This is a genomic window from Nocardia sp. NPDC050175 (assembly GCF_044459885.1).
Taxonomy (GTDB): Bacteria; Actinomycetota; Actinomycetes; order Mycobacteriales; family Mycobacteriaceae; genus Nocardia.
The window spans coordinates 1-57671 of sequence record NZ_JBITJI010000010.1; the positions used below are offsets into that span (position 1 = coordinate 1).

The following is a 57671-nucleotide window of genomic DNA, read 5'->3' on the forward strand; positions in this document are numbered from 1 at the left end:
CGGCACCACCTCCACCGGCAGCATCACCGACCTCAGGCGCACGATCAACCCGACACCCGGTTACCGCAGCGACCTTTCTGGACGAGGCACTAGCTCTACTGGATGGCTAACTGATTGGAACCAAGCGGTGCTGGTGCTGGGCGCCTGCCTCGCGTTCTTCAATGGCACTCGTCGGAGACCTCCGCCAATCTTGTGATGCGCAAATGAGGCATGGAGCGTTCGTCGAAACAAACGAACGCTCCAATCCGAGGATGTCGAGGATCTTGCGGCCCGATTTAGGCGTACTGCGGAAGCTCGCGAAAATGCCCCCTGAACTGGGCGAAGGGCTCTCGACAGTTCTCGTTCGTTCCGGCTGCTCCCTGGCCTCCCACGGCCTGTAGACGGCCTGGGATGGTCGATCGTGGGCGTTGTCCGGTGATGCGGCACGCTCTGCATGGGTTGGCAGTAACCTTCAGACGTGCCGCGCAACGAGACCTCTCGCCACGAGATTGACGTCTGCCGGGGTCTTGGCCGAGAACCGTGACCGGTGGTTAACGAACAACGACATTGCCGCGTTGGTCAACGACGTGCGTCCTCGTACCGTTCGCGCGGTCACAGCCAGGTTGGTCGCGGAGAACATCGTCGATCAGGCCGAAGTCTTCCCCGGTCACAGATTTCGCGTGGCCGAAAAGGCGAGGAATCGGAATCGTGGGTATTGCGACCAGCTTTGCCGTGCAGCTGAAGCGTTGGGATCCCGCTCTCGTTGTAGTCCGAGGCATTTGCCTGAGAAGAGGTCCTGTACTAAGTCGCCTCATCGAGAGATGCCTTGGTCTCCGTGAAACCTGGTGGACCAGTTATAGCTTGGCGCTCTAGGCTGACGGCTATGCCGAGTCCAGACAAACGAGTGGTATCGCTCATCGTTGGGAACGCGGATGGCGCGCAAGAGACTGTCGAGTTGCCGGGGCCTGGTGGAACTATCCGCTGTGGTGTTGGGACCCCTGGCTGCCGCTCCGGGGTTTGGCGGGTTTGGAATGACGCCAAGACGAACAAGAGCGACGTGTACGTGGCAATCCGGACGCTCGCTGGTTATCAGAAGTGGAGCCTGCACGAATCCGGCGATTGGCGGTTCCAGTGGGTCACCGACGCTCGCGCGGCGGAGTTCACTGATTCCACAGACCGGATCATCGACCGCCGGGAGCAGCCCGCCGAGGTTGGCACCACGGGTATGACGAAGGGGCTCGCCATCTGGGTCCGGCACTGCGACATCGTGCCTATAGACGACGACGATGATCCATCGCACGCCAAGGTGCAGTGGCTTCCTGCGCCTCCGCCGGGACATGCGGCCGGTATTCACATCGTGGTCGCGCGACCCGATCAGGGACCTGTGAACGTGATCGGCGCGGTCCCGTTTGATGGATTCACCTTGGCTGATGGCCGCGTTGTACTGGTGCTCCTGGTGAGGAGTGAGGCGACCGAGGACGTTAGCGTCGCTCTGCGTGAGGCGCAGCGGGAGGCCCTTAGCCGCTTTACCGCCGACTGGCGGACTGTCGCTGCTCCGCGTTTGGCTATCTCTGGTTTTGACGAGGAGGGTGTGCGGTTCGTCTGGGATACCGCCCTGATCGTGAACCGGTAGGCCACTGGCCGGATGCGTCTACCGACTGCTCTTCCCTCTGCTTCCTCATACTGGCCATCCCTGAGCGGAGGGAGGGCGTGTCAAGGGCGCACTTTCCCTTGACACGTCCGAGTGAGGTCAGACAATTGGGCCATGAGGAGGCAGGGATCTACGCAAGGCAGGTCCCACCACCTCACCGCGGCTTGATGGTCTATGAGGCAAGCCATCCCGCTGAGGGATGGTGCGGCAGCACCAAGAACGGGATGGCTGACGGTCGCGCCGGCCTTTTCGTTGCCGGACCGAGGACCGAGATGGGCTGTACTTCGCCTGATGGAATTGTGAGCTGTCATGGTTGGCGCAACCGCGTAGCCGACGTGCCGACGCGCCCGGCGGTGAGGTACGAGCAAGACGGGCTGCGCGTCGTAGCGCGGCGGCGGCGCGGTAGCGCCGCCGTAGGCGCTCTTGATCCTCAATGGCGAAATTCGGCAACAACAGATCTAGGTGCGAGCGCTCGTATGCCACTTTCGCTGCGTTTCGATCGCTGGGCTTCAGGAACGCGCGCCCCCGCGGCGGGATGAGCGCGCGTTCGGTCCGCCGTGCAGGGAGCCGTTGCGACACTCCCATCCAGAATCTTCGCGAGTCCGAATATATGCCCGTACGGTGACCAGAAAGGCTGGTTCACCTCGACGGATGGGACTGGTATGCGCATCAACCGCACGAGAACTACCGCCGTGAACGCCACTTTGATCAGCGCTTCGATCCTGGCCGCAGCGATGTGGGTCCCCGCACCCGCTTACGCCGATCCTGCGGAAGACAGCCCAGAGCAGCATGAATGTACTCTTGTCGAGACGTGTCTTTACCTCACCAAGAAAGACTTTGACGAGAATGTACCGGCGGTGGTGATAGCTGTCACGCGCAACAGATCTGTCACCGTGGAAACCAAAAAATACGCGATGATCAGGCAGGGCCGCGATGTAGACGGGCGATGGTATGTGGGGCTGTCAAAAAAGGGGGCGGACGGCAATTGCAAGTGGGAGTCGTTACTCTCCGGTAGCCACATCGATGATCCAGAGATAGACGGAGTGGGCAAGATCAACATTGTCGGAGCTACGGACGGCAAGAAGACACCCATTAAGAAGAGTGACCCGGCACCATGCCCTTGATCTGCCGGGAAGAATTACGGTCGATCGCCAACACGATGTAAAGCCGTGACGCCTGCTCTTAAAGCTGGCATCACTGTTGTTCGTTGGCTAGTTCGCGCTACATCGTCAAGCTTTGCGGGGTATTTCCCGCCGACGCAAGCGCACAGTAATCGGTAGTACTGGATGTACTGAGTGCACCCGCCCGCCTGACTGACCGCCGGTAGGACCCGCTTATCGGCGGTTGGCCGGAAACGACAACCAAGCCCAAAAGCGCTGGAGACCCAGAAGAATCGAGTGCTTGACTCGGCTGACGCTGACGACCGGGCGACGCACGGAACTTGCTGCCCTGCTGGAGGATGAGCAGCGGCTTCGGCTGGAGTATTCGAAGGTCGCAGAGTACCTCGATACTGCTCCGATGCTGCCAGGGACGGAGGACACTGCTGCGGATGCGGCGTTCGATCTGCGGCTTGTGCACTACATGACTGGTGGTCAGTCGGACTCAGGGAATCCGTACTCGGACATCGTCGGTCCGTCTATTGATGACGATGATAGACGGCGAGTCGTCAACGGCGGCAGGGCAGCTGGACGTGTGGCACTCGGTCGGAGGGCTGGAGAAGTTCGAGGCGGAACTCAAACCATTTGGCGTGCGCTGGCACCGGGGGGCGATCCGCGACAGTCTCTTCCAAGACATCGGCCGCGGCTACATCCACACCGGCAGTTGTTCCGGGCCCAGGTCGGTATTCACCACCGCAGATCGTCTGTGGTCCCCGACAACATCTCTCGCAACTCCGCGCGCTGACCAGAAGCATCCGGACCGAGTCGATCCAACTCTTGGACGATCTCCACCGCCGGGATCCATTGTCTGTGGCGAGACAGCGGGACGATCCTCGCGACCGGGCGGCCGCCCTTCAGGATTTCGATCTCGTCACCCCCTTCGACACGTCGCAAAACCTCCGCAGTGCGATATACGCAGTTCATGAATGGTCAGAGATTTCACGCTGCGACGGTAGCCCTCCGACGGAACAGTCAGGGCCACAATCGTGTCCGTAACCAGGAGTTGCCGGTGGCTGTGTAGCGGAGGCGCTGGTGGCGGCGTTGTGGATCGCCTTGCCAGAACTCGACCTCGTCGGGGCGGACCGCGTAGGAGCACCACTCGTCGGGTACTAGATCCGGTGTTGAATTCAGTTCTTGGCGGGCGTGTTCCAGGGCCTCGTCCAACTCTTCGGGACGGTCGAAGGGCTGGCTCTGGCGGCGGGTCAATGCCATCTGCTTCGAGCCTTCGGGCCGCGCAAGGAAGTCTGCTGCGGCCACGGCTGGTGGATCCGCCACTACCGGGCCGCTGACCCGCACCTGGCGGACCAGTTCCGGCCAGTAGAACGTCAGGGCGGCGAAGGGGCGGGCGGCGAGATCGCAGCCCTTTCGGCTGAGCGTGCTGATCGCGAAATGCCAGCCCGCGCTGTCGACATCTTTCAAAATCAGCACCCGTGCCGACGGCCGTCCGTCTGCGCCAACCGTCGACAACGTCATCGCGTGCGGCTCGCGCACGCCCGACCGGACCGCCAGCATGAACCATTCGCCGAACAACTCCATCGGACTCTCCGGTGCCGCCGACGGGTCGAACTCGGGTGCCGTCCCCTTCAGCACGGAAAGCTTCCGTAATTCCGACCGCAGTCCATCCGAAACCAGCTGATCCGCCACTGCGGGCCTCCCACATCTCGCCACCATCGAACGGGCCGAGCTTATCCGAGTTCCCGCACTCGAACGGTGGCGTACGGCGCTGTGTGGTCGCGCGACACGGTCGATCGACACGCCGAAAGTTGGGTGTCGCGAATGTCTGGTTGAACCAAGGGGTGGGCTGTCCCGTTGTCATTGCGAAGAGCGGTGCCGGTGCGGCCTGGCGTTCGGGGATCGCTTCGGCCGGTTTACCGACGGTCGGATATTGAGGAGATCCTGTGAAACGTTTTGGGCCTTGGCTCACTCTGGCGGCGGTGGCCGTGCTGGGGATTGTGCTGCTGGTCGTCAATATGTCCAAAGAGAGTGAGCCGGCGGCGGCGAAAACTAATACGCCGGTAGTGACGAGTAGTGCTGTTGCGGCACCGCCGACTACCACCGCGCCGCCGACGAGCAACGCACCTGCGCCGGTGCAGTTTCCGGCGAAGGCGGACTATGTCGGCAATATTCCGTTGGCGACCGGTGCGCCGATCACGCTGTCGATCACTGTCCAGGGAGACAAGGCGATTGCCTACGCCTGTGATGGGAAGGCGGTCGAGTCGTGGTTGCAGGGTAGTGCGGCCGGTGGTGTGCTGCAGTTGACCGGGAAGAACGACGCCAAGCTGGATGGGCGTTACGAAGGCAAGGTGGTCAGCGGGACGTTGTGGCTCGGCCCCAAGAAGTGGGACTTCACCACTGCGCCAGTGCAATCGCCTGCCGGACTCTATGTCTACAGCGAGGGTGGCGCGCGGCAGAGCTGGATCGTCGATGGCAACGGCAACGTCACCGGTGTGCAGCGCGCCGCCGACGGTGCGACCTCCCCGGCCCCGAGCCTGACTCCCGACGCGACGGCAATCGTCAACGGCAAGAAGATAACTGCGAACAAGGTAAGTGGTGGTGACAGTGTCGGCTGATCGTGAGGCGACTCCCGGGCGTCCGCAGCCAAGCGCAACGGCGGTCGCGGCCATCGCGATCCCGGTGCTGATCGGCGCGGCGGTGTCGGTACTACTCGGCGTCTACGCGAAAACGCATGAGCCGTCGGCCTTCTCGGTGAATATCGCGGGCTTCTCCAGCCCGCAGGCGGTCAAAGCCTGGCTGGCCACCGTCGCGTTCCTACTTGCCCTGTTCCAATTGGTCTCCGCACTAGCGATGTACGGCAAACTGCCGGTCAGCGCGCCGTCCTGGATCGGCACCGCGCACATCTGGTCGGGCAGGCTCGCCGTGCTGGTGAGCGTCCCGGTCGCGGTGCACTGCCTGTACGCCTTGGGTTTTCAGCAGTACGACACCCGCGTGCTGCTGCATTCCTTGCTCGGCTGCTTCTTCTACGGCGCGTTCGTCGCCAAGATGCTGCTGCTCACTCGAAAAGGGTTGCCCGGCTGGGTGATCCCGGTCGCGGGCGGCCTGGTGCTGGCCGGTCTGACCGCCATCTGGCTCACCTCATCGCTCTGGTTCTTCCAGCACAACGGCCTCACCTTCTGATCGGAGATCGACCACATGACCAACGACGAATCGGTTTTCACCCGCCGCAGTGTGGTCGCGGCGGGCGCGGGCGCCGTTGTCGCGGCCGCGGCACTGACCGCATGCGCCACCTACGGTAAGGAAAACGCCGCTCCCGCACCGAATCCCACACCGGCCGGTAACCCGGCCGGCCCAGGCCAACCCGCTGGCAACGCACTCGCCAAGACCGCCGACATCCCCGTCGGCGGCGGCGTGATCGTCGGCGACACCGTGGTGACCCAGCCGAGCGCGGGCACCTTCGTCGGCCTGTCCGCCACCTGCACACACGCCGGTTGCACGGTCGCCTCGGTATCCAACGGCACGATCAACTGCCCGTGCCACGGCAGCAAATACAAGCTGGACGGCTCGGTCTCCAACGGCCCGGCCACCAAGGCACTGGCCGCGAAAACCGTTCGGGTCGTCGGTGATTCGGTGGTGCCCGGCTAACCCGTCACGGACCGGGAACACCCTGTAGCCGGCGCACCTGCGCGGCGGTGAGATCGCCGAGCACCCCGTCCTCGACCGGTTCCGGCGCGGTCACCGCCACCTGCACCAGCGTGCTGCCGACCTGCACGATCGCGACCGAGGAGTACAGCGTCAGCCCCTCACTGGTGGCGCGCACCTGAAACGCGGTGGCCGCGTCACCGGCCCGCGGCGGGGTGAGACCACCGACCCGGTAGTCGACCGCGATGTCGGTGGCGTCGTTGCCGGAGTAGTGGGTGCAGCGCCGCAAGGTCGCCTGCACCTCTGAAAACGCGGGCGCCACTACGTCGTTCGCGAAACTCGCCGCGTCGATATCGACGCTGGAGAAATTCGGGCCCGAGTACTGAACGGAGGCCTTGGCAAGCGAGCCCGGCCGCTGCGTACTCAGCGGGGTGAGCACTTTCGCGCATTCCGCCGGATCGGTCGGCGAGTCCTGCGTACCGGCGGGCACCTCGGCCCTGGTGGGCAGCATGGTGAAGTTCGGCGGCAGATTCGTACTGGTCAGCAGCTGATCGTGCAGCCGGTCGGCATCGGTGATCGGGGCAACGGTCACCGGCGCGGCGGTCGCGGCCGGACCGAGCGGCGGTAGTTCCGGCGACGCGGGAGCCGCCGATTTCGACGATCCGCACGCCGCGACGAGCGCGGTGCTCGCGGCGGCCAGCAGCAGCCCGAACCCGCGGCTCACTCCGTCCACGACACCTGCGTGTCGATCGTCTGCTGCAGCACGCTCGCACTGCGCGCATCGCGGTAACCCTGATGGCCACCGACGGTGATGGACCCGGCGACCGGCAGCGGCAACCCGAGATCGACGGTGATGGTGCCGTTGCCCTGCATGACGTAGTCCTGGATGTCGAGCTTGCCCGCGTTGTTGGGCAGGTTCCACACCGCGGACTTCGGCTGCTGGATGACATCGAGTTCGATGGTCAGCCGGTCGCCGTCGCGTTTGGTCAGCGTCGCCGTGGTGACCTGATCGAGGGTGACACCGCCGCTGATCTCCTGCCGCACCGTCCACACCGCGCCCTCGCCGACCGGCTGATCGGGGAACGCGATCGAGCGGTAGACCGCTTGATAGAAGGCCTGCTCCAGCGCGGCCCGCGCCGGGTTGGAGGTGTCCGGCGACGGCTCGAGCCGCAGCGCGGTGATCGCGCCGAAATCGCTGAGATCGAATCCGGCATGCGAGCCGCCGGTCTTGATGAGCGCCTTGGCCAGCGACGGGTCCGGCGTGGTGACGGCGCCGAGCGTCAGATCGATGCCCTCGGCGTCGGTCTGCGCGGTCATCGGGATGGACAGGGCGGGCGCGGAGAAGTCACGCGCGGGCTGATCGTTGATCTGCTGCGCGATCCGGTGCGAGGTATGCAGCGTCACCTGCTGCACCGTGCCCGCCGGGTAGTCGCGGTGCAGCATCGAGCGCGGCTCGGCGCCGGGCGAGACGAGGACGGTGGTCGCGGCCGGGATCGGCACGGTCACTTGCTTACCGATGCCGAGCGGCTCGGTGCTGTCGGTCTCCGAGCGCGACTCGGTACCACCGCTGCAGCCGGTTCCGAACGCGGTCAGGCCGACCGCGAGCACTATCAGCAGCACACCCGACCGCGCGAACCGGGGGATGTGGGGGGAAGACAACACCGTCACGAGCATCAGCGTACGACCGGATCCTGAGTGTCAGCTTTGACTTGCGGGTGACCACCGCACAACGTGTCGGGTAGCTCGAGAGATGATGGTGCGTGTGAGTGAAGAGCCGCCGTCCGAGGAGAGCCCAGCAAGTACCGCCGAGGAGGCGACACCAGCGAGTCCGCCACAGCGGCTGCGGACCCTACTAATCATCGCCGGAGTGCTGCTCGGCCTGGACTTACTCACCAAATGCATCGTGGTGGCGAACCTGAAGCCGGGCGAGCCGGTGTCGATCATCGGCGACTTCGCGCGGTTCAGCCTGGTGCGTAATCCGGGCGCGGCCTTCTCCATGGCGACCGGCATGACCTGGCTGCTGACCTTGGTCGCGGCGGCCGTGGTGATCGGCGTGGTGCGCATCGGGCGCACGCTGCGGTCGCTGTGGTGGGCGATCGGGCTCGGCATGGTGCTCGGCGGCGCGCTCGGCAACCTGGTGGACCGGTTGTTCCGGGCGCCGGGGCCGCTGCAGGGACATGTGGTCGACTTCATCGCGATCGGCTGGTGGCCGGTGTTCAACGTGGCGGACTCGTCGATCGTCTGCGGGGCGATCCTGCTGGTGGCGTTGACCGTGTTCGGCTTCGAGCCGAACGGGACGCGCACCGGGCGCGACGAGCCCGAGGCCGCCGATGACGCGACCGAAACCACTGCGAACAAGACCACCAGCGAAGGGAACACTGCATGAGGGAAACACGAACCATGCCCGTTCCCGACGGGCTCGACGGCATGCGAGTGGACGCGGGCCTGTCCCGGCTGCTCGGCCTGTCCCGCACCGCGGTCGCCGCGCTCGCCGAGGAGGGCTCGGTGCAGCTCGACGGCATCGCGGCGGGCAAGTCCGATCGACTCGCCGCGGGCGCCTGGCTCGAGGTGATCTTCCCGGAACCGAAGCGCGAACTCTCGATCGAGGTCGCGCCGGTGGAGGGCATGCGAATCCTCTACGCCGACGACGACATCGTCGCGGTGGACAAGCCGGTCGGCGTCGCGGCGCACACCGGCGTCGGCTGGACCGGGCCGACGGTGATCGGCGGGCTGGCCGCGGCCGGCTACCGCATCTCCACCTCCGGCGCGCACGAGCGTCAGGGCATCGTGCACCGGCTCGACGTCGGGACCTCCGGGGTGATGGTGGTCGCACAGTCCGAGCACGCCTACACGGTGCTCAAGCGGGCGTTCAAGCAGCGCACCGTCGCCAAGCGGTATCACGCACTGGTGCAAGGACATCCGGATCCGAGCAGCGGCACCATCGACGCCCCGATCGGGCGGGCCCGCGGCAACGACTGGAAGTTCGCGGTCACCGCCGACGGACGTCCGAGCATCACGCACTACGACACCGTCGAGGCGTTCCAGGCCGCCAGCCTGCTCGACATCCACCTGGAAACCGGCCGCACCCACCAGATCCGGGTGCACTTCTCCGCGATCCGGCACCCATGCTGCGGCGACCTCACCTACGGCGCCGACCCGCGGCTGGCACAGCGCCTCGGCCTGGAACGGCAATGGCTGCATGCCCGTTCGCTCGGCTTCCACCATCCGGCCGACGGCCGCTGGCTGGAGATCACCAGCGAATACCCCGACGATCTGAAGCACGCGCTGGACGTCCTGCGCAATGCCTGACCGGCCGACGCTGCCCCTTGGGCGAATTGCCCTCGGGGCGGCGGCCGTCGCGCTGGTCGTGTTCATCGTGCTGCTCGGCGTGCTGAACCCGCCGCGCAAGGCGGGGGTGTTCACCGATCGACTCGGCCCGGAGCAGGGTGAGCGGGTCGCGGATTATCTTGCGCGCACCCGTGATTCGCTCAGTGGCACGGACACCGCTGAGCACTGGGCGCTGGTGTCGTTCGCCGAACCCCTGGTGCCGGAACAGATCCCGCCGAACAGCGGTGGCATGCGGATATCGCAAGTGCTGTACCAAGTTCCGGTCCCCAGAGTGCAAACTCCGTTGGTCGCGGTCCCCGTCCCTCCGGGTGATGAGGCGGCAATCACTTCCGCGGAATCGGCCGCATGGCTACTCCCCCGAACCGCGCCCGACGAACGCGCCACCCGCATCACCGCCCTCTCCGCCGCCCGCCTTCGCGCGGGCTGCGCATGCACGGTCGGACTCGTCGTCCGCGGCCCACTCGACGGACTCCGAAACCTGGCCTCCCGGAACGGAATCCGCGCGGTGCAAGCCCTGCCCGCCGATGCCGTAGCCGGTCGATTCGGCGTAGTCCCACTACTCCCCGACCAACTCGACATCGTCCAGCCCGGCCCGAACGACGGCCCCGTCCCGGACCAGTAAGGCCCGAAGCACCAACGCCGCGCACGAGTTCTCCCGCCGCGCACCAATTCGCTAGCTGATTGGCGCGCGGCTGGACAAAAGATACGCAGCGCGCCGCATCAGCTGCGCGACCGACACCGCGCAGCAGTTGTCGTGCCGCGCAACGGATGTCCTGCCGCGCACGAATTCGCTGGCTGAGTCGTGCGCGGGAGGGCAAAAGGTGCGCAGCGCGCCGCATCAGCCGCGCGACCGACGCCGCGCAGCAGTTGTCGTGCCGCGCAACGGATGTCCTGCCGCGGGCGAATTCGCTGGCTGGTTCGTGCGCGGGAGGGCAAAGGGCGCGCGGGGTGGGCGGGGGCGTTGGTGGCGCGCGGGGTGGGTGGGGATGGCGGGGATGGCGGCGCGAGCAGGATTCGGCGCGAGCACCGTAGGACAGACCTCCGCCGGGATGATTCATCCCCACTTCATCCCGGCAGAGGCCTGCAATCACCACGCCGGATCAATGATCCGCCGTGGTGACAGCGCACGACTCGGTACCGCGGCCACGTTCCGTCGGCGCTAGGGTCAGCGCGAGTCCTATTGGCCGCGTGCGCGAGTCGCGAATGCTCGGATCAATCCGGCAGCTGGACAACCCCATCGAGGTACCGGCGGCACCGCCCGACGAGCAGCACCCGGTCACCGTCGAGCTCACAGCGCAGGCTGCCGCCGCGCCGGGAGAGCTGGCGGGCGCTGAGTTCGGTCCGGCCGAGTTCGCGCGCCCACAGCGGAACCAGTTGGGCGTGCGCCGATCCGGTGACCGGGTCCTCCAGCACGCCGACGCCCGGCGCGAAGAACCGCGACACGAAATCGGCACTGTCGCCGCGCGCGGTGACGATCGCGCCGCGCGGCAACGGCGGGAACGCGGTGAAAATCGGTACGGCGTCGCGGACGTCCTGTTCGCTGGCCACCACGATGACCTCGTCGGTGCCGGTGAAGGCACGCACCGCGTGCACGCCGAGCGCGGCGACGAGCACCAGATCAGGTTCCGTCTCGGTGGACGGCACCGCGGGCAGATCGAGCACGAATTCGTCGTCGTCGGTGCGGTCCACGTGCAGCCAACCGCTGCGGGTGAAGAAGCTCACCCGGTCGGCGCCGGGGTGCATGTCCTCCAAAATCTGTGCGGCACTGGCCACCGTGGCGTGCCCGCACATGTCCACCTCGACCGCGGGCGTGAACCAGCGCAGGTGGAACGCGGGCCAGTCGCCCGGAGGCGCACCGGCCTCCGGCGGTAATTCCGCGGTGTAGAAGGCGGTTTCGGCGAGGTTGTTCTCCTCGGCCAGGTGTTGCAGCAACGAATCCGGGAGCCACGACGGGAGCGGCATCACCGCGGCTGGGTTGCCCGAGAACGGTGCGTCGGCGAACGCGTCGATCTGGTGCAGCAGTACCTCCATATTCGGAGAAGGTACTCCAACACTGAATGGTCGCTTCGCACAAGGCTTCTCGCGGCGCGCCGGGTCGGATGTCCAGTTTGTCAGGAATCGCCGTTATTCGCGGTCGGGAACAGTTTGCCCTTCTCGCCGAGCAGCGACGCGCTGACCCACCACGCGACCTCGACGAGCACGATTCCGACAGCGCCGCAAATGAATGCGGCCGTGGTGAGCCCGACGTCCGACGGATCCAGCTTGAAGAAGTGCCGGGTGAACGGGACGGTGAACAGGATGACGTACGCGGCCACCGAGGCCCCGATGAGCACCACCTTCCACCACACGTACGGCCTGGCCACGATGGCGAGCACCCACACCGCGATCATGATCAAGGTGATCAGCGCGGTGGTGCCTGCCTGCTCCTTCTGCTGCGCGGTGGCGTCGGGACCGGAGTAGGCGATCAGGTAGGCGACGAAGGTCGCGACGCCGATCACCACGCCGGACGGGATGGCCAATCGCATGACGCGGCGGACGAATCCGCTGCGGGCGCGCTCGTTGTTGGGCGCGAGCGAGAGGATGAACGCCGGGATGCCGATGGTGAACCAGGCGGCGATCGTGACATGCCGCGGCAGGAACGGGTAACCGATCGGGTCGTAGCCGAAGATCTGCGAGCCGATGCCCGCGATGCCGATCAGGAAGGCGAGCAGCACCGAGTAGACGGTCTTGGTGAGGAACAGATTCGAGACCCGCTCGATGTTGCCGATCACCCGGCGGCCCTCCCCCACCACGTACGGCAGGGTCGCGAACTTGTTGTCCAGCAACACGATCTGCGCGACCGCGCGGGTGGCCGGGCTGCCCGCGCCCATCGCGACGCCGATGTCGGCGTCCTTGAGGGCGAGCACGTCGTTCACGCCGTCGCCGGTCATCGCGACGGTGTGGCCGCGCGACTGCAGGGCGGCCACCATGGCGCGCTTCTGGTCCGGGCGGACCCGGCCGAAGGTGGTCTCGTGGTCGAGCACGTCGGCGAGTTGTTCACGGTCGTCGGGCAATTCGCGCGCGTCGACCGCGTGGTCGCCGCCCGTGAGGTCGAGCGAGGAGGCGACCGCGCCCACCGAGACGGCGTTGTCGCCGGAGATCACCTTGATCGAAACGTTCTGGCTGGCAAAGTATTCGAGGGTTTCCTTGGCGTCCGGCCGGACCCGCTGTTCCAGCACGACCAGCGCGGCGGGGCGCACGGTGCCCGGCGCGTCCGCGGCGTCCACCGGACGGTCGCTGCTGGCGAGCAACAGGATGCGCAGCCCCGAGGAGCCGAGTTCCTCTGCGACCCTGGCCTCTTCGGAGTTCGGGTCGAGCAACACGTCCGGCGCGCCGAGCAGCCAGTCGCCGTGCTCGCCGTAGGAGCAGCCGCTCCACTTCTTGGCCGAGGAGAACGGCGCGACCGCGGTGCGCTGCCAGCCGGGGCTGTCCGGCAGCGCCTCGGCGATGGCCTGCACGCTCGCGTTCGGGCGTGGATCGTCGGCCGCCAGCGCGGCCAGGGCCTGCCGAACGTCGTTGTCCTCGAACGAGTCCAGGGTCTTGATGTCAGACAGGCGCATGCCGTTCTCGGTGAGCGTGCCGGTCTTGTCCGCGCAGACCACGTCCACCCGGGCCAGGCCCTCGATGGCGGGCAGCTCCTGCACCAGGCATTGCCGCCGCCCCAGCCGCACCACGCCGACCGCGAACGCGACCGAGGTCATCAGCACCAGACCCTCGGGCACCATCGGCACCAGCGCCGCGACCATGCCGCTCACCGCGGGCCGCCACGACTCCTTGCTGGAGAACAGCTGGTTGTAGATGCTCAGCAGGCCGGCCGGGATCAGCAGGTAGGTGATCACCTTCAGGATGGTGTCGATGCCGCTGCGCAGCTCCGACTTCACCAGGGTGAACTTGCTTGCCTCGTCGGCCAGCTTGGCCGCGTAGGCGTCCTTGCCGACCTTGGTCGCGCGGTAGCAGCCGCTGCCGGAGACCACGTAGCTGCCCGACATCACCTCCGCGCCGACCTGCTTGTCCATCGGGTCGGCCTCGCCGGTGAGCAGCGACTCGTCGATCTCCAGCAGCGAGGACTCGGCGACCTCGCCGTCGACCACGATCTGATCGCCGGGGCCGAGCTCGATCAGATCGTCGAGGACCACCTCGCGCGGCGCCACCTCGACGGCCTTGCCGTCGCGGCGCACCGTCGGCTTGGTCTGGCTGACGATGGCCAGCTTGTCCAGGGTGCGCTTGGCGCGGACCTCCTGGATGATGCCGATCGCGCTGTTCGCGATGATCAGCAGGCCGAACATGCCGTCGATGATCGAACCGGTGGCCAGCACCAGGATGAACAGCACGCCGAGCAGGGCGTTGATCCGGGTGAAGACGTTCGCCTTGACGATGTCGCGGACCGAGCGGCTGGCCCGATCCGGCACATCGTTGGTGAGCCCGTCGCGGCGACGTTGCTCGACCTCCGCCGCGGTGAGTCCGGTGGCGCGCGAAGCCTGCACGGTTGTCGACATGACCGCAAGGCTACGTGAGAAGTAGCGTCGGAAGCGTGCAGCGGAGCAGGTCTATCCCGGGTGTTGCGTTCGGTATGAGCGCGTTTTTCCTCTGGGGTTTGTTCCCCGCGTTCTTCGGGTTGCTGGCGTTCGCCAGTGCGGCCGAGGTGGTCGCGCAGCGGATCCTGTGGACGTTGCTGGTGGTGCTCGCGGTGCTGATGGTGTCCGGGCGGCTGCGCGAGCTGCGTGGCATCGGCGCGCGGATCTGGCGGCTGGCCGCGGTGGCGTCGGCGGCGATCGCGATCAATTGGGGTGTGTATGTGTACGGCGTCACGTCGGGGCAGGTGGTGGAGTGCGCGCTGGGGTACTTCATCAACCCGCTCGTCACCGTCGCGTTCGGCGTGCTGATCTTCCGCGAGCGACTGGCGAAGGCGCAGTGGGCCGCGCTCGGGCTCGGCGCCGCCGCGGTGGCGGTGCTCACCGTCGACTACGGCAGGCCGCCGGTCATCGCGCTGATCCTTGCCTGCTCATTCGCGACCTATGGCCTGGTGAAGAAGGTGATCCCGCTGGACGCGGTGCGCGGCATCGCCGCCGAGGGGGTGGTCGCCGCGCCGTTCGCGCTGGCCTTCGTCATCGTGCTCGCGGTCACCGGCCGCAGCGAATTCGGTTCCAGCGCAGGGCATGCCGCGCTAATGCTGGCCACCGGCCCGGTCACGCTGATTCCGCTGCTGCTGTTCGCCGTTGCCGCGCAACGGGTTCCGCTGTCCACCATGGGCCTGCTGCAGTACCTCACCCCGGCCCTCCAGATGGCCTGGGGCGTCGCCGTGGCGCACGAACCCATGCCCGCATCCCGCTGGGCCGGTTTCGCGCTCATCTGGGCGGCCCTGGCCATCTTCACCGCGCACGCGTTGCTGCGCGCACGCCGCACGCACCGCGAAGGGCGCGACGGTGGGCTCGTCCAGAGCTCTATGCAGAAATCTGCATGATGGGATACAGTTCTCTGCATGCGGACCACCCTTGATCTGGACGATGCGCTGCTTCGCGCCGCCAAACAACGGGCGGCGCGGGATGGACGGACCCTGACCAGTCTTATCGAGGAGGCGTTGCGCATGTTGCTCGAAGAACTCACCGAGCGTGACACGGCCAAGATGGACATCGCCCTACCCACCTACGGTGGCGACGGACTCCAGGTCGGCGTCAACTTCGGCGACTGGAAGACCGTCCGAGACGCCGACTACGAAGAGGACGACGCGCGGCTGCGATCGGCACTGACCGATGCTGCTACCTGACGTCAATGTCCTGGTCTATGCCTACCGAACCGAGTCGCCCGACCACGCCGACGTCCATGCGTGGCTGACTGCGCTGGTGAACGGGCCCGCCACCTTCGCAGTGAGCGAGCTGGTGCTCAGCGGATTCGTTCGGGTAGTGACCAACCCGCGCATCTTCCGGACGCCGACCCCACCGGACCAGGCCCTCGAATTCACCGAAATCCTGCTCGGCGCACCGAATTCCCGGCCCGTGCGTCCCGGACCTCGCCACTACGAGATCTTCGCGGACCTATGCCGCACGATGGACGCCAGAGCCAATGATGTTGCCGACGCGTACCACGCCGCGTTGGCCATCGAGTCCGGCAGTGAATTGGTCACGTGCGACCGTGGTTTCGCTCGCTTCCCGGGCCTTCGCTGGCAGCATCCACTGCCGGCGAAGACGAAGAAGTCAAAGGCTCGGTCTCAGTAGCCGGGTTGAGATGGCCGCCGCGTCACGGGCCTGCTAGCTGTCAGCGACGGCCACGCCATTGTGATCCGACGGACTCCGCCCGCCTGTGGACGGACACCTTCGCTGCGCGCTCGCCGCACCCGCGCCACCCAAATGGTCGATGCGTCAGCGGAATCGGAGCACGCTTAGGCGCTGACCCGCATTCGTGAATGCGGGTCAGCGCCGTTCACTACCAGTCGGTGTTGATGTGGCCTGGGGTCCAGGTGCCCCAGCGTTGGGTTTTGTCGATGGTGACGTGTGCGGGTTGGGCGTTGGGGTCGAGTGGGAGGTACTGCTCGATCGAGCCCCAGTCGCGATCCCAGTCGTCCTTCAGATACGCGGGCAGCGCGCGGGCGGTGAACAACAGCTGGGTCCAGCCGAGCGGACCGCCGCCATCGTGCGCCTGCCAGAGGTTGGTGATGGTCGCACCGTTGCGGTCGGGCAGGATTCGGTAGCTCGGCAGGTCACCGACGCCGGCGTGGGTGGGAGCCAGGTTCTGGCATGGGTAGGTCATGGCGACCTCCCAGTCCAGTAGGACCGGCGTCCGCGAACCGACCAAGTCGGTCAGGGTTTTCGTCTGCGGTACGCGCGGCGGGGTCACCGCGAGCCACTGATCCTTGCCGAGATCCTTATCGCTCGCGACGATTCGAACGACGTCCGCGTCACCGGGCAGTCGGTCGAACGGGACACGCACGTTGCGCCACGACGGGGACGGCCCGATGTCGATCGGGTCGACGCTGCCGAGTGCGGTTGCCGTGCCGTCGGATCCGGCGCGGCCGTACTCCACGCGCAGATCCTGGCCAGGGTGCACGATGCCGTCGCTGTCGACGTGCCGGATCCGACCGGCGACCGCGATCGAGATGATCGGGCCACGACTTCCGTTGCTGTCCTTGGGAAGTCGGTACCATCCTGTCGTCAGCTCGGCAGGCTCCTGGGCGCCTTCCCGATAGCTGCCGAGCACCGGGATGGTCGCCGGATCCAAACCGAAGGGCAGCGGGACACTGCTGCCGTTGATCCCCGCACCGGTCGACGTGCCGGTCTCGGAACCCGGCGACTTAGACCCGGCCTTCGGATCCACCGGCTCACCGGAATCGGCACTGGTGACGGAATTAGCCTTGCCCGTGGTGGATTCGATCTCATCAGAGGTGAGGTCGGTGGCCACCCCGTTGGGGGTGAATCCGGTCGATCCGGACCCAGCCAGCGCCGTTGCGACATCGCCGGTCAGCGGGCTCAGCACCGACGCGTTGGGGTCGGTCTCAACCAACACCTTGTCCGCGAGCCCGCACCCACCGGAAACGGTTGCGCCGAGGTTGGATTGAGCGACCGAATACGACGGATACTGCGCCACTGCGGCTTTCGCCATCGACAGCACTTCGAACAGCACCATGGCGGCCGCGACGACGGCAAGGACCGGAATGCGTCCGACCTTGCCGGGTATCGAATCAGGTCGCGGCTGAGCCTCCGGCCGCATGTGGAACCAGGCGGCGGCGACCAGCGCGAGAACCGAGAGGCCCGCTGCGAAGGTAGACAGCCCGAAACCGGCAAGCATCGGCGCCTTGTCCCAAAACGGGACTCCCCATGCCGACACCCACCAGTACCCGTTGGCGCCAACGAAAGTCAGCGCCAGTGCGAACAAGACTGCCGCAGCGAATAGTGCACGGTTACGCAGCGGACGGGTGACTCGGGGACTGATCGCGACAGCAGTGAGGGCAGCGACGCAGGCGGCCAGCCCGGCGAACACGCCGAACTGATGGATCCACTTCGTCGGGGAGAACATCATGAGCGCCATCGCGGCGACAGTGATACCGATGAGTCGCCGCGGCGGCCCGACGGCGGTCCCTGGGATATGCCCACCACGGCGCAGCATCGTGACCACGCAGACCACCAGACCGAGCAGCATCATGAACATGCCGAACCGCCGGGTCAGCCAGCCGTCACCGCTGGGCTGCAACAGATACTGATAACGCAGGAACTCCAGGAACCATGAGGCTCCGTCGCCGGGCCCGATCCGATCGTGCACGTAACTGAACTCGAGCACACCGGCCAAAGTTCGATCCGCGAAGACCACAGTCAGCACCACAACGCCGGCAGCAAGCAAGGGCAGCAGCAGCGCGAGATAACCGGAGTTCTTCGCCCGCCGCATGAGCACCGAGGTCATACTTCGTGCGCCCGCGGCAAGCGCGCCGATGCAGATCAGGCCCGAGGGCGCACAGGTCAAGGTGAACGCGGCGATGACGATCGCCAGCGCATAAGGCAGCAGCCGCCGAGATGCGATGGCCCGTTCGACCGAGGCCCAGGTAAGGATCACGCCAAGCGCCACAAAGGGTTCGGCGCGCAGGCCGTTGTTGTAGGGCAGCCAGAACGCAAGGAACACCAGTCCGCTGGTCCACACGACGACCGGCTTGTCACGCAGGGCAGCGCCGAGCCGGGGCAGGAGTTCACGGCTGATCACCCACCAGGCGATGACACTGACGATCAAGGTGGGCAACCGGACCCAGGGACTCACCGATGACACATGGGTCAGCAACCCGATCATGTCGGTGTACGGCGTGTAGAACGGCCCTTCATCGACGCTGAACCACCGGTAGTAGTTCGACATGAATCCGGAGCTGCGCTCGGCGCGAGCCATCCCGAGGATATAGCCGTCGTCAGAGGTGTTGGCACCGATGAAGTGCCACAACAGCAGCGTGGCGAAAACCAGATAGTCCGCCGGACGCAACCGCCACCAGCGGGCGGGCAGGAACCGCCGTGACTTGCGGCCATCGATGCTGTCCAAGCGGTACAGCGCGACCAGCGCAACAAGTGTGGCCAACGCGGCCAGCACCATCGCCACCAGTTTCAGCGATGTCGGTGACGACGAAAAACGTGAATCAACTTGGACATTCACCTGCAACCCGGACGGCGCCGCGCCGGTCAGATCGCTGAAGATACCGACAACTTGCGGGCGGATGTCGGAAGTAATCTCCTTGTCCGAATCCGCGAATCCCGGTGCTGACACGGTGGTCCGCTGCGTACCCATCTCGATGCCGACCGTGCAGGACCGATCGCGGACCGCACTCAGCGGCGAGGACCACAGCAGCATGTTGCGCGACACCACGTCGACCCGGCCCGGGCGATCCGCCGCGTCAGGGACGACCTTGACGACGAAACCGTAGTGCTCCACGTCAGGTGATTGGCGCGGAATCGTCGACACCACCATGCCGCCCGAATCTGCGAGTGCGGCGAAAGCTGCACACGGAATCTGCGCGGAGAGATTCATCGGCGCGTAGGTGATCAGCGGCGACGTCACCGACGTGACCGCGGCCGTCTGCGGCCACACCACACTGGATTGGTCCTGGCGAACAGGCAAGAACGGGATCGACAGTGCGGTGAGGATCGCAAGGATCCCACTGATGATCGCCACCAACCGGATTCGACCAGACGCGACACGACGCGCACTCGGATCCTGCTGGTCTCCCCGCTGTGCCGAGGGTTGGGCGGACTCACGCACAGCGTCACTGACAGTCACGACGGTGGATGCTAGCGCGAAATCGTCGGACGACACAGAGTCCCAGCTACCGGCACCCGAATCACCAACTCAGCCTGTACATTCGGCAACGAGCGGCACCGGACAAAACGGCCGTTGTCGCGGCCGACTCACAGCGAGTCGGCCGCGACGAAGCGATTTAGCCGCAGGCCGTGGAGGTCTGGCCGAGGTTGGTCAGCATGGCGCAGGCCCAGGACTTCTGGATCTTCCACTTGCCGTTGTCGGCGACGAAGGGCACGTCGACGATGTTCTCCTGGCCGTTGACGACGAACTTGGCCTTCGCGTTGACGCTGTCGCCGAAGCTGGAGACGTCGGTGACCTCGATCTTCACGTCGGCGCCCTTGGCGGCCTGGGAGAGGCGATCGGGCAGGGACGGGTCGGCCTCGGCACCCTGGACGCCGTCCAGCTTCTCCGACGCCGGCACGGACGGGTCGAGCGCGCGGGCCAGCGCCGTGTTCAGCTCCGCGGGGGTCGGGATAGGCGGCAGGTTCGCGGCGTTGGCCGACGCAGACGCGCTAGCGCTGGTCGACGTCTTGGCGGCGGGCTTGCTGTCCTTGTCGTCACTGCTGCATGCGGTCATGCCCAGCGCGGCAACGACGGCCAGGCCGGCGATCGCGATGCGGCCAGTCTTACGAAGCTTCAACTGCTCGTCCTTTGCGTTCGAGTAGGTCCGTGTCATGTCCACCAATGGCAGCCTCCACCCGATCGGCGGCGCTGCACGAGCTCCCAGGCTACCGGCACAGCAGAGAACCGCGTGGACCCACACGGGACAGACTGATGTCGTCGGCAGCGAACGTACGCGGTGGGCTCGGCGATGTCGAGCCGTTCGCTGGCCGGGTCATCGCAGACTGTCCAGCGGATCGGCTCTGGTCAGGCTCGGATCGTCGGCCGGGAAGGTGCGGGCCGGGCCGGGGCCGGTCGAGCGGGTCTCGAAGCGGACGGTCACTACGCCGTAGCCACCGCCCTGCACCCAGCCGTGGCCGTGCTCGGGGTGTTCGACGTCCACGCCGGGGTACCAGAGCGGGACCGACAGCGGCGTCGCGAGCGGCGCGGGCTCCCCCGCGGTGTCGTCTTCGGCGGGGACGGCGGTCTGCTCCCAGTCCTCGGCGACCGGCACCTGGTCCAGTTCGGGAAATAAGGATTCCTGTCGCACGGTGGATAATCCGCCGTAGCCGACGCCGACCAGCCGGATCGCGCCGAGCTCGGCCGGGTCGATCGCCGAGCGTTGCGCGGCGGTGGTGAGTGTGACGAGGTCCTCGGTCGCGTACGGCAGGGTAAATGAGCGCGTCACGATGCTCATGTCGGATTTGCGTAGCTTGAGCACGACGGTGCGGGCGGCGCGACCGTCCTTGATCAGGCGGCGATGCGCGGCCGCCGCCATCGATTCGATGGCGGGGCGCAGGTGGGCCAGCGTGACGATGTCGGTCTCGAAGGTGGTTTCGGCGCTGATCTGTTTGGCCTCGTTACGTTCGGCGACCGGCCGGTCATCGATGCCGCGGGCCAGCCGGTGCAGTGCGGCGCCGACGCTGCCACCGAGGATCGACATTGCCTCGGATTCGGGCAGCGCGGCGAACGCGCCGACCGTCTCGATGCCGAGCGAACGCAGCTTGTGCTCGGCCACCGGGCCGATCCCCCACAGCTTGCGCACCGGCAGGGCGGCCAGCATCTGTTGCTGTTCGACCGCCGAAACCACCCGTATCCCATCAGGTTTGGCGAGCGCCGAGGCGATCTTGGCAAGTTGCTTGCCGGTGCCCGCGCCCACCGAGGCGGTCAGCCCGGTGCGTTCGCGCACCACCGCGCGCAGTTCTTCGCAGAACTCCTGCACCGTCGCCACCGTCGCACCGGCCAGTTCGGCGGGCTCGCCGAACGCCTCGTCGAACGACAGCGTCTCCAGCACCGGGATCCGGCTGCGCAACGCGTCGAACACCTGCCCGCTCAACGTGCCGTACACGACGCCGCGCGGCGGCACCACCACCGCGGTGACGCCGACCAGCCTGCGCGCCATATGCATCGGCATCGCCGAACGCGCGCCGTACACCCGCGCCTCGTAGCTCGCGCCCGCGACCACGCCGCGCCCGCCGGTGCCGCCGACCAGGACCGGCCGCCCGCGCAAGGTGGGCCGGGTCAGCTGTTCGACGGACGCGTAGAACGCATCCATATCGATGTGCAGCACCCAGCGGCGGGCCGTGCTCTGCGCGTCGGCGCGCACAGAGCTCCCCACATCGACGACAACGCTCCCCACATCGGCGGGGACCGCGCCCCGCACGTCGGTGGGTGCAGCGCTCTGCGCGTCGATGCGCCAACGCGGATGCTGCTCGCTCACCGTGGTTTCGCCGAGGGTTTCCTGGACTTGGGTACGCGCACCGGCAACTGGTCGGCGGTGCGCTGCACGAACTCCCCCAACCAGGCCGAATCCGCCAATCGCGGCGTCGGCACCCGGTAGTAGTCCTTCGCGCCGGGATACGGCGGCGCCAACCAGGATTCCTCGGCGTAGTCGGTCGCGACCGCGGTGGGTTTCACGAACAAATGATCGTCGGCGATCAGCGCGACCAGCTTGTCGTCGCAGTACAGACCGTACTCACCGAACATCGCCCTGGCCCGCACGTCCAGCGGCTCGAGCTGCTCGAGAATCTCGGCGACAGTAGCCTTGTCGGTACTCACGACTGCGCCTCGCTGGCGCTCGGCTCCGTCGTTCGCACAGACGCTGTGTCGATGGTTCGCTCGCTGCGCTCACTCACGAACGGAAATCTACGCCCGGACACCGACAGATCCGGACAGGTCCCGACGCTGGGTAGTCACTACGTACTTGCTGTTGATTTCCTGTAGAGATCGCCAGCGGCCGACCACCCGGCAGACACCTGACCTTGAACGAACAACCAGCCCACGACCTGGGCGGATATCGACCGCGCCAACGCACTACACGGCTTCGGTAAACAGTTGACGAAGCACGGGGACCGCCCTTGCGGTCCAGCTTCGTATGTGATGATCGGACCCATGAAGATCCGCAAGGCCGTGATCCCGGCCGCCGGTATCGGTTCCCGGCTCCTCCCGCTGACCAAGGCCATCCCGAAGGAGATGCTGCCGGTCGGCGACAAGCCGGTCATCGAACATACGGTCCGCGAGCTGGTCGCGTCGGGCATCACCGACATCACCATCGTGGTCAGCAGCGGAAAATCGTTGATCCAGGACCACTTCCGGCCCAACCCGGCCCTGGTGGCCCAGCTACGCGCGGACGGCAAGACCGCATACGCCGACGCCGTCGAAGAGGTCGGCGAGCTGTCCAGGCTCGGCCACATCACCTACCTCGACCAGCACGGCCCCTACGGCAACGGCACCCCGGTGCTCAACGCGGCCCGCAATCTGGGCGACGAACCGATGCTGGTGCTGTGGCCGGACGACGTGTTCGTCGCCGATGTCCCGCGCGCCCAGCAGCTGATCGACGCCTACGAGACGACCGGCGCCCCGGTGCTCGCGCTGATGCCGATGGACCCGTCCGAGTCGCAGCGCTACGGCGTGCCGGTGGTCGCCGACGACCAGGGCAACGGACTGCTGCGCATCACCGGCCTGCGGGAAAAGCCCAAGCCCGAGGACGCGCCGTCGGACTTCGCCGCGATCGGCGGCTACGTGGTCACCCCCGGCATCATCGACGAACTGCGCACCCAGACCAAAGCCTGGTACGAGCACCGCTCCGGCGAGGTCTACCTGACCGACGCGATCAACGTGCACGCCGCCGACAACCCGGTGTTCGGTCAGGTGATCCAGGGCCGGTGGTACGACACCGGCAACCCGGCCGACTACTTGGTCGCCCAGTTCGCCTCGGCCCTGGCCAATCCGAAGTACGCGCCGCTGCTGCGCAGCCTCGTCGAGGAGACTGACTGATCATGTTGTCCCGCACCGGAATTCGCACGCAATATCCGGTGCGGGAAGACGTGTGGGCTAGAAGCGCCGGATGGCGTAGATGTCGAACTGGCGCAGCGGGCTGAGCCCGACGGGGACGCCCCAGTCGTAGGCGTTGAAGATCTGACCGAAGCCCGCGTAGATGCCGACATGCGAGCCGTCGGTGTTCAGCACCACCACGTCGCCGGGCGAGAGCGCGAAGAACGGGACGGGCGCGCCCGCTCTGGCCTGCTCCCAGGTCGTGCGCGGAATGTTGACGCCGACCTGCCGGAACGCCCACTGCACCAGGCCGGAGCAGTCCCAGGCGAACGGGCCGGTGCCGCCCCACTCGTACGGCTTTCCGGTCTGCGAGGTGGCCGCCGCCAGCGCACCTACTCCATGGGAGCTGGGCAGCGGAATCGCGGCCGAACCGGAGGCGGACAGGGATTCGGCGCTGCCGGTCACGCTCCCGGTGTCCGACCAGCCGGGTCCTGCCAGGAGCAATGTCGCGGCCGTGGCTAGGAGGAATCCGAAAGCGATGCGACGCAAGGGTTTTCTCTTCACGTGCTCGTCCCTTCCGGCGGCCCGGCGTGCGGGTCACCGTCCGGCGGTCCCGGCTGACGCCTGGGTCGAGCAGCGTCATCCATGAGGAGCCGCAGCCGCTGGGTTCACGAACTCACTGCTGCCCCAGAAGTCGATATCTGCAACAACAGCACCAGCTCCGATTCTGCCGCGCGGCTCGGACCTGCGACAACAGTTCAGCAAATTTCTAGCATGTGATCTACATCACATTCACGATTAATACTTGCAACTTATTCACATCCGCCAAACCGATTGCATAATGCAATCAATCTGGCTTACAGTCGACGGGCTGCGGGAGCGCGCAGCGACGAACCAGCGTGCGGGAGAACCATCGTGTCGGCGAACAAGCAAACGGTCGAGCGGTACATCGACGGCTTCAACAAGACCGATCACCAGCAGATCCTGTCCTGCCTGACCGACGACATCGAATGGACCGTGTTCGGCTGGTTCCGGCTGAGCGGAAAAGACGCCTACGACAAGGAGATCGAGAATCCCGGCTTCACCGGCAGCCCGCGGCTGACCATTCGACGGATGGTCGAGGAAGACGATGTCGTCATGGCCGAGGTGGCCATCGAGGCGACGACGGTCGAGGGCGAGCTGATGCACATGGTGGCGGGCGAGGTGTTCGTGATGCGCGACGGGCTGATCTCGGAGCGGCGCGCCTACCTGATCCAGCTCAAAGAGAACGACTACAAGTAACCGAAAGTCGTTGCCACGGTGCGGCCTTCACTCGGGTCGCACCTCGGCCACCGCGGCGCGCACCAGGGCGCGGGCGGCCCAGCTCATCGTCTCGGTGGCGGCCTCGGGATCGAGCCCGCAGGTGTCGCGCGTGGAGACCAGGGCCTCGACACCGAACACCAGCACGACGGCATTGACCAACCGCTCCAGCCGCTCGGCCGAGAGCGTGTCACGCAGCGGCTCCAGCGCGACCCGCGCCATCTCCAGCCGAGTCACCCCGCGCACCGGAACCCGTTCCGCCTCAGGCACATCGACCTGACCGAACCAGCGATCGAGGGTTGCCCGGAGTACGCCACGCCACACCACTTCGTCCGCGAACTGGAAGGCGCAGCACTCGCGCACCACCCTGTCGATCCGGGCCTCCACGTCCTCGGGCAGGTCATCCAGGAAATCCGGATAGCCACCGGTGAACCCGGCCTGGCGGGTGGCCATATCCGACCACAGCGACTGCGGATTCGGGAAGTACCGGTACGCGGTGGCGGTGGAGACCTTCGCGGCCTCGGCGACCTCGGCGATCGAGGGCGAGTGACCGTTGCGGGCGAGTTCGAGCGCGGCACTGATGAGGGCTTCCCTGGTGCGCATCTTCTGATTTGCCGCTCGACCACTATTGAGAATCTCGTCTCGCCGTGAGAAAGTCATCTCACCACGATAGCAGAATCTCACTACGGAGGGCGTGTGTGATGACCAGAGAAGAGATGGACGAGCTGTTCGAGCGGCACTGTGCGGCCGAGGCGGCGAACGATGTGGACGCGATCATGGCCACGCTGGCCGACGAGGTCGAGCACGACGCCGTCGGCGATCCGCAGGGCACACTGCGCGACCCGGCCGCGATCGCGCAGCGCTACCGCGACCTGTTCGAGGCGATCAGCGAGGACAAGATGGAGTCCATCCACCGGTATTACGGCGAGGACTTCTTCGTCGACGAATCCGAGTGGCACGGCCGGGCGACCGGCATGTTCCTCGGCGTCCCCGGCAACAATCGGCCGATCAGCTTCCGGATACTGCACGTCTGCGAGGTCCGCGACAACAAGATCAGCCGAGAGAACGTCTGGCTGGACTCCGCCGCGATCATGCAGCAGTTACTGGCACCGGCCTGATGGGTGCCTACAAGGCGGCCAAGCGCGGGGTCGCGGCGGAGCAGCAGGAGCGGCGCGACCGGCGCTGGGACAGTGTGGTCGCGCACTGGGCGCCGCCGCTCGGCAATCGCGCGTCGGCGGCACAGCCCGGCCACAAGATCGCGCCGAAATAGCAGGGGCGGGACCGGTATCGGCCCCGCCCCTGCTATTTCGAACCGTCAGGCCTTGGTGACCTGAGCGCGCACGCCCCCGACCAGGTCGGCGGCGTCGCCACCCACGTCGCCGAGGGTGAGGGTGGTGGCGAGGATCTCGCCCGCGATCAGGTCGCGGTGCGTCTCGGCCCACCCGGCCCGGTCCTCGGGCACCGCGAGTACCACGGTGATCCGGTCGGATACGTCCAGCCCCAACGACTTTCGGGTCTCCTGCAGATCACGGATCAGGTCGCGGGCCCAGCCCTCGGCCTCCAGTTCCTCGGTGACCACCGAGTTCAGCACCACCAGGCCGGCATTGCCGGGCAGGGCGGCGGTGGACTCCGGTTCGGCGGCGACCAGGCGCTGCGTGTATTCCTCAGGGAGCAGGGCGATTCCGGCGGCGGTGACGACGCCGTCGGCACCCTCGGACCACTCGCCCGCCTTGACCGCCTTGATCACCGTCTGCACGTCCTTGCCGATGCGCGGGCCGGCGGCCCTGGCGTTGACGACCAGTTCGAACCGGCCGTGCACGGCGACGTCGGTGGTCAGGTCGACCTTCTTGACGTTCACCTCGTCGGCGATGATGTCGGCGTAGGGTGCCAGCCGCGCGGCGTCGGCCGCGGCGATGGTGACCTCGGCCAGCGGCAGCCGCACCCGCAGGTTCTGCGCCTTGCGCAGGCTCAGCACCGTCGAGCAGACCACGCGGGCCTCGTCCATCGCGGCAACCAGTTCCGGATCGGCGGGCAGCTCACCGTCTTTCGGCCAATCGGTCAGGTGCACCGACTCGCCACCCGTGAGTCCACGCCAGATCACCTCGGTGATCAATGGAAGCAGCGGCGCAGCCAGCCGGGTGACCACCTCGAGCACCGTGTGCAGCGTGTCCACCGCGTCCGGTTCCTCGCTCCAGAAGCGCGAACGCGACCGGCGCACATACCAATTGGTGAGCGCGTCGGCGAAGCCACGCAGCTGATCGCAGGCACCGGCGATGTCGTAGGTCTCGAACGCCTCGGTCATCGCGTCGCGGGTCTCCGCGAGCTTGGCGAGGATGTAGCGATCCAGGACGTGCGGCGAATCCGTGCGCCAGGTACCGGGTTTCGAGGCGTACAGCTGCAGGAAGGTCCACGCGTTCCACAGCGGCCGCAGCGCATGGCTGACGCCCTCGCGGATGCCGCGCTCGGTGACGATGAGGTTGCCGCCGCGCAGGATCGGCGAGCTCATCAGGAACCAGCGCATCGCGTCCGAGCCGTCCCGATCGAACACCTCGTTCACGTTCGGGTAGTTGCCCTTGGACTTGCTCATCTTCAGCCCGTCGTCACCGAGCACGATGCCGTGCGCGACAACGGTTTTGAAGGCGGGGCTGTCGAACAGAGCGGTCGAGAGCACGTGCAGGTTGTAGAACCAGCCCCTGGTCTGCCCGTTGTACTCGACGATGAAATCGCCGGGGAAGTGGTTGGCGAACCAGTCCTTGTTCTCGAACGGGTAGTGCACCTGCGCGAACGGCATGGAGCCGGACTCGAACCAGCAGTCGAGCACCTCGGGCACCCGGCGCATGGTCGACTTGCCGGTCGGATCATCGGGATTCGGGCGGGTCAGCTCGTCGATCATCGGCCGGTGCAGATCGGTCGGGCGCACGCCGAAGTCACGCTCCAGGTCGTCGAGCGACCCGTAGACGTCGGTGCGCGGGTAGGCCGGATCGTCGGACACCCACACCGGGATCGGGCTGCCCCAGTAGCGGTTGCGGCTGATGTTCCAGTCCCGCGCGCCTTCGAGCCACTTGCCGAACTGGCCGTCGCGCATGTGCTCGGGAACCCAGTCGATCTGCTGGTTCAGCTCGACCATCCGGTCGCGGAAGGTGGTGACCGCGACGAACCAGGACGGCACCGCCATGTAGATCAGCGGCTGACCGGAGCGCCAGCTGTGCGGGTAGGAGTGCTCGATCGTCTCGTGCCGCAACAGCTTCCCTGCCGCCTTGAGGTCCTTGATGATCACCGGGTTGGCGTCGAACACCATCAGGCCCTCGTACGGCGGCACCATCGAGGTGAACTTGCCGCCCTGATCGAGCGGTTGCACGATCTCGATGCCGTTGGCGGTGCAGACGTCCATGTCCTCTTCACCGAAGGCCGGTGCGAGGTGCACGATTCCGGTGCCGGAGTCGGTGGTCACGTAGTCGGCGTTCAGCACGCGGTGCGCGCGCGGGTGGCCGAGGAAGAAGTCGAACGGCGGCGTGTACGCCAGGTCGGTGAGCGCGGCGCCGTCGAACTCGCCGAGCACCTCCGGCTCCTCACCGAACTCGCGGGTGTAGTGCGACACGCGTTCGGCCGCCAGCAGATAGCGCTTGCCGTCGGTGCCGCGCAGGTGCACGTAGCGCACGTCGGGGTGCACGGCGATCGCGAGGTTGGACGGCAGGGTCCACGGGGTGGTGGTCCAGATGATCGCGTTGGCGCCGTCGAGCGCGTGCAGCGGATGCTCGGCGGGCACGCGCAGCACCATGTCGACGGTGACCGCCGGGTCCTGGCGCATCTTGTAGGCGTCATCGAGGCGGGTTTCCTGATTCGACAGCGGCGTCTGCTCGTACCAGCTGTAGGGCAGCACCCGGAAACCCTGATAGATCAGGCCCTTGTCGTGCAGCGACTTGAACGCCCACATCACCGACTCCATGAAGTCGAGATCGAGTGTCTTGTAGTCGTTGTCGAAGTCGACCCAACGCGCCTGACGTGTCACATACTCGCGCCATTCGTCGGTGTAGCGCAGCACGGAAGATTTAGTGGCCGCGTTGAATTCGGCGAGGCCCATTGCTTCGATCTGTGATTTGTCCGTGATACCGAGCTGCTTTTCCGCCTCGAGCTCCGCGGGCAATCCGTGACAATCCCAGCCGAAACGCCGATCGACACGCTTACCGCGCATCGTCTGGAAACGCGGTACCAGATCTTTGACGTATCCGGTGAGCAAATGCCCATAATGCGGCAGACCGTTCGCAAACGGCGGTCCGTCGTAGAAGACGAACTCCGCTGCCCCGGAACGGTTTTCGATGCTCGCGCGGAAGGTGTCGGCGGCCGCCCATGCGTCTAGCACGCGGCGTTCCATCTCAGGAAAGGCCGCTCCGCCGCCGACACCAAGATCGACGCGCGGGTATGCGCTCACGCCTGCACCTCGCTGGCGCTCGGTTCCGGCATAACCGCATGCGCGGCTGTGTTTACTGGCCGCTCGCTACGCTCGCTAGTGCTGGAAGTTTCCGCCATGGCGGATGCATCTCCTCGTGCCGTTTCCGTAGGCACGGGGACGATGCCGGCGCCGGTGCGCCGATACCGCGGTACCACCCCGCTTGTCCGGCCAGAGCTGCCGGACCTCTCGTTATGAGCTGTGACGGGCTCACCCGTTCGGTTCTACTGGGCACCCTTGCCGAGCGGCAGCCGGTGCTGTTCTTCCGAAGGCTCCCCGGTGATGGCCGGATCAACGCCATGTTCATGTTTGATTCTAGCCAGTGCGGTCAAACCTGTTTACGGCCCACCTAGCGTTTCGCGTGGCGGCCCGGCGGCGGAGCCGAATCTTCGTCCGGCTTACGCATAGACAGGGCACTGACCAGCAAGAGCACCGCACCCAGTACGCACACCACGATGCAGCCCCACGCCCAGATCACCGATCCGGTGGTCAGCGCGGCTACCAGTAGTGCGAATCCGACGGCGGCAAGGACAAGCGTCAAGACGAGCATGGTGACCCCCAAGGCATGCCAGGCGGCTCGACAGTTCCTCTAGTTGTGTGAACTGCGGTGTGCTCGGTGTGAGCGGCTTACTTGCCACCCTTGGCAAACGTGGCGGGCTGCAGGTTGTTGGCCGTGTTGGCGTCGGCGAAGGCCTCGCCACCGTCGACCGGGACCGCCGAGCCACGGTTCTCCAGCTCCTCGAGCTGCGACTCCAGGTAGGACTTCAGCCGCACCCGGTACTCCCGCTCGAAGGTCTTGAGCTGCTCGATCCGGCTCTCCAGCACGCTGCGCTGCTGGGTGATGGTCGCCATGATCTCGGTGTGCTTGCGCTCGGCATCGGCCTGCAGGGCGTCGGCCTTTTCCTTGGCCTGACGCAGCTGGTTGTCCGAACGGGACTGCGCGTCCGACAGCATCGCGTCGGCCTTCTGCCGGGCATCAGCGATCATCGCCTCGGACCGGGTCCTGGCATCGCCGACGAGACGCTCGGAGTTTGCCCTGGCGTTCGACAGCAGGTTTTCCGCTTCGACCTTCGCGTCGCTGGTCAGCCGGTCCGCCATCTCCTGGGCGAGGCTGAGCACCTTGGCGGCCTGCAGGTTCGCGTCCGCACTCGGCGGTTCCTTCGGGGCGGGCGGCGCGGGCATCGGGGCAGGCGGGGCCTGCTGCACCGGCGGCTTGATCGGCTCCGGAGGCGGCGGCGGGGCCTGCTGGACAGGCGCTTTCACGTTGTTCGGGCCGACGGGACCGCGATTCTTTTTGGCATCGGCCAGTTCCGCGTCGAGTTCGGCGACCCGCTGACGCAGATCGGCGTTTTCCTCGATCAGACGCGAGAGTTCCTGCTCGACGAGATCCAGGAAGGCGTCGACTTCATCCTCGTTGTAGCCGCGCTTCCCGATCGGCGGTTTGCTGAACGCGACGTTGTGCACATCGGCTGGAGTCAGCGGCATGGAAGGATCCCTTCACGCGTCTTTTGGAGATCTAGCAGATCTAGCAAGCTACTTCACGGCCCATTCTGTCACACCGGGGCTACCGGTTGCCCGAGCCTGCCCACGATCGACATCAAGATGAAGACGATGAAAAGCAAGACCATAATCGACAGATCCAGGCGAATTCCTCCCAGTGACACCGGTGGTATCAACCGCCTCAGGAGTTTCACCGGAGGGTCGGTGATCGTGAAGATCACCTCCAGGATGATGACCACGACACCGGTAGGGCGCCAGTCACGAGCGAAGCTTCGGATGAACTCGACGATCACCCGGCTGATCAGCAACAGCCAGAAGATGAACAGTACGAAGTACAGCACCGCGAACAAGGCCACTACTTCACTCTGCCGCAAAATCCGCTTTGCGCAAAATGACCGCGCCGCCCCACCTGCGACCGGTCTGCAACACCCCCCAGATCACGACCTTATTTCTGGTTGTAGAAGCCGGTTTCGGCGATGCGTCGGCGTTCTTCGGCTGATACGTCGACATCGGCCGGTGAGAGGAGGAACACCTTCGTAGCAACCTTGTCGAACGAGCCACGCAGCGCGAACGCGAGTCCGGCGGCGAAGTCGACGAGGCGCTTGGCGTCGGCGTTGCTCAGATCGACCAGGTCCATGATCACCGGGTTGCCCTCGCGGAACCGCTCGCCGATGATCCTGGCCTCGCTGTAGTCGCGCGGGCGCAGTGTCGTGATCTTGGACAAGGGGCCTCCGTCCTCGAAGATCCCCGGCCTGCGCGCGGGTGCCGGCTCGGGGCGCACGCGCTCCTCGAGCCTGCGCTCCTCGGCGTCGGGATCGACGGCGAGCGCACCACGGGTGGTGCCACGCAGCGGCGGCGCGGTGCCGCCCGCCCGGAACCGGCCGGACGACGGCGCGGTCTCGATGCGGGTGGGTCGGCGCTGCGACTCGTAGCGGTCCTCGCCGTAGGGCTCGTCGGCGTACTCGTCGCGGCGGGAGACGGGGTATCCGGCCTTGTACGGCGACTTGTACGCGGGCTCCGGGTAACCGGCGTCCTCGCGTTCGAATCCGTCGGCGGCGTAATGATCTGCGCCGTAACGGTCTTCGGCGTAGCGATCGGCTGCGTAGCCGTCACGTTCGGGGTAGTCACGGGGGCGAGGGCGACGCGCGACACGATCGTCACTACCCCGAGGGGCGCGATCGTCCACGTAGTCGTCTTCGTAATCCTCCAGAGGAACCATGCCGAAGTACGCCTTGAACTTATGCAGCGTGCTCATGACTTCGCCTCGCTGACGCTCGACGAAGCCATGACCACGAGGGTGGCTGCGTCCATTGGCCGCTCGCTGCGCTCGCTCATGACTGGACCCCGCTGACGCTCGGCGCAGTCATGACCACGATGGTGGCTGCGTCGAGAACTCGCTCGCTGCGCTCGCTCATATTGGTCGACCTTCCTTCGGCCCCGGTGGCGGCCGGGTGTTGAAGTCTTGCTCAGCCCTCGTCTGCCTCAAGCATATGTGTCGAATGTGACTGATGAGGTTTCTTTGCTACGCCGAGGTTATCGGTCGAGCGCCCATCAAGGCGGTACCGACACGCACACACGTGGAGCCGTGTTCGATGGCGGTTTCCAGATCGCCCGACATTCCGGCGGAAAGTTCTGTCGCAGCGGGATGCTCGGCAAGCAGCATGGTGTGCAATGTCGCAAGTCGTGCAAATGCCGCATCAGACTCGGCCCCCAATGGCGGAATGGCCATCAGACCGGACAGTCGTAATCCCGGAGACCCCGCAACATGTTCCGCGAGGCGTGCCAATTCGTCGGGTGCGACACCGCCGCGAGACGGATCGTCATCCAGGCTCACCTGCAGTAGGACGCGCACCGGGTCGGTCCGCTCCCCCGCGTCCAGCGCGGTCCGCGCACCCGCGTCAAGAGCCGTTGCCAGCCGTTCGCTGTCGACCGAGTGCACGGCGTGCGCCCAGCGCGCGACGACCCGTGCTTTGTTGCGCTGCAAGCGTCCGATCATGTGCCACTGCACATCCGGGAGGTCTTCGTCACTTTCGACGCTCTGCCCCACCAAATGTGGCTGCCCGACCAAAGTTGGCAGGGCTGCCACCTTTGCCGTGGCCTCCTGCTCGCGCGATTCGCCGAACTCACGCCGCCCGAGGCGGTAGAGGATCGCCACGTCCTCGACTGGGAAAAACTTCGTCACGGGGAGTAGACGCACCGAGTCCGGCTTGCGCCCCGCCGTGAGACAGGCCGCATCGACCCGCTGGAGTAGCGCGGCGAGATTGGTGGCCAGTTCGGCGGTGCGCGCGTCGACTTGCGGCGCAACAGCTTCCGGATTGGTCACTACCGCACCTCCGCCCAGATCACGCTACCGAGCCGACCGGTCGGTGCCCCGCGACGATGACTGAACAGGGTGCGGTCTTCGATGGTGCAACGCGGGTCGACAGCAACACCGTTGACGCCGGCTTCGACGAGCTGCCTGGTGATTCCGGCACGCAGGTCGAGCGAAGGGGTCTTGCGCACGGTGGTCGAAGCACTGCCCGGCAGATGCTTCTCCACATCGGCCCGCATCGCGGCAGGCACTTCGTACTGACGCCCCGACGCGGCGGGCCCGAGGAACGCACCGATCCGATCAACCCGCGCACCGATCGACACCATCGCCTCGAGCACCCGAGGCACAATCCCGATCCGAGCCCCGATCCGCCCCGCATGCACCGCGGCCAGCACCCCCGCCTCATCATCGGACAAAAGAATCGGCACACAGTCCGCGGTCAACACCACCAGCGCAAGCCCAGGAACGTTCGTCACGATCGCATCGGTAGCAGGCACCGGCTCATCCCGAGGCCCATCGATGATCTCGACATTGCGCCCATGAATCTGCTCCATCCACACCAGCCGATCCGGCGTAAGCCCGATCCCCTCAGCCAGCCGATCCCTGTTGCGCCGCACCGCCGCCGGATCATCCCCCACATGATCCCCAAGATTGAACGACTCATAAGGCGGAGCCGAAAACCCACCCGCCCTAGTCGTCGTCACTCGTCGAACGGTCAGCGTAGGGGCAGAAGTCATGCCAACGAGCCTAGTAGCGCCCCGACCCCCCGACGACCCGCCAGCGGAGGGCTACAACACACTCCGAACACCCTTTCCATGAGCCGAACACCCCCTGTACCGGGTATGAGGCTTACGGAAAGGGTGCTCGGCCACCACACAGGGCGCGCATCGAACACCAGCGACCCCCTACCCCCGCCAGCAGAATCCGCACCCTCACTCGGGATCGGCACTGGCTTTAGGGCCCTATTCCGAGTGCAGATCCCGAGTGAGAGTGCAGATCTTCAGCGAGACCGCCGGGTAGCCCGTTTCGCAGGGCGGATCGACGCCCCAACCGCCCCAACCGCCCCAACCGCCACGATCCCCGCTTGTCCAAAGCGCTTGGGACGCAACCGCAACCCGATCGCGACGTGAGAACCCATCCGTACACCCGTTGTGTCAGCCCCACACCGCCTGTACTGGGTGTGGGGCTGACACAGTGGGTGTACGGCGGTAGCTTCACCACCTCGGGAGCCGAGATTTCGCTGATTTTTGGGCTCTCGAAACGCCACCACAGCCAGATGACCACCTCGGGAACGCGACATCGCGCACCTGACGTGCACCTAAAGCCGGGTACGGCAGGCGACGCGACCACACTACTCACGGGAAAATGTGGATAGGTCTTCAGCTTCTATGAACTGCCCCACCTGCGGAGTTCTAAGCAGCACTTGCCCGGATAGGTCCACCTTTGCGGGGGTCTCTGGGTGTACTGGTTCGGGTTGGTGTGCCCAGAGATCTCCAGTGGGTGCTGTCTCAGAGGTTGTCGACTGGTTCATCGGATGACCGGAGTAGTGCTGGGCGCGTGAGGTGGGGTCCCCGACCTTAGTTATCGGTCAGGTGCGTGATGTCGCGTTCCAGCGTGGTCATCTGGCTGTGGTGCTGTTCTCGAGCGCTTTCGAAGGAATAAGCGTGTCGTGTGGACATTTTCGGGGCCGCTGGGGCTCCGATGCGCACCCTTTGCGGTGGCCGAACACCCTTTCCTCAACCTGCACACCCGCTGTATCGGGTGTTCGGCTCACAGAAACGGTGAGCGGCTGACAGAGACGGTGTGCGGCGGTCCGGGGTCCACGACCACCGGGACCGCTGTCGGCAACAGACGCACTCTCACTCGGGATCTGCACTCGGAATAGGGCCCTAGAGCGAGTGCAGATCCCGAGAGAAGGTGCAGATTTGGCTGGGTGGTCATTGTCGGGAGAATCCGCACCCGGTTTCGGGGGTCCGTGCTCGCTCTGGGCGCCTAGAGGGGCGCAGATCCCGAGATGGGGTGCGGATCTGCGGGATGCCGCGAAGGCGGGATGCCGCGAAGGCGGGATGCCGCGAAGGTGGGATGCCGCGAAGGTGGGATGCCGCGAAGGCGGGATGCCGCGAAGGTGGGATGCCGCGAAGGTGGGATGCCGCGAAGGTGGGATGCCGCGAAGGTGGGATGCCGCGAAGGCCCTGATCCCGGTGGGGATCAGGGCCTTCGGGGTTCAGCTTGTTCTGCGCGGTGGCTGGGCGTCACCTTCGCATGAAGGAGGGGACGTCGACGTCGTCGTCATCGTCGTCGGGGGGTTCGATGTGGGCTCGGGTTTGGGCCAGGGTCGGGTCCATTCGAGCCTTTTCGGTTTCCCGGTAGCTGGGGACGGCGCCGCGGGTCGAGCTGGTGGAGCTTGCGGTGGCGGCGGCTACGTCGGTGCTGCGTGCCGCTACCTCGGCGGGACGGTTCTGGCCGAGCTCGCCTGCGCGAGCCGATCCGATGGTGGTGCCCGACCGGGTGGTTTCGAAGGTACGCCGGGCGGGTCCTCCACCGTCAAAACCCGCTGCGATCACGGTGACTCGCACTTCGTCGCCGAGCGAGTCGTCGATCACCGTGCCGAAGATGATGTTGGCCTCGATGTGCGCGGCCTCCTGGACCAGCGACGCGGCCTCGTTGATCTCGAATAGGCCGAGGTCGGAGCCGCCCGCGATGGACAGCAGCACGCCGTGCGCGCCGTCCATGGACGCCTCCAGCAGCGGCGAATTGATCGCCGACTCGGCCGCTTTCACCGAGCGACCCTCGCCGCGCGCCGAGCCGATGCCCATCAGCGCGCTACCCGCGCCGGACATCACGCTCTTGACGTCGGCGAAGTCGACGTTGATCAGGCCGGGGGTGGTGATCAGGTCGGTGATGCCTTGCACGCCGTTGAGCAGCACCTCGTCCGCCGAGCGGAACGCGTCCATCAGGCTCACCGCCGCGTCGCCGAGCTGCAGCAGCCGGTCGTTCGGGATCACGATGAGCGTGTCACAGGACTCGCGCAGCTGGCCGATGCCCGTCTCGGCCTGGCCGCCGCGCCGCTTGCCCTCGAAGGAGAACGGGCGGGTGACGACGCCGATGGTCAACGCGCCGAGCTTGCGCGCGATCTGGGCGACGACCGGGGCACCACCGGTACCGGTGCCACCACCCTCGCCCGCGGTGACGAAGACCATGTCGGCGCCCTTGAGCACCTCTTCGATCTCGTCCTTGTGGTCCTCGGCCGCGCGGCGGCCGACCTCGGGATCGGCGCCGGCGCCGAGGCCACGGGTGAGTTCGCGGCCGACGTCGAGCTTGACGTCGGCATCGCTCATCAGCAGGGCCTGCGCGTCGGTGTTGACCGCGATGAACTCGACACCTTTGAGGCCCTGTTCGATCATCCGGTTGACGGCATTCACACCGCCGCCGCCGATACCGACGACCTTGATCACTGCAAGGTAGTTGTGCGGGGGCGTCATGGGCTCTCGCCTTCCTTCGATCTAAAGCCTGTCGTTTTCGGATTCGAGACACTTCGCCGGTTTCGCCTGAGCGGCTTCACTCAGCGAACCGCCGCCCGGGCAAACCCTAAACCTCAACCATAGGGTTAGCGTTATGTCAAGTATCCGACTGCTGCGGAACGCTATTCGCCGCCGCCGCAATACGCGCGCAGGCGCGCCGAAACGAAAGACAGAATCTTGTGTGATCCCTCTCGTCTCGCAGCGCCGCACGACGTATGGTGAACGGTTGCCCCCCGGCGCTCGGTAGCCGGCGCGAGGGCCGGTGGCGTGAGCGTCAGGCCCGGAAGCGGCAGCTCGCGTGACTATGGAGGGTCTGCGAACGCCACCCGTCGAATACTGCAATTCGACGCGGGCGCAATGGGTATCGCTCACTTTACCGTGACCAGGTTGGGACTCGACACATCGAACACCGTTCCGGGGCGGGTCAGCAGCGGGAGCACGACGGCCGACTTGCGTTCGGCGTCGTTCGTCCCGCCCCAGAGTACCGTGCGCCCGTCCTTCAGATTCAACGAAACATCCGAAATGGACCGCGCCACAACCTCGTCCACCTGAACGACCAGCCCGGGCGGCAGCGCGGCGAGCACCGCGACCGCGGCCCTGGTCACGGGCGCGTCACTGGCCGGATGATCGGTCACCAACTTGGGCACGCCGATCGGCGCGTCCTCGATCGCGAACTCCACGCTCTCGGCGTCGAGCAGATGCGCACCCTGCGGACTGTCGAAGAACAGCACCGGAGTCCGCTCGACCACGGTCACCCGCACCGTCGACGGGAAGACGCGCTGCACCCGCGCCGAGCGCACCTTCGGAATGCTCGCCACCCGACGCGCGATCGCGGTGGTGTCGATGCGCAACATCGAGCGCCCCGACGGGATTTCGAGCAGTTCGCGCACCTGCTGCTCGGGCACCGCGACCACGCCCTCGATCTTGACCGTGCGCACCGAGAGCACGGGCGTGAACCACGCGACGGCACCGACGATTGCAAGAACGCACACACCCAGCAATCCCCACAGCCGAACCCGCCGCCACCCGTTCGGGCCGAGTCGCGCACCCACCGACCGCGCCACGCCGAAACGCCGCTCGCGCACCGATCCGCCTCTGGTCACGACGGCTCCTCGCTGACGCTCGGCCCCGTCGTGCCCAAGGGCGGGCTGTGTCGTTGGTTCGCTCGCTGACGCTCGCTCACGAGCCTCACCGCCCGTACTGCGGACGCGCCCGTAAACCGTCGAGAATCTGACTGCCGAGCATCGTCACATCGCCCGCGCCCATGGTGATCACGACATCACCGGGCAGCGCGAGCTTGGCCACCTGACGGCCGACCCGCGACATATCCGGCTGGTAGTGCACGGGTTTAGTGACGGACTGGGCGACCAGCGCGCCGTTCACCCCGGGCAGCGGCTTCTCCCGCGCGCCGTACACGTCGAGCACCACCACCTCGTCCGCGAGGCTCAGCGCGGCACCGAAGTCCTGCGCGAAAGTCGCGGTGCGGCTGTACAGATGCGGTTGGAAGACCACGATCACCCGGCCCTGCCGCGACCGCGCGCCGTCGCGCGCCTCCTGCTGCACCAGCTCGGCGGCGGCGCCGAGCACGGCCCGCACCTCGGTCGGATGGTGTGCGTAGTCGTCGAAGACGCGCACCCCGTTCTCCCGGCCCGCGAACTGGAACCGGCGGTGCACGCCACCGAAACCCTCCAGACCCTGGATGATTTCGTCCACGTCGGCCCCCGTCGCACGGGCGGCCAGCAACGCGGCCAGTGCGTTCAACGCCATGTGCCTGCCCGGTACAGACAACCGCAGCGTGCGCGGCGTCGCTTCGTCGTCGAGCTGGAACTGGGCGATGCCGCCGACGTCACGCGGCTCCCAGCTGTGCAGCCGCACGCCGACCGGCACCGGCGCGTCGGCGAGCTCGCCGGAGCCGTAACCCAGTACGCGAATGTTCTTGGCGGCCAGCTTGTCGCCGACCCGTTCGGCCAGTGCGTAGGAGCCCGGGTCGTCCAAACAGACCACCAGCAGCCCACCTTCGGTGAGCCGATCGGCGAAGTCGTCGAAGACCTGGACGTAGGCCTCGTCGGTGCCGAAGTAGTCCAGATGATCGGACTCGATGTTGGTGATCACCGCGACATCCGGGTCGTACTGCAGCAGCGACCCGTCGCTCTCGTCGGCTTCGGCGACGAAGATGTCCCCGGTGCCGTGGTGCGCGTTGGTGCCCGCCTCGTTCAGCTCGCCGCCGACCGCGAAGGACGGGTCGAGGCCGCAGTGCTGCAACGACACGATGAGCATCGAGGTGGTCGAGGTCTTGCCGTGCGTGCCCGAAACCAGCAGGGTGCGATGCCCCTGCATCAGCGAAGCGAGCACGGCGGGCCGCAGCAGCACCGGGATGTCGCGCCGATTCGCTTCCATCAGTTCAGGATTGGTCTTCGGGATAGCCGCGTAGGTGGTGACCACCACGGTCGGTCCGCCCGGCAGCAGGTCGAGGGCGCTGGCGTCATGGCCGATGCGCACCTGCGCGCCGCGCGCCCGCAACGCGAGCACACCGCGACTCTCCTTGGCGTCCGAACCGGACACGGCACCACCACGGGACAGCAGAATCCGCGCAATGCCGGACATACCGGCACCACCGATACCGACCATGTGCACCCGCGCCAACGACGGCGGCAGAGCCGAGAGATCCTCGTCAGCCACGGGCAACCTCCAACACGATCCGCGCCACCGCGTCAGCGGCGTCGCGATGCCCAGCACTGGCCGCGGCACGACCCATCTCGATCAGCCGTGCGGAGTCCATGAGCAGCGGAATCACCTCATCGATCACGTATTTCGGCGTCAGCTCCGAATCCGGGACAATTCTGCCCCCGCCCTGCCGGACGACGGGCCTGGCATTGAGTTCCTGCTCGCCGTTGCCGTGCGCGAGCGGCACATAGAAGGCGGGTAGCCCGACCGCCGACACCTCGGCGACGGTCATCGCACCCGACCGGCAGACCACCGCGTCGGCGGCGGCGTAGGCGAGGTCCATCCGGGAAAGATACGGCACCGCGACATACGGTGCGGTCGCGCCACTCCCGGCTGCGGGTCGCTCCGCAGGCTCCGCTCCTGCGGCGACATCAAGGGTGTTCTTGGGCCCGTGCGCGTGCAGCACCGAGATGCCCGCGGCCGCGAGCTGCGTCGCGGCACCCGACACCGCCTCGTTCAAGCTGACCGCACCCTGCGATCCACCGAACACCAGCAGCACCGGCCCCTCGGCGGGCAGCCCGAAGTGCGCCCGCGCCTCGGCCCGCAGCGCGGCCCGATCGAGCGTGGTGATCGCGGCGCGAACCGGGATACCCACGACCTGCGCTCCCGCCAACCCCGAATCCGGTACCGCGGCAAGCACTCGCGCGGCCCGGCGGGCACCGACCTTGTTCGCGATCCCGGCTTTGGCATTCGCCTCGTGCACCACCACCGGCACCGCGCGCCTGCGCCGCAGCAGACCGGACCCGGCGGCCAGGTACGCGGGCAGCGCCACATACCCGCCGAAGCCGACGATCACATCGGCCTCGACCGCGTCGATCACCGCCCTGGTCCGCGCCACCGAGGCGCGCACCCGGCCGGGCAGCCGCAGCAGATCCGCGGTCGGCTTGCGCGGCAACGGCACCGGCGGGATGAGTTCGAGCGGATAGCCGCGCTCCGGAACCAGCTTGGTCTCCAGGCCGCGCTCGGTGCCCAGTGCTGTCACCCGGATCGAATCGTCGAGCCGCCGCAGCGCGTCCGCCACCGCGAGGGCGGGTTCGATATGGCCCGCCGTGCCGCCGCCTGCGACGATTACCGAGATCACCTAGATTTTCCTCGTTCTCTTGTGTGGTTGACCGGGTAGGTGGGTTCCCACGCTCTGGTGGCCCGCAGCGAGCTGGTGCCGCGACTCTCCGGCGAGCGGCGTCGTCCCGGCTCCGGCTGCGGCCGCCGCGCGGGCAAGGCTTGTCTGCCCGGCCGCGGCGCCTTTCGCTGAGCGGACTTCGCCCTGGCGGCACTGGCCCGCGCCGGCGAGTACACCTCCGGCTTGGGCAGCCGCAGCAACTTACTGAACCTACCGTCTTGCCCGGCATGCAGCGCGGAGACGGCCTCCGGTTCGTGCCTGGCCGCGTTGGCGATGATGCCGAACATGAACAGGGTGATGGCCAGCGACGAACCGCCCGCCGACACCAGCGGCAGCTGCAGGCCGGTGACCGGGAGCAGGCCGACCACGTAGCCGATGTTGATCAGCGCCTGGCCGGTGATCCACGTTGTCGCGGTAGCGGTGAGCAGCCGCAGGAACGGATCGACCGAGCGGCTGGCGATGCGGATTCCGGTGTAGACGAACAGCGCGAACAGTCCGAGCACCAGGGCGCAGCCGAGGAAGCCGAGTTCCTCGCCGATGATGGCGAAGATGAAGTCGTTGTGCGAGTTGGGCAGGTAGCTCCACTTGGCCCGGCTCTGTCCGAGGCCGCGGCCCCAGATGCCGCCGTCGGCGAGTGAGTAGAGCGCTTGGCGCGCTTGATAACCCATGCCCTGCGGGTCGTCGCCGGGGTTGAAGAACGCGCGCATGCGATCGGATCGATAACCCGCCGACAAGGCGAGCACCGTCGCCGCGATCAGGCCGGATACCGCAACCGTCACGAACAGCCGCAGCGGCAGGCCGCCGAACCACAGCAGCGCCGCGATCACCATGCCCAACGCGATCGTCGTCGACAGGTTCGGTTCCACCACGACGAGCAGACACACCAGCAGACCCGCCGGAACCAGCGGCATCAGAATGTCTTTCAGCCCCGCGTGCTCCGAGCGGCGCGACGCCAGCAGATGCGCGCCCCACACCACCAGCGTGACTTTCACGATCTCCGACGGCTGCACGTTGAAGACGCCGAGGTCGATCCACCGCCGCGCACCCTGCACCTTGGAACCGATGCCGGGGACCAGCACGAGTACCAGCCCGAGCACCGACAGCACGAACAGCGGAAACGACCACTGCCGCAACCGGCGCAACGGAATCCGCAGCGCGAGATAGAACAAGACGGTACCGATCGCCGCGAACATCGCCTGCTGGATGAACAGCGAATACGCCGATCCCCCATCGGCATACGCCTCGACGCTCGACGCGGAAAGCACCATCACCAAGCCGAGCACGGTCAGCAGCGTCGCGATGGTGACGACCAGATGAAACGACGCGAGCGGCCGCGCCAACCAGGCCACGAACCTGGCACCGGCTCGGGGTTGCTGTTCCTTCCGCCGCATCGTTTCCGTCATAGCGTCCGCCCGACGTCACCGTCTTCCAGTGCGTGCACCGCCGCCGCGAAACTGCGGCCCCGATGCGTGTAATCGGCGAACATGTCCAACGAAGCCGCCGCGGGGGCGAGCAGTACGGCGTCGCCGCGTCGGGCGAACCCGGCCGCGGCCTGTACGGCACGCGCCATCACGGCGTCGGCCTTATCTCTCGACGCGTCACCCATCCCTGCATCGTCTCCCGCGATCAGCTCGATGACCGGGACCTCAGGCGCGTGTCGCGCCAACGCGGCCGCGAATACCGGTGCGTCCGCCCCGATCAGCACCACCGCGACCAGCCGGTCGGCGACCTCTTCGACCAGGTCCTCGATGTGCGCGCCCTTGAGCTGACCACCGGCCACCCAGACCACCTGCTGATGCGCCAGGATCGCGGTGCGCGCGGCGTGCGGGTTGGTCGCCTTGGAGTCGTCGATGAAGTCGACGCCGCCGACCTCGCGCACGAACGCGGACCGGTGCGGGCCGACCTTGTGCTCGATCAACCCCTCCCGGATGAACTGCGGCGCAACGTCGATGGCCCTGGTGAGCGCGGCCGCAGCGAGCGCGTCGGCGACGCCGGCGGGCCCGGGCGGGCTGATGTCGCCGACCTCGGCCAGGATCGCGGCCTTGGTGAACGCGCGATCGAGCAGCTTGCCGTCGACCACGCCGAGCTCACCGTCGGCGGGCACGCCGATCCGGAAGCCAACGGTGCGACGGGCTTTCGAGCGGCGGGCCAGCGAGGCGGCCACCGGATCGTCGAGCCCGACCACACCGACCCGGCCGACCAGCGCCCGCGCCTTGGCGGCGGCGTACGCGTCGAGGCCGCCGTGCCAGTCCAGGTGATCCTCGGCCACATTGAGCACCACGCCCGCCTCCGGACGCACCGACGGCGCCCAGTGCAGCTGGAACGAGGACAGCTCGACGGCGAGCACCTGCGGTCCCGGGCTGCGCCGCAACGCATCCAGGATCGGCAGGCCGATGTTGCCGCACGCGACACTCGGGATGCCCGCGGCACGCAGGATGGCATGCGTCATCTGGGTGGTGGTGGTCTTGCCGTTGGTTCCGGTGATCACCAGCCACTTACGCACCGGGCCGTAGATCCTGGCTTGATCGACCCACCAGGCGAATTCGACGTCGCCCCACACCGGGGTGCCCTCGGCGACCGCCGCGGCGAGCACCGGTGAGTCCGGTCGCCACCCCGGACTGGTGATCACCAGCGCGAACCGGCTCCAGTCGGTGGTTTCCAGTTCCACGCAGGTGGCGATGTCCAGGCCGAGCCCGGCCGCCTCGGCCAGCGCCGCAGCGCCACCGTCGGTGACCACCGGGCGCGCGCCGATATCGCGCAGCGGCTCGATCAGCGAGCGTCCCGATATGCCCCAGCCCGCGACGAGAACGTCACGGCCACGCAGGAATTCGAGCATGGGCCCAGGTGATCGCAGGGCCCGAGGAGAATGTTCGACCATCGTTTAGTTCACCCGACCGCAGAGAGATATTCGCTGTAGAACAAACCGAGCCCGACGGCGGAAGCCATCGCGGCCAATAGCCAGAACCTGATGATCACCGTAGTCTCGGCCCACTTGCTTAGTTCGAAGTGATGATGGAACGGCGCCATCTTGAACAGCCGGTTGCGCGTGGTGCGGTACACCGCCACCTGCAGCACGACCGACAGGGTTTCGGCAACGAACAGAGCGCCGATGACGATCATCAGCAGCTCGGTCCGGGTGGTGATGGACAGTCCGGCCAGCATGCCGCCGAGCGCAAGCGAGCCGGTATCACCCATGAAAATCTTGGCGGGCGCGGCATTCCACCACAGGAAGCCGACGCACGCCGCGGCGCCCGCGGCGCAGACCAGCGCCAGGTCGAGCGGGTCACGCACGTTGTAACAGCCGACCTCCGCCTTGATCTCGCAGGCGTGGTAGTACTGCCAGAACGTGATGACCACATAGCCGCCGAGCACCAGGCTCATCGATCCGGCGGCGAGCCCGTCCAGCCCGTCGGTGAGATTCACCGCGTTGGACCAGGCGACGACCACCAGGCAGACGAAGACCAGGAACACGACGACACCCATCGTCACCGTGCTGATATCGCGCACATAGGACAGATGCCTGCTGGCCGGGGTCAGCCCGCTCGCGCCGCGGAACTGCAGCGCGAGCACGCCGAACACGACGGCGGCGGTGAGCTGGCCGAGGTACTTGCCCGCGGCGGTCAGACCGAGGTTGCGCTGCTTGCGGATCTTGATGAAGTCGTCCACGAAGCCGACGCCGCCGAGCGCGGTGGCCAGGCCGAGGACCAGCAGGCCCGAGGCCGAAGGCCCGTCCGCGCGATAGCCGATGCCGATCAGGTGCGAACCGAGATAGCCGGCCCACATGCCGATGATGATGGCGACGCCGCCCATGGTGGGCGTGCCGCGCTTGGCCTGGTGACTCGCCGGGCCGTCGACCCGGATCTCCTGGCCGAAGCCCTGCTTGGCGAACATCTTGATCAGCAGCGGGGTCAGCAGAATCGACACGGCGAGCGCTATGGCCGCCGCGAATAGAATCTGTCTCAATCCATTGCCTCCGTGCTTCCCGTAAGTCCGCTGGATGGCTCCGATTTGATCAAGTGTTCGGCGACCTCCCAGAGGCCCACCGACTTCGACGCCTTGACCAGCACCACATCACCCGCCTCGACTTCGTCGTCGAGCAACGCGATGGCCGCGCCGATGTCGGGCACGAGGATTGACTCCTCGCCCCATGAGCCTTCCATCACGGCTCCCTGATGCATCGCGCGGGACGGCCTTCCGTCGCCGACCACGATCAGCCGGTGCACGTCCAACCGCACTGCGAGCCGGCCGATCCGGTCGTGTTCGATCACGGATTCCTCGCCGAGCTCACCCATTTCGCCGAGCACGGCCCAGCTGCGGCGCGGGTTTTCGCCCGCGCGCGACATGGTGACCAGGGCTTTGAGCGCGGCGCGGACGGAATCGGGGTTGGCGTTGTACGAGTCGTTGATCACGGTCACGCCGCCCGCGGTGGTTTGCACGTCCATTCGACGGGCGGACGCGGCGTGGGCTTCGGACAGCGACTGCGCGATCGTGTCGAGGTCAGCACCGCATTCGAGGGCGACCGCCGCCGCGGACAGTGCGTTGCCGACCTGGTGTTCGCCGTGCACGGCCAGCTGGATCGGGATGCTGCCGACGGAGGTGTGCAGGGTGAATCCGGCGCGCGCTTCGTCATCGAGCCGGATATCGGTGGCGCGGATGTCGGCGCCGTCGGATCGGCCAACGGTCACCACGCGGGCGGTGGTGCGCGAGCTCATCGCGGCGACCTGGTTGTCATCGGCGTTGAGCACGGCCAGCCCTGACGGGGGAAGCGCTTGCACCAGTTCGCCTTTGGTCTTGGCGATGGCCTCGCGGCTGCCGAACTCACCGAGGTGCGCGGTGCCGACGTTGAGCACCACGCCGATGGTCGGCGGCGCCACCTCGGCGAGCGCCGCGATATGGCCGGGGCCGCGCGCGGACATCTCGAGCACCAGGAAACGCGTATCGGCGTTGGCGCGCAACGCGGTCCACGGGTGGCCGAGTTCGTTGTTGAACGAGCCGGGCGGGGCGACCACCGTGCCCAGCGGCGCGAGCACGGCGGCGAGCAGGTCCTTGGTCGAGGTCTTGCCGGACGAGCCGGTCACCCCGATCACCGTGAGAGTGCCTGCCGCAGTGAGTCGTTGCACACTGGCGCGGGCGAGGTCGGCGAGCGCGGCGAGCACCGCGGCCCCCGAACCGTCCGAATCACCGGCCAGCGCAACGGAAGTCGACGGCACCGAGCCGGGGCTGGGGGTGACGACGATGGCGGGCACGCCCACCGGCCGTGCCGCCAGCACCGCGACCGCACCGGCGGCGACCGCCGTTGCCGCCCAGTCGTGGCCGTCGGACCGCTCGCCGGGCAGCGCCAGGAACAGATCACCGGAACCGATTTGGCGCGAATCGAATTCGACCGAACCGGTCACCCGCACCTCCGGGTCGGGGACGTCGTGCAGCGTGCCGCCGACGACGTCCGCGATCTCCCGCAGTGTCATCTCGATCATGAAACCGTCAAGTCCTCCGCGTCCGCGTTATGCGGACTTCGCTTGTCCAGTGCCGCCGCGAGCACGTCGCGGTCGTCGAAGGGGTGCTTCACACCCCGGATCTCCTGCCCTGCCTCGTGCCCCTTGCCCGCAACCAGTACCACGTCGCCGGGCTGAGCCCAATTCACCGCCGCCGCAATGGCTTCGGCGCGGTCGCCGAGCTCGCGCACCTCGCCGCGGGCGGCCTCCGCCAGCGCACCGGTCCGCATCGCCGCCCGGATCTCCGCCGGGTCCTCGCTGCGCGGGTTGTCGTCGGTGATGATCACCAGATCGGCGCCTTTGGCCGCTACCGCGCCCATCAGCGGACGTTTACCCGCGTCGCGGTCGCCACCGGCCCCGACCACCACGGCGAGGCGTCCCGGCGATTCCGGCGCGTCCGCGGCGAGATGTCCACGCAGCGTGGCGATCACCGATTCCAGCGCGGCGGGCTTGTGCGCGTAGTCGACGATCGCGAGGAAGTCCTGCCCGCGCTCCACCCGCTGCATCCGGCCCGGCACGTCGACGGTGGCCAGCGCGGGCGCGGCGACCGAGGCCTCGACACCGGCGGCCGCGCACACGGCGACCGCGAGCAGTCCGTTGGCGACGTTGTAGCGCCCCGGAAGACGCAGTCGCACAGCGATATTGCCACTCGGTCCGGTCGCGGTGAATTCCTGCTCGCCGCCGTGCGCCGCGATCGGGCCGTCCAGCGACCAAGCACCGGTTCCGGTGGTGGACACCGTGATCGGTGCTTCGAGCCCGTCCGCGAGGCGCCGGCCCCACTCGTCATCGATACAGATCACCGCGGTCCGCGCCGCGATCGGCGACGTCGGCTCGAACAGCCTGCGCTTGGCGGCGAAGTAGTCCTCGAAGTCGGCGTGGAAGTCCAGGTGGTCCTGCGACAGGTTGGTGAACGCACCGACCGCGAAGCGGACGCCGTCCACCCGGCCCAGCGCCAGCGCGTGGCTGGACACCTCCATCACCACCGCGTCCACGCCCTGCTCGACCATCAGCGCGAACATCGCGTGCAGCTGCGGCGCCTCGGGCGTGGTCAGCGCGCTCGGCACCCAACGACCACCGATCCTGGTCTCGATGGTGCCGATCAGCGCCGTCGACAGTCCGGCCGCGGCCAGACCGGCCTCCACCAGATAAGAGGTGGTCGTCTTGCCGGAGGTACCGGTGATGCCGACGATGCGCAGCCGTTCACAGGGGTTGCCGTAGATCATCGCCGACAACTCGCCGAGCACCGCGCGCGGATTCTCGCGCACCAGCACCGGAACGTTCAGCTCCCCGGCCAGCTCAGCGCCCGCCGCATCGGTGAACACCGCGACCGCACCCCGTTCGACCGCATCCGCGGCGAATCGGGCGCCGTGCGCGTGCGCGCCGGGTAACGCGGCGAACAGGTCACCGGGTCGCACGGCCTGCGACCGCTGCTCGATGCCGGTGACGTGGACCTGCGCGAGCACGGGTCCGGTCGCCTCGGCACTGGTCGCCGCCAGCACGGCGGTCAGCGCGGTTTCCGGCGGCTGGGCGGGCCGGAGCGCGTGCTGGCTGGACTGCGCAGGCACATTGCTCCTCTCTGATGCGGGCGGGGACTGGGACGACGAGTCAGGTTACCGACGGCCGGTCACGGCCCAGCAACGCACCTACGGTAAGTCCCAGACCGCACGGATTCAGTCCGCCTGGAGCACGAAACGTTTGGACGGCTCCGGCGACGGCGGGATGCGGTCGCGCTGCATCGCCCAGGAGGCGATGTTGTGGAACAGCGGTGCGGCCGACTGGCCACCGCTGCCGTCCGAGCTGCGGATGGGGTTGTCGAGCATCAGGCCGATGACGTAGCGCGGGTTGTCGGCCGGGGCGATGCCCGCGAAGGTGATGTAGAACGACGAGGTCGAGTAGCACCCGCAGTTGGGGTCGACCTTCTGCGCGGTGCCGGTCTTGCCCGCGATCTGGTAGCCGTCGATCGCGGCGGGCCAGCCGGTGCCGTTCTGGTTCGAGTTCATCGGATCACGCTGGACCACCGACTGGAACATGGTGCGCAGCGTCGCCGCGGTCTGCGAGCTCACCACGCGCACGCCGTCGGGCTGGGTCTCGTCGGTGCGGGTGCCGTCGGGCGCGATCTCGGCCTTGATGATCCGCGGCGGGATGCGCACACCGTCGTTCGCGATGGCCTGGTACATGCCCGTCATCTGCAGCGTCGTCATCGAAAGACCCTGGCCGATAGGCAGGTTGGCGAAGGTGCCGCCCGACCACTGATCGCGGGCGGGCACCACACCGGCGCTTTCGCCCGGCAGGCCGACGCCGGTTCGCTGGCCGAGGCCGAAGCGATTCACCATGTCGGCGAACCGATCCTCGCCGACCCGCTGGGCCAGCATCAGGGTGCCGACGTTCGAAGATTTACCGAAGATGCCGGTGGTGGTGTACGGCGCCACATCATGGACCCACGCGTCGTGCACGGTCACGCCCGCCATCCGGATCTCGCCCGGAACCTGGTGCACCTCATCGGGATTGGTCAATCCGTACTCGATCGCGGCGGCCGCGGTGATGATCTTGTTCACCGAGCCGGGCTCGAACACGTTGGACACCGACGGGTTGTCCAGGTCGGCGCCGGACCAATTCTGCGGGCCCAGTTGCGGATTGAAGGTGTTGTCGTTGGCCATCGACAGCACTTGCCCGGTCTTGGCGTCGAGCACGACAGCGGAAGCCGAGTTGGCGCCGGACATTTCCTTGGCCTGCTGCACCTGCTGTTGCACGTAGTACTGCAGGTCCGAGTCCAGGGTCAACTCCACGCCGTGACCATTGACGGCATCCTGTTTGTCGCGCGAGCTGCCGGGAATGACCGCGCCGTCGGAGCCGCGGTCGTAGGTGTGTGAACCGTCGGTGCCCGCGAGCACCGAGTCGAGCGAGGACTCGAGCCCGACCTGGCCGTGCCCGTCCCAGCCGGTGGCGCCGAGCACGTTGGCCGCCAACGAACCGCCCGGATGCTCCCTCGGGTACTGGGAATCCGCACCGACCTCGGGATACTGCGCGCGGATATCCGCGGCGATCCTCGGGTCGACGCCGCGCGCCAGGTACACGAACGTTTCGTCGCTACGCAGCTTGGCGAGCAGGTCCGACTCCGAGGGTCCCGCCTTGCCGAGCTTGTCGTGCACGGTCTTGGCGATGGCCTTCAGTCGCTCGTCCGGATCGGGCGCCTTGTCGTTCTTGGCTTTCGCGTCGGCCAGCTGCTTGCGGACCACGATCGGTTGGAAATTCAGCTGTTTCGCGGCGATGGTGTACGCGAGCGACTTGCCGTTGCGGTCGGTGAGCGGGCCGCGCACCGCGTAGTCGACCTCGGTGTTGCTGCGCTGGTTCGCCGCCTGCGCGGAAAGGCTTGGCGCGTTGATGGTTTGGATCCACAGCAATTGCAGCGCGACGACGCCGAGCGCGATCAGCATGAAGATCCGGCCCGCGCCGAGCCGCCTCCGCAGCGGCTGACCCTTCTTCGGTGGTGCGGAGCGTGGTCTGGCAGCCTTGCCTGGACCAGGCCCGCGTCGCTGGCGCGGGGCGGGCCTGGTCTGTGTCACCGCTGTCCTCCGTCTGGAAGTGCCTGTGGCTGTGCCGTTTCCGCCTGCCCCTGCGCGAGATCGGTGGGCGGATGCGCGACGTCGGCCTGCTGCGGCGCGGCGGGCGCCGCCGGAACCGGGCTGGCCGGAACCGGGCTCGCCGGAGCAGCGTTCACCTGAACGTTCGCCGGCGCACCGTTGCCCGGCGCGGGTGGCAGGGCGGGTGGCGGCGGTGTGGTGGTCACCGGCATCACTCGTTCACCGCGAGCCTGTATGTTGCCCGCCTGCGGATTTCCCGGCTGCCCGCTGCCAGGCGCGGCGGGCGAAACGTTCAGCGGCGGCACCGGGGGGCCTTCTGCCGGAGTCGGTTTACCGATCACCGTCACGGTGCCGTCGGGCGCGACCACGATGCGGGCCGGGTCCTTGGCCGGGATCATGCCCAGTTCCCTGGCCCGGGCGGCCAGGTCGGGCGCGGAATCCGCGGACTCCACCTCACGCTGCAGCGCGGCGCGCTCGTCGGCCAGCCGCTTGTTGGTCGCCCTGATGTCGCCGAGCTGGTAGCTGTCCTCCGCGGCGCGGGTGGTGAGCAGCAGGGTGAGCGCGAGACCGCAGCCGAGCAGCGCGATGATCGCCGCGACGAACGGAATGCGCCCGGCCATCGCCGATCGCTCCCGACGCGGCAGATCGGGTGTGTCCGAACGGGTTTCGGCACGAGTCCGGCGCCGGGCGTAGGCCCGTTGCGCGGCACCCGATTTCACCCGCTCGGATTCGTGGACCCGGCGAGCGATCCGCCCGGGTGCCTCGACGGTCCGCGTCCTAATACTCATGCCTCCACCTCGCTGGCGCTCGGCTCCGGCATGCGTATCGCACACTGGCACATGATTCGTTCGCTTCGCTCGCTCATACAGTCGTCCCCTCGTGAGTCTGTGCGGGACATCCGGCCTCCCTTGTCCAGGCCCCGCACCCGGTCCGCCGGACGAGCTCATGTCTCATCCGACCTCCTGAATTCGCTCCGCGGCCCGCATCCTTACCGGTGCGGCCCGCGGGTTTTCCTCGATCTCCTCGTCGGTCGCCTTCTCCGCGCCACGGGTCAACATCCGGAATTCCGGTCCCATGCCGGGCAATTCGACCGGTAGGTCGACGGGGGTCCTTGAGGCCGCGCGCGGCGCGAACTCCTGCTTGACCACCTTGTCTTCGAGCGACTGATACGACATGACGACGATCCGGCCGCCGATCCGCAGCGAATCGAGCGCCGCGGGCAGCGCGGCGCGCAGCGAATCGAGCTCGCGGTTGACCTCCACCCGCAACGCCTGGAACGTCCGCTTGGCCGGATGCCCGCCGGTGCGCCGGGTCGCCGCCGGTATCGCCGCGTAGAGCAATTCCACCAGTTCGGCACTGGTGGTGAACGGCTTCTGTGCCCGGCGGCGCAGCACCTCGGAGGCGATGCGGCCCGCAAAGCGTTCCTCGCCATAGGTTTTCAGCACCCGGGCCAGGTCGCCGTGGCTGTAGGTGTTCAGCACGTCGGCGGCGGTGGGGCCGGTAGTGGGATCCATCCGCATGTCCAGCGGCGCGTCGATGGAATAGGCGAAGCCGCGCTCGGCCTCGTCGAGTTGCATCGACGACACGCCGAGATCCATCAGGATGCCGGAGACCGACCCGCGGGCGGCGAGCCCGGCCTGGTCGAGCGCGTCGGCGATCCCGTCGTATCGGGTGTGCACCAGGGTGACTCGGTCCGCGAACGGCGCGAGCCGCTCGGTGGCCAGCTTCAGCGCTGCGGTGTCACGATCGAGACCGACGAGCCGGAGGCCGGGATAGGTGCGCAGGAAATGTTCGGCGTGTCCGCCGAGACCGAGGGTCGCGTCGAGATAGACCGCACCGGGTTCGGTGAGCGCGGGCCCGAGCAACCCGTCGGCCCGGCCGAGCAGAACAGGAACATGGCGGGGGCCGTCCTGCTCACGGTTCACCTCGACCTCCCGGGATCTGCCTCGCTTCGTCGCGCACCGCGCACGGGTCGCCTTGTTCCTCTGTGCCGATGCGGGAGTTCCCGCACCCCATCGGCCCAACGAGCGCTTCGCGATTGTGTCTCATTGGGCCGCAAGTGCTTTTGCATAAGAAACCGTTGCCGGAGACGAATGCCCCGTGGTCTCTGACCGAACCTCGGCACCTGGCGTCGGGGAAGTACGTCAGGGTCCGCGTCCGGGCAGAGGCCGCGCGGCACTCGTTCGCTCGGGGCTAGAAGATTCCGCCCAGCGACTCGTCTCTCGCTTGCGAGAAATCCTCCTCGTGCTCGGCGAGGTAGGAGTCCCACGCCTGCTTGTCCCATATTTCGAGGAAGTCGACCGACCCGGTCACCACGCAATCCCGTTGCAGGTTTGCGTAACGCCGATGTTCGGCTGACAACACGATCCGGCCCTGTGCGTCCGGACGTTGTTCATCCGTTCCAGCCGCAAGTGCCCGGACGAACGCGCGCGCCTGCGGGTTACTTCGAGATGCCGCCGCGGCCCGACGAGCGAGCGCGGTGAACTCTTCTTTGGGATACACGGCAAGGCTGTGGTCCTGACCCTTCGTGACCATCAACCCTCCCGCCAGATCGTCTCGAAATTTCGCAGGCAACGTGAGTCGCCCCTTGTCGTCCAGCCGAGGTGTGTAGGTACCGAGAAACAACTCGATACCTCCCTAGTCGATCACCTCGATGGTCGGCCTTTCCTGTAGTGCGCGCTCCACATTACCCCACTTTCCCCCACTTTCAATCGAAACTGCCGGTGATCTGGCTCCCCGCTCAGGCGATTTCGCAGGTCATCCCAGCTATCACCATGGTGGAGAACTTTTTGCGTGTTCTGCCGACACGCACAGTCCGCATGGACAAAGGCCCGGAAACACCCAGCAAACGCCCAGGTGCCGCGTCGTTCAGCCGAGGATGGGGCGAAGTGGGGGATCTTGTGGGGAGAGGTGGGGCAACCGCCGCCGAGCCCGCGCGGCGATCATCGGCGGCACCGGGCTATCCACACGCAAGACGGCGACGCCGCACCGGTTCGGTGCGGCGTCGCCGTCTGTCTGCGATTGTCAGGCTACGAGCGAGCTAATCCTGCTCGAACCGTCGCCGGAAGCGGTCCTCCATGCGTTCGGAGAATCCGCCGGACTTGCGTTGGCGCCCACGCTGTCCGGCCGCTCCGCCGCCTGGACCACCGGGCGTGGCGTCGCCGCCCGCCCGATCACCCTTCGCAATGCCCTTGGAGGTGCCGACCAGCAGCAGTACGCCGGCCGCGAACATGACGATGAAGCCGACCAGACTGATGATCGGGAAGCCGCCGGGCTTCACTGGAGCGGCGATGCCGGCGACGAGTAGAAACAGACCAAGGGCGAACAAGGCCGCGGCCTGGAGTCTGCGACGACTCGAGGTCGAGCGAAGGCGCCCGCCGCGGACGGACGACGCGAACTTCGGATCCTCAGCATAGAGCGCGCTCTCGATCTGTTCGAGCATGCGCTGCTCGTGCTCGGAGAGTGGCACGGTACCTCCCCCGGCACTAGGCGTGGCTGTCGCCTCCGGGTAGGCGACCTGATAGCCGACCTTGGCGGCTATCTGTCACCAATGATACGAGTTCGATCAGGGCCGTACCACCTAGTCGCCCATAACTATGTGGGCGTGCCGCCGGTCACTATCCGGTCATACCGTTTGTCCACCCCGGTGCGGGGCGCAACCGAGCCGATGCGGTAAGGAGATCTTCGACGTCGTGCAGGAATGCTCCTACCCGCGAATAGAACTCGTCGGCCTCGTCTTCGTCGATGTCACGATCGAGTCCGGCCTCCAGTGCGGCCCTGGTCTCCGAGCGTGCGCTGAAGTAATCGGCCCACATGATGAACTCGGGCGCGGCGGACTGCATCAGCACCCAAGCGTTACGCGAACGAGCCCGCGGCGCGTTGTCGGCGCCGGTGAGTGCGATCACCGCGCCCGCACCGCGCAAAGCGGCCAAATAGGCGGTGCGGAACCGCTCGCGCGGGTCCCGCTCCCCCGCCGCCTCCATCAGCAGACCATCGGCCCGTTGCAGCAGCTTGCCCGCTCGACCGGGCTGTCCCGGATGTTCGACCCGACCAGACATCTCGGAGTCCCTCCGCCATCGCATACCTGGAGCCAACACCGCCTAGTGTGACCGAACAAGTATTCGAACGTTTGAATTGAGATTGAATATAGAGACGCCCACCGACAAACTTCCGCGCCCGCTGTGGACCCGACGAGAGCCATGACCGCCGTCAAGCCCAATCACACTCCCGCACCTGTCGTCGTCGACCTCTCCGTCGCGGCACTGCGCTCCCGGCTGCACGATGCGCTGGCGGTGTATGTCGCGGCGATGGACTATCCGCGCGGCACCGAACACCATCGCGCGCCGATGTGGACCGAGCACACCACCCGCCCCGGCTGGCAGGCCGTGGCCGCGGTGGTCCCCGACGATTCGGGGCACGTCGACCTACGCTCGTCGCCGATCGTGGCGATCGCCTACGGCTACCGCGGTGCCGCGCACCAGTGGTGGCACCAGCAGGTGCACAGCGGGATGCGGCGCTCCGGATGGCCGGAACATTCGACGCGCGAACTGCTTTCGGACTATTTCGAGCTGACCGAGCTGCACGTGCACCCGTCGGCGCAGGGGCTCGGCATCGGCGGCACGCTGCTGGAACGGCTGCTGCGGGACCGGCCGGAGAAGGCCGTGCTGCTGTCCACCCCGGAGGTGGCCGGGGAGGACAACCGGGCCTGGCGGCTGTATCGGCGGCAGGAATTCACCGACGTGGTGCGGAATTTCGTGTTCGCCGGTGACAATCGGCCGTTCGCCATTCTCGGACGGCGGCTGCCGCTGTGAGGGCTGCGCCCTGGCGCACAACGCTTCTGGAACCGGGCCCGCGGGGTGCCGTGGTGAGGGTCACGTGACGGTCGTTGTGGTCGGTTCGGGCCACAATGCGCTGGTCGCCGCCTGTTATCTCGCGCGGGCCGGGCATTCGGTGGAAGTGCTGGAACGCGACGAGGTGCTCGGCGGGGCGGTGTCGACGGTCGAACGGTTTCCCGGACATCTGGTCGATCGCGGGTCCTCCGCGCACATCATGGTGCGGCACACGGGGATCATCGAAGAGCTGGAGCTCGCTCGCTTCGGGCTGCGGTACATCGATTGCGACCCTTGGGGTTTCACGCCAGGCAGGGACGGGCGCGCGCCGCTGGTGTTCCATCGCGATCTGGATGCCACGTGCGCGTCGATCGCGGCGGCCTGTGGTGATCGAGATGCGGTGGCGTATCGGCGGTTTGTCGAGGTGTGGGGGCCACGGAGCGCGCGGGTGATGCGCGCGTTCGGCGGTGGGCCGACGCCGGGCCGGTTGCTGCGCTCGTTCTGGGGGCTGGACGCGAAGGACGGCGGGAGCGCGTTGTCGCGGGAGTTCCTGCAGTCCGGGGACGCGTTGCTGGACACGTACTTTCAGGACGAACGGCTCAAGGCGTCGCTGGCCTGGTTCGGCGCGCAGTCCGGTCCGCCGATGTCGGAGCCGGGCACCGCGCCGATGGTGGGGTTCGCCGCGCTCATGCACACGCTGCCGCCTGGACGTGCGGTCGGCGGCAGTGGCGCGCTGTCCGCCGCGCTCGTCGAGCGGTTGCGCGCCGACGGCGGCGTGGTGACGGCGGGTGACGCGGTGACCGCGCTGCGGCGTGACGGGGACGGCTGGCGGGTGCGCACCGCATCGGGGCGAAACCTGTACGCCGACACCGTCATCGCGGGCTCGCACGTGCTCACCACGCTGGATCTGTTGCGCGAGGGCGGATTCGACGCCGCCGTGCTCGATGACTGGGGGCGGCGCATTCGGGTCGGGCTCGGGATCGGCATGGTGGTGCGGGTGGCGACCCGGTCGTTGCCGAACTATCCGGGCAGCTCGGTCGACGAATCCGCCCGTGGCCTCCAGTTTCTCGTGTCGGACCGGCGTCAGCTCCGGCTCGCCCACGGGGCCGCGTCGGCCGGGGATCTGCCGCCGCGGCCGGTGGTGCTCGCGATGAGTTTCAGCGCGTTGGACCCGAGTATCGCGCCGCCCGGCGAGCATCAGCTCTCGCTGTGGGCGCAGTGGCATCCGTATCGATTGGCCGACGGCAGCGACTGGGCCGAGCACGCCGAGCGAGAGGGCGACCGCATCATCGCCGAAGTCGACTCCTACGCACCGGGTTTCGCCGATTCGGTGCTGCGCAAGCACGTACAGACACCGGTCGATCTAGAACGGGAGATGGGCCTGCTGGGCGGCAATGTGATGCACGTGGAGATGTCGCTGGATCAGATGATGCTGTGGCGGCCACTGCCGGAACTGTCCGGCCAGCGCGTACCCGGCGCACCGGGCCTGTACCTGACCGGCGCGTCGACCCACCCCGGCGGCGGCGTCTCCGGCGCCAGCGGCCGCACCGCCGCCACCCTCGCCCTCCGCGACCTCCGCCGCCACCGATTCCCACTGCTACGCAAGCGATGACCGAACACACGCACGCTTCCCGATTTCTCGCACCGGGAATCGCATGCGATTCCAGGTGCGAGGAATCAAAAGGCGTGCCCCTGTGAAGCGGGGTGCCGCACGTGCAACGGTGCGTCCGCGACCTGCGCCGCAGCCGATCTCCGCTGCTCCGCAGGCGAAGACGACGCAGCCGCACGCTTCCCGACTTCCCGCACCGGGAATTGCATGCGATTTCCGGTGCGGGGAATCAGGAGGCGTGCGGCGGTGAGGCGGGGTGGCGCACGTGAGACAGTGCGGCGATGTGCGCCGGTTGCGTTGGCGGTGGTGCTGGTGCTCGTGCAGATCGCCTATCCGCTGACGCATGGCGGTGGGCGGGACCGGGTCACGGTGGCGGTTGTGCTGCTTTCGGCGGGTACGGCGTTGGCGCATGCGGCGGCTACGCGTGGGATTCGTTATGCGGCTGGGTTTTTGGTGATCGTGTCGGGGCTCGGGCTGGCTGCCGAGGTCGTCGGTACCGCGAGGGACGTGCCGTTCGGGTGTTACGAGTACGCGGTGGACCGACTGGGGCCCGTGCTCAGCGGGGTGCCGCTGGTGGTTCCGCTGGCGTGGACCGGCGGGCTGTATCCGGTGTGGGTGGTGGCCGGGCTGCTCACGCGGCGGGCGGTGTCGCGGATCGGTCTGCTGGCGGTGGGCGCGGTCGGTTGGGACTTATTTCTGGATCCGCAGATGGTCGCCGATGGTCAGTGGAACTGGTGCGATACCGACTCGGGGTTGCCTGGTCTGGCGGAGATCCCGCTCACCAATTATCTCGGTTGGTTCACGGTGGCGCTGCTCATGGGTGCGCTGCTGACCGCCTTGGAACGCGCGGTCACCGTGTCAGTGGGGCTGGATAATCCGGCGATTCCGTCAGCGGGGCTGGACACCGTCGCGCCGAATTCCGGCTCGGTCGCGGTGCCGGTGGCGGTTTTTCTGTGGACCTGGCTCGGCTCCGCACTCGCGCACGCCGTGTTTCTCGGTCTACCGATTTCGGCCTGTTACGGCGGCGCCGGGCTGGCTGTTCTGGGCCTCCCGCTGCTGCGTCACCTCTACTTTTCCCGTCGGCAACCCGCACCGGCGGGCTAGCAGAGACACATCGCGGGGCTCCTTCCGCCCGTCGCGTGGGCATCTGGACGGATGGCCTGGCACGATGTCCCCGTGCAGCCGAGTCCCGTCACCACGATGCCCGATGCCCCGGTACTACCGTCGCCGCGGACGCCCCGCCCTGGAGCGCGTGTCGCCGCGGCGGTTCTGCTCGCGGCGTTGCTGGTGCCCCTGCTCGCGGGGTGCCTGCGGGTGCAGGTGTCGATGGGTGTTTCGTCCAACGACCGCGTGTCCGGGCGGATCGTCGCCGCGGTCGTACCCACCGATGCCAATGACAAGGGGCCGCAGCTGAAGGCGCCCGACTCGCTCGCCGCGAAGGTGCGCATCGAGTCCTACTCCCAGGACGGGTACGTCGGCAGCCAGGTGTTCTTCGAGGACATGTCGTTCGGCGAGGTCGGCCAGCTCGGTCAGCTGTCCGAGCAAACCCAGGGCATGTTCCAACTGCAATTCCAGCGCGCCGGTGACCTGGTGAGCCTGAGCGGGCGCGTCGACCTGAAATCCGTGCCGCCGCACGGCTCCGACGTGCAGTTCACCATCGCGTTCCCGGCCCGCGTGGCCAAGACCAACGGCAATCGCGAGGGCGACAACATCGTCTCCTGGAAGCTGCCCGCCGGCGACGTCTCCACGTTGCGCGCCGAGGTCAGCTACGCCGACCCGAACACCCGCTCGTTCGCGGGCTGGGCGGGCATCGTCGGCGGCATCACCCTCGCCGT

Annotated in this window: 53 protein-coding genes (1 of these 53 running past the window's edge); 19 read left to right on the forward strand and 34 right to left on the reverse strand. The window is 67.2% G+C overall.

Annotated elements, in window-relative coordinates; all coding sequences use genetic code 11:
• Positions 1-1036 precede the first annotated feature (1036 nt).
• On the forward strand, positions 1037-1612 hold the full coding sequence (locus tag ACIBK2_RS30145; protein ID WP_396972001.1) for a hypothetical protein: 576 nt from the start codon (positions 1037-1039) through the stop codon (positions 1610-1612).
• A 680-nt stretch (positions 1613-2292) separates the two neighbouring features.
• The gene (locus ACIBK2_RS30150) at positions 2293-2754 is read left to right on the forward strand and encodes a hypothetical protein (protein WP_396972003.1); all 462 of its coding nucleotides are present in this window, start codon (positions 2293-2295) and stop codon (positions 2752-2754) included.
• 720 nt (positions 2755-3474) lie between these two features.
• Here the strand turns inward: ACIBK2_RS30150 and ACIBK2_RS30155 are convergent.
• Both ACIBK2_RS30155 and ACIBK2_RS30160 read right to left on the reverse strand, forming a co-directional pair.
• Positions 3475-3711 (reverse strand): type II toxin-antitoxin system Phd/YefM family antitoxin, encoded by a 237-nt coding sequence (locus tag ACIBK2_RS30155; RefSeq protein ID WP_396972004.1) that lies wholly within the window; start codon positions 3709-3711, stop codon positions 3475-3477.
• A gap of 48 nt (positions 3712-3759) precedes the next feature.
• A complete protein-coding gene (locus tag ACIBK2_RS30160) occupies positions 3760-4431 on the reverse strand; it encodes a pyridoxal 5'-phosphate synthase (RefSeq protein ID WP_396972006.1) in 672 nt (223 codons plus the stop codon).
• Positions 4432-4685: 254 nt separating this feature from the next.
• Here ACIBK2_RS30160 and ACIBK2_RS30165 point away from each other — a divergent pair, with 254 nt between their 5' ends.
• The 3 genes from ACIBK2_RS30165 to ACIBK2_RS30175 are packed head-to-tail and all read left to right on the forward strand — an operon-like array spanning position 4686 to position 6387.
• Positions 4686-5357 carry a hypothetical protein gene (locus tag ACIBK2_RS30165; protein WP_396972007.1) on the forward strand — a complete coding sequence of 224 codons (672 nt, stop codon included), beginning with the start codon at positions 4686-4688 and terminating at the stop codon, positions 5355-5357.
• Entirely contained in the window at positions 5347-5922 is a 576-nt protein-coding gene (locus ACIBK2_RS30170) for a DUF6529 family protein (RefSeq protein ID WP_396972484.1), read from the forward strand. Before ACIBK2_RS30165 ends, ACIBK2_RS30170 begins: the two co-directional genes overlap by 11 nt.
• A gap of 15 nt (positions 5923-5937) precedes the next feature.
• Positions 5938-6387 (forward strand): ubiquinol-cytochrome c reductase iron-sulfur subunit, encoded by a 450-nt coding sequence (locus tag ACIBK2_RS30175; protein WP_396972009.1) that lies wholly within the window; start codon positions 5938-5940, stop codon positions 6385-6387.
• A 4-nt stretch (positions 6388-6391) separates the two neighbouring features.
• Here ACIBK2_RS30175 and ACIBK2_RS30180 read toward each other — a convergent pair whose 3' ends face one another.
• Entirely contained in the window at positions 6392-7117 is a 726-nt protein-coding gene (locus ACIBK2_RS30180) for a hypothetical protein (RefSeq protein ID WP_396972010.1), read from the reverse strand.
• Positions 7105-8058 carry a hypothetical protein gene (locus ACIBK2_RS30185; protein WP_396972012.1) on the reverse strand — a complete coding sequence of 318 codons (954 nt, stop codon included), beginning with the start codon at positions 8056-8058 and terminating at the stop codon, positions 7105-7107. Before ACIBK2_RS30185 ends, ACIBK2_RS30180 begins: the two co-directional genes overlap by 13 nt.
• A gap of 76 nt (positions 8059-8134) precedes the next feature.
• On the opposite strand from ACIBK2_RS30185, the gene lspA reads away from it, so the two are divergent.
• The 3 genes from lspA to ACIBK2_RS30200 are packed head-to-tail and all read left to right on the forward strand — an operon-like array spanning position 8135 to position 10354.
• Positions 8135-8770, forward strand: a complete 636-nt coding sequence (gene lspA, locus ACIBK2_RS30190) for a signal peptidase II (protein WP_396972014.1) — start codon at positions 8135-8137, stop codon at positions 8768-8770.
• Complete coding sequence (locus ACIBK2_RS30195; protein WP_379287164.1) at positions 8767-9693, forward strand: RluA family pseudouridine synthase; 927 nt, start codon at positions 8767-8769, stop codon at positions 9691-9693. The genes lspA and ACIBK2_RS30195 overlap by 4 nt, the downstream gene beginning before the upstream one ends.
• Positions 9686-10354: a hypothetical protein gene (locus tag ACIBK2_RS30200; protein WP_396972016.1), complete on the forward strand. Its 669-nt coding sequence runs from the start codon at positions 9686-9688 to the stop codon at positions 10352-10354. Before ACIBK2_RS30195 ends, ACIBK2_RS30200 begins: the two co-directional genes overlap by 8 nt.
• Positions 10355-10944: 590 nt before the next feature.
• On the opposite strand, the gene ACIBK2_RS30205 is transcribed toward ACIBK2_RS30200, so the two are convergent.
• Together ACIBK2_RS30205 and ACIBK2_RS30210 are read right to left on the reverse strand one after the other, a co-directional pair.
• The gene (locus ACIBK2_RS30205; RefSeq protein WP_396972018.1) at positions 10945-11763 is read right to left on the reverse strand and encodes a PhzF family phenazine biosynthesis protein; all 819 of its coding nucleotides are present in this window, start codon (positions 11761-11763) and stop codon (positions 10945-10947) included.
• A gap of 80 nt (positions 11764-11843) precedes the next feature.
• Positions 11844-14267 (reverse strand): HAD-IC family P-type ATPase, encoded by a 2424-nt coding sequence (locus ACIBK2_RS30210; RefSeq protein WP_396972020.1) that lies wholly within the window; start codon positions 14265-14267, stop codon positions 11844-11846.
• Positions 14268-14302: 35 nt separating this feature from the next.
• Between ACIBK2_RS30210 and rarD the strand changes: the two genes are divergently transcribed.
• From rarD to ACIBK2_RS30225, 3 genes are read left to right on the forward strand one after another with little or no spacing between them, the layout of a single operon-like run.
• Positions 14303-15232 (forward strand): EamA family transporter RarD, encoded by a 930-nt coding sequence (gene rarD, locus ACIBK2_RS30215; protein WP_396972022.1) that lies wholly within the window; start codon positions 14303-14305, stop codon positions 15230-15232.
• Between the two features lie 18 nt (positions 15233-15250).
• Positions 15251-15535 carry a type II toxin-antitoxin system VapB family antitoxin gene (locus ACIBK2_RS30220; RefSeq protein ID WP_379287155.1) on the forward strand — a complete coding sequence of 95 codons (285 nt, stop codon included), beginning with the start codon at positions 15251-15253 and terminating at the stop codon, positions 15533-15535.
• Entirely contained in the window at positions 15522-15983 is a 462-nt protein-coding gene (locus ACIBK2_RS30225; RefSeq protein WP_396972024.1) for a type II toxin-antitoxin system VapC family toxin, read from the forward strand. Before ACIBK2_RS30220 ends, ACIBK2_RS30225 begins: the two co-directional genes overlap by 14 nt.
• Before the next feature lie 208 nt (positions 15984-16191).
• On the opposite strand, the gene ACIBK2_RS30230 is transcribed toward ACIBK2_RS30225, so the two are convergent.
• From ACIBK2_RS30230 to ACIBK2_RS30245, 4 genes are all read right to left on the reverse strand, one after another.
• A complete protein-coding gene (locus tag ACIBK2_RS30230) occupies positions 16192-19491 on the reverse strand; it encodes an arabinosyltransferase domain-containing protein (RefSeq protein WP_396972486.1) in 3300 nt (1099 codons plus the stop codon).
• Positions 19492-19666: 175 nt separating this feature from the next.
• On the reverse strand, positions 19667-20206 hold the full coding sequence (locus ACIBK2_RS30235) for a hypothetical protein (protein ID WP_396972488.1): 540 nt from the start codon (positions 20204-20206) through the stop codon (positions 19667-19669).
• A 159-nt stretch (positions 20207-20365) separates the two neighbouring features.
• Positions 20366-21685: a DNA polymerase IV gene (locus ACIBK2_RS30240; RefSeq protein ID WP_396972490.1), complete on the reverse strand. Its 1320-nt coding sequence runs from the start codon at positions 21683-21685 to the stop codon at positions 20366-20368.
• A 161-nt stretch (positions 21686-21846) separates the two neighbouring features.
• Positions 21847-22188, reverse strand: coding sequence for a TfoX/Sxy family protein (locus ACIBK2_RS30245; RefSeq protein WP_396972026.1), 342 nt, complete (start codon positions 22186-22188; stop codon positions 21847-21849).
• 333 nt (positions 22189-22521) lie between these two features.
• On the opposite strand from ACIBK2_RS30245, the gene ACIBK2_RS30250 reads away from it, so the two are divergent.
• Positions 22522-23406: a UTP--glucose-1-phosphate uridylyltransferase gene (locus ACIBK2_RS30250; RefSeq protein ID WP_396972028.1), complete on the forward strand. Its 885-nt coding sequence runs from the start codon at positions 22522-22524 to the stop codon at positions 23404-23406.
• 57 nt (positions 23407-23463) lie between these two features.
• Here the strand turns inward: ACIBK2_RS30250 and ACIBK2_RS30255 are convergent, their stop codons facing one another.
• Positions 23464-23967, reverse strand: coding sequence for an NlpC/P60 family protein (locus tag ACIBK2_RS30255; RefSeq protein ID WP_396972029.1), 504 nt, complete (start codon positions 23965-23967; stop codon positions 23464-23466).
• 351 nt (positions 23968-24318) lie between these two features.
• On the opposite strand from ACIBK2_RS30255, the gene ACIBK2_RS30260 reads away from it, so the two are divergent.
• Entirely contained in the window at positions 24319-24684 is a 366-nt protein-coding gene (locus tag ACIBK2_RS30260; protein WP_396972031.1) for a nuclear transport factor 2 family protein, read from the forward strand.
• 27 nt (positions 24685-24711) lie between these two features.
• Here ACIBK2_RS30260 and ACIBK2_RS30265 read toward each other — a convergent pair whose 3' ends face one another.
• Entirely contained in the window at positions 24712-25362 is a 651-nt protein-coding gene (locus ACIBK2_RS30265) for a TetR/AcrR family transcriptional regulator (RefSeq protein WP_396972032.1), read from the reverse strand.
• 41 nt (positions 25363-25403) lie between these two features.
• Here ACIBK2_RS30265 and ACIBK2_RS30270 point away from each other — a divergent pair, with 41 nt between their 5' ends.
• The gene (locus ACIBK2_RS30270) at positions 25404-25820 is read left to right on the forward strand and encodes an ester cyclase (protein WP_379287139.1); all 417 of its coding nucleotides are present in this window, start codon (positions 25404-25406) and stop codon (positions 25818-25820) included.
• Positions 25820-25972 carry a hypothetical protein gene (locus tag ACIBK2_RS30275; protein ID WP_396972034.1) on the forward strand — a complete coding sequence of 51 codons (153 nt, stop codon included), beginning with the start codon at positions 25820-25822 and terminating at the stop codon, positions 25970-25972. The genes ACIBK2_RS30270 and ACIBK2_RS30275 overlap by 1 nt, the downstream gene beginning before the upstream one ends.
• A gap of 45 nt (positions 25973-26017) precedes the next feature.
• Here ACIBK2_RS30275 and ileS read toward each other — a convergent pair whose 3' ends face one another.
• The 22 genes from ileS to ACIBK2_RS30385 all read right to left on the reverse strand — a co-directional run bounded on the left by ileS (position 26018) and on the right by ACIBK2_RS30385 (position 53456).
• Positions 26018-29074, reverse strand: coding sequence for an isoleucine--tRNA ligase (gene ileS, locus ACIBK2_RS30280; RefSeq protein WP_396972492.1), 3057 nt, complete (start codon positions 29072-29074; stop codon positions 26018-26020).
• Between the two features lie 424 nt (positions 29075-29498).
• Entirely contained in the window at positions 29499-29699 is a 201-nt protein-coding gene (locus ACIBK2_RS30285) for a hypothetical protein (protein ID WP_357391202.1), read from the reverse strand.
• A gap of 77 nt (positions 29700-29776) precedes the next feature.
• The gene (locus ACIBK2_RS30290) at positions 29777-30634 is read right to left on the reverse strand and encodes a DivIVA domain-containing protein (RefSeq protein WP_379287134.1); all 858 of its coding nucleotides are present in this window, start codon (positions 30632-30634) and stop codon (positions 29777-29779) included.
• A gap of 68 nt (positions 30635-30702) precedes the next feature.
• Positions 30703-31005: a YggT family protein gene (locus tag ACIBK2_RS30295; protein ID WP_014983168.1), complete on the reverse strand. Its 303-nt coding sequence runs from the start codon at positions 31003-31005 to the stop codon at positions 30703-30705.
• 89 nt (positions 31006-31094) lie between these two features.
• A complete protein-coding gene (locus ACIBK2_RS30300; protein ID WP_396972037.1) occupies positions 31095-31904 on the reverse strand; it encodes a cell division protein SepF in 810 nt (269 codons plus the stop codon).
• Between the two features lie 267 nt (positions 31905-32171).
• Positions 32172-32972 (reverse strand): YggS family pyridoxal phosphate-dependent enzyme, encoded by an 801-nt coding sequence (locus tag ACIBK2_RS30305; protein WP_396972039.1) that lies wholly within the window; start codon positions 32970-32972, stop codon positions 32172-32174.
• Positions 32972-33697 (reverse strand): peptidoglycan editing factor PgeF, encoded by a 726-nt coding sequence (gene pgeF, locus ACIBK2_RS30310; RefSeq protein ID WP_396972041.1) that lies wholly within the window; start codon positions 33695-33697, stop codon positions 32972-32974. The genes ACIBK2_RS30305 and pgeF overlap by 1 nt, the downstream gene beginning before the upstream one ends.
• A 1515-nt stretch (positions 33698-35212) precedes the next feature.
• A complete protein-coding gene (ftsZ, locus tag ACIBK2_RS30315; protein ID WP_396972043.1) occupies positions 35213-36442 on the reverse strand; it encodes a cell division protein FtsZ in 1230 nt (409 codons plus the stop codon).
• A 407-nt stretch (positions 36443-36849) separates the two neighbouring features.
• Complete coding sequence (locus ACIBK2_RS30320; RefSeq protein ID WP_396972045.1) at positions 36850-37584, reverse strand: cell division protein FtsQ/DivIB; 735 nt, start codon at positions 37582-37584, stop codon at positions 36850-36852.
• Positions 37585-37669: 85 nt separating this feature from the next.
• Positions 37670-39109, reverse strand: a complete 1440-nt coding sequence (murC, locus tag ACIBK2_RS30325) for a UDP-N-acetylmuramate--L-alanine ligase (protein WP_396972494.1) — start codon at positions 39107-39109, stop codon at positions 37670-37672.
• 43 nt (positions 39110-39152) lie between these two features.
• Positions 39153-40286 carry an undecaprenyldiphospho-muramoylpentapeptide beta-N-acetylglucosaminyltransferase gene (gene murG / locus ACIBK2_RS30330; RefSeq protein ID WP_396972046.1) on the reverse strand — a complete coding sequence of 378 codons (1134 nt, stop codon included), beginning with the start codon at positions 40284-40286 and terminating at the stop codon, positions 39153-39155.
• Positions 40283-41728, reverse strand: coding sequence for a putative lipid II flippase FtsW (gene ftsW / locus ACIBK2_RS30335; RefSeq protein ID WP_396972047.1), 1446 nt, complete (start codon positions 41726-41728; stop codon positions 40283-40285). The genes murG and ftsW overlap by 4 nt, the downstream gene beginning before the upstream one ends.
• A complete protein-coding gene (gene murD, locus ACIBK2_RS30340; protein WP_396972049.1) occupies positions 41725-43161 on the reverse strand; it encodes a UDP-N-acetylmuramoyl-L-alanine--D-glutamate ligase in 1437 nt (478 codons plus the stop codon). Before murD ends, ftsW begins: the two co-directional genes overlap by 4 nt.
• Positions 43162-43211: 50 nt before the next feature.
• Positions 43212-44288, reverse strand: coding sequence for a phospho-N-acetylmuramoyl-pentapeptide-transferase (gene mraY / locus ACIBK2_RS30345; RefSeq protein WP_150406558.1), 1077 nt, complete (start codon positions 44286-44288; stop codon positions 43212-43214).
• Entirely contained in the window at positions 44285-45799 is a 1515-nt protein-coding gene (murF, locus tag ACIBK2_RS30350; protein ID WP_396972051.1) for a UDP-N-acetylmuramoyl-tripeptide--D-alanyl-D-alanine ligase, read from the reverse strand. The genes mraY and murF overlap by 4 nt, the downstream gene beginning before the upstream one ends.
• Positions 45796-47382, reverse strand: coding sequence for a UDP-N-acetylmuramoyl-L-alanyl-D-glutamate--2,6-diaminopimelate ligase (locus tag ACIBK2_RS30355; protein WP_396972053.1), 1587 nt, complete (start codon positions 47380-47382; stop codon positions 45796-45798). The genes murF and ACIBK2_RS30355 overlap by 4 nt, the downstream gene beginning before the upstream one ends.
• A gap of 105 nt (positions 47383-47487) precedes the next feature.
• Positions 47488-49380: a peptidoglycan D,D-transpeptidase FtsI family protein gene (locus ACIBK2_RS30360; protein ID WP_396972055.1), complete on the reverse strand. Its 1893-nt coding sequence runs from the start codon at positions 49378-49380 to the stop codon at positions 47488-47490.
• Positions 49377-50186: a hypothetical protein gene (locus tag ACIBK2_RS30365; protein WP_396972057.1), complete on the reverse strand. Its 810-nt coding sequence runs from the start codon at positions 50184-50186 to the stop codon at positions 49377-49379. The genes ACIBK2_RS30360 and ACIBK2_RS30365 overlap by 4 nt, the downstream gene beginning before the upstream one ends.
• A 162-nt stretch (positions 50187-50348) precedes the next feature.
• A complete protein-coding gene (gene rsmH, locus ACIBK2_RS30370; RefSeq protein ID WP_396972059.1) occupies positions 50349-51323 on the reverse strand; it encodes a 16S rRNA (cytosine(1402)-N(4))-methyltransferase RsmH in 975 nt (324 codons plus the stop codon).
• Positions 51324-51591: 268 nt separating this feature from the next.
• Positions 51592-52023 (reverse strand): division/cell wall cluster transcriptional repressor MraZ, encoded by a 432-nt coding sequence (mraZ, locus tag ACIBK2_RS30375; RefSeq protein ID WP_040733463.1) that lies wholly within the window; start codon positions 52021-52023, stop codon positions 51592-51594.
• A 415-nt stretch (positions 52024-52438) separates the two neighbouring features.
• Positions 52439-52867 (reverse strand): DUF3040 domain-containing protein, encoded by a 429-nt coding sequence (locus ACIBK2_RS30380; RefSeq protein WP_396972061.1) that lies wholly within the window; start codon positions 52865-52867, stop codon positions 52439-52441.
• Between the two features lie 148 nt (positions 52868-53015).
• Positions 53016-53456 carry an SAV_6107 family HEPN domain-containing protein gene (locus ACIBK2_RS30385; protein WP_396972063.1) on the reverse strand — a complete coding sequence of 147 codons (441 nt, stop codon included), beginning with the start codon at positions 53454-53456 and terminating at the stop codon, positions 53016-53018.
• 141 nt (positions 53457-53597) lie between these two features.
• Here ACIBK2_RS30385 and ACIBK2_RS30390 point away from each other — a divergent pair, with 141 nt between their 5' ends.
• The 4 genes from ACIBK2_RS30390 to ACIBK2_RS30405 form a co-directional block, all read left to right on the forward strand.
• Entirely contained in the window at positions 53598-54209 is a 612-nt protein-coding gene (locus ACIBK2_RS30390) for a GNAT family N-acetyltransferase (protein ID WP_357381941.1), read from the forward strand.
• A gap of 64 nt (positions 54210-54273) precedes the next feature.
• Positions 54274-55839 (forward strand): phytoene desaturase family protein, encoded by a 1566-nt coding sequence (locus ACIBK2_RS30395; protein WP_396972065.1) that lies wholly within the window; start codon positions 54274-54276, stop codon positions 55837-55839.
• A gap of 309 nt (positions 55840-56148) precedes the next feature.
• A complete protein-coding gene (locus ACIBK2_RS30400) occupies positions 56149-56940 on the forward strand; it encodes a carotenoid biosynthesis protein (RefSeq protein ID WP_396972067.1) in 792 nt (263 codons plus the stop codon).
• 96 nt (positions 56941-57036) lie between these two features.
• Positions 57037-57671: the 5' portion of an LppM family (lipo)protein gene (locus ACIBK2_RS30405; protein ID WP_396972496.1), read on the forward strand. It continues 112 nt past the right edge of the window; the window shows 635 of its 747 coding nt (coding positions 1-635); it begins with the start codon at positions 57037-57039; its stop codon lies beyond the right edge, outside the window.

Excerpts from the sequence above, each read along its gene's own strand:
- ACIBK2_RS30150 (WP_396972003.1), top strand. The coding sequence starts at position 2,293 with ATGCGCATCAACCGCACGAGAACTACCGCCGTGAACGCCACTTTGATC.
- ACIBK2_RS30155 (WP_396972004.1), bottom strand. The coding sequence starts at position 3,711 with ATGAACTGCGTATATCGCACTGCGGAGGTTTTGCGACGTGTCGAAGGG.
- ACIBK2_RS30175 (WP_396972009.1), top strand. The coding sequence starts at position 5,938 with ATGACCAACGACGAATCGGTTTTCACCCGCCGCAGTGTGGTCGCGGCG.
- ACIBK2_RS30185 (WP_396972012.1), bottom strand. The coding sequence starts at position 8,058 with ATGCTCGTGACGGTGTTGTCTTCCCCCCACATCCCCCGGTTCGCGCGG.
- lspA (WP_396972014.1), top strand. The coding sequence starts at position 8,135 with ATGATGGTGCGTGTGAGTGAAGAGCCGCCGTCCGAGGAGAGCCCAGCA.
- ACIBK2_RS30195 (WP_379287164.1), top strand. The coding sequence starts at position 8,767 with ATGAGGGAAACACGAACCATGCCCGTTCCCGACGGGCTCGACGGCATG.
- ACIBK2_RS30200 (WP_396972016.1), top strand. The coding sequence starts at position 9,686 with ATGCCTGACCGGCCGACGCTGCCCCTTGGGCGAATTGCCCTCGGGGCG.
- ACIBK2_RS30205 (WP_396972018.1), bottom strand. The coding sequence starts at position 11,763 with ATGGAGGTACTGCTGCACCAGATCGACGCGTTCGCCGACGCACCGTTC.
- ACIBK2_RS30210 (WP_396972020.1), bottom strand. The coding sequence starts at position 14,267 with ATGTCGACAACCGTGCAGGCTTCGCGCGCCACCGGACTCACCGCGGCG.
- ACIBK2_RS30220 (WP_379287155.1), top strand. The coding sequence starts at position 15,251 with ATGCGGACCACCCTTGATCTGGACGATGCGCTGCTTCGCGCCGCCAAA.
- ACIBK2_RS30225 (WP_396972024.1), top strand. The coding sequence starts at position 15,522 with ATGCTGCTACCTGACGTCAATGTCCTGGTCTATGCCTACCGAACCGAG.
- ACIBK2_RS30235 (WP_396972488.1), bottom strand. The coding sequence starts at position 20,206 with ATGACACGGACCTACTCGAACGCAAAGGACGAGCAGTTGAAGCTTCGT.
- ACIBK2_RS30240 (WP_396972490.1), bottom strand. The coding sequence starts at position 21,685 with ATGGATGCGTTCTACGCGTCCGTCGAACAGCTGACCCGGCCCACCTTG.
- ACIBK2_RS30250 (WP_396972028.1), top strand. The coding sequence starts at position 22,522 with ATGAAGATCCGCAAGGCCGTGATCCCGGCCGCCGGTATCGGTTCCCGG.
- ACIBK2_RS30265 (WP_396972032.1), bottom strand. The coding sequence starts at position 25,362 with ATGACTTTCTCACGGCGAGACGAGATTCTCAATAGTGGTCGAGCGGCA.
- ACIBK2_RS30270 (WP_379287139.1), top strand. The coding sequence starts at position 25,404 with ATGACCAGAGAAGAGATGGACGAGCTGTTCGAGCGGCACTGTGCGGCC.
- ACIBK2_RS30275 (WP_396972034.1), top strand. The coding sequence starts at position 25,820 with ATGGGTGCCTACAAGGCGGCCAAGCGCGGGGTCGCGGCGGAGCAGCAG.
- ileS (WP_396972492.1), bottom strand. The coding sequence starts at position 29,074 with ATGGAACGCCGCGTGCTAGACGCATGGGCGGCCGCCGACACCTTCCGC.
- ACIBK2_RS30285 (WP_357391202.1), bottom strand. The coding sequence starts at position 29,699 with ATGCTCGTCTTGACGCTTGTCCTTGCCGCCGTCGGATTCGCACTACTG.
- ACIBK2_RS30290 (WP_379287134.1), bottom strand. The coding sequence starts at position 30,634 with ATGCCGCTGACTCCAGCCGATGTGCACAACGTCGCGTTCAGCAAACCG.
- ACIBK2_RS30300 (WP_396972037.1), bottom strand. The coding sequence starts at position 31,904 with ATGAGCACGCTGCATAAGTTCAAGGCGTACTTCGGCATGGTTCCTCTG.
- pgeF (WP_396972041.1), bottom strand. The coding sequence starts at position 33,697 with ATGACTTCTGCCCCTACGCTGACCGTTCGACGAGTGACGACGACTAGG.
- ftsZ (WP_396972043.1), bottom strand. The coding sequence starts at position 36,442 with ATGACGCCCCCGCACAACTACCTTGCAGTGATCAAGGTCGTCGGTATC.
- murC (WP_396972494.1), bottom strand. The coding sequence starts at position 39,109 with ATGGTCGGTATCGGTGGTGCCGGTATGTCCGGCATTGCGCGGATTCTG.
- ftsW (WP_396972047.1), bottom strand. The coding sequence starts at position 41,728 with ATGACGGAAACGATGCGGCGGAAGGAACAGCAACCCCGAGCCGGTGCC.
- murD (WP_396972049.1), bottom strand. The coding sequence starts at position 43,161 with ATGCTCGAATTCCTGCGTGGCCGTGACGTTCTCGTCGCGGGCTGGGGC.
- murF (WP_396972051.1), bottom strand. The coding sequence starts at position 45,799 with ATGATCGAGATGACACTGCGGGAGATCGCGGACGTCGTCGGCGGCACG.
- ACIBK2_RS30365 (WP_396972057.1), bottom strand. The coding sequence starts at position 50,186 with ATGAGTATTAGGACGCGGACCGTCGAGGCACCCGGGCGGATCGCTCGC.
- ACIBK2_RS30385 (WP_396972063.1), bottom strand. The coding sequence starts at position 53,456 with ATGTCTGGTCGGGTCGAACATCCGGGACAGCCCGGTCGAGCGGGCAAG.
- ACIBK2_RS30390 (WP_357381941.1), top strand. The coding sequence starts at position 53,598 with ATGACCGCCGTCAAGCCCAATCACACTCCCGCACCTGTCGTCGTCGAC.